We start from the raw sequence: 57531 nt of genomic DNA, 5'->3' as shown, positions 1-57531 counted from the left end.
CCCGCCGCCCCTGGATCGTCGGAGTCTCCGGCGCCTCCGGGACGCCCTATGCCGCCGCGGTGCTGCGGGGGCTGATCGACGCAGGTGAGAGCGTCGATCTGGTGGTATCGAGGGCATCGCGGCTGACCCTGCTGGACGAGACCGGGATCTCGTTCAGGGACGCCCACTGGCGCGACGATCTGCGCGAGTGGCTCGCCCGGGGGGCCGACGGGAAGCCGGACACCTTCCGGGTGGACGTGGACGGCGTACGCCACTGGTCCGCCGGGGATCTCGCGGCGGGGCCGTCCTCGGGCTCGTACCCCGCCAAGGGGATGCTGATCGTGCCGGCCTCCACGGCGGCCGTCGCCGGGGTGGCCCTCGGGCTCTCCAAGGATCTGCTCCAGCGGACCGCGAGCGTGACGCTCAAGGAGCGCCGGCCGCTGGTCGTCGCCGTGCGGGAGACCCCGCTGGCCGGTCAGACCCTCAAGCATCTGGTCGCGCTCGACGAGGCCGGGGCCGTGGTGCTGCCCGCCTCACCGGCGTTCTACGCGGGCGCGACCCATATCCAGGACCTGGTGGACTTCGTCGCCGGGCGGGTGCTGGACGCGGTGGGGGTGCCGCACCGGCTCTACCGCCGCTGGGCGGGAGAGCTGGGGGGCTCTCGCGCGGACAGACCCTTGTGAAGAGTCCTGGGATCTGCAAGATCATCGCCGGTTTCTCATAAAGAATCGCAGGGTTTCTCTCCTGCAAGCCTCAGGCTCGGGAACTGCCTCGGCCTCGGCATCCGCCCTGGCTCCGGCAACCGCCTCACGGTTCAGCAACTGGTTCAGCAACTATGGAAGGCTCCAGGCACATGGACGCGGTGGACAGACAGCTCATCCAGGCCCTCCGGGAGAACGGCAGGGCCTCGTACGCCGAGCTGGGACGGCTCGTCGGCCTCTCCGGCCCCAGCGTCACGGACCGGATCAACCGCCTGGAGGCGGCGGGCGTCATCACCGGGTACCGCGCCACCGTGGACGCCGCGTCGCTCGGCCTCGGGGTCACCGCGCTCATCGGCATCTCGCTCTCCGACGCCGCCGACCACGAGGATGTGGCGCGTCGGCTCCGCGATCTCGCGGAGATCGAGGACTGCTGGTTCATCGCGGGCGACGACTCGTACATGCTCAAGGTGCGGGTGAGCGACGTCGACGGGCTGGAGAAGACGATCCGCAGGCTGAGCGGGACCCGGGGGGTCTCCCGTACGCGTACCACCATCGTGCTCTCCACCAAGTGGGAGAACCGGGTCGGCGAACTGCCCGAGCAGAGCTGACCCGGGGACGCGACCAGGGCCATGGGGGTGCCCACGACCGCCTGATACGGGGGAGTACGGTGGGGGAAGCCCGATTGACGGACACATGGGAGGCGGGCGAATGGACGCAGGGCTCAAGCGCGAGCTGGAGGCGAAGGTCGAAGCCGGAGAGCGGCTGACCCGTGAGGACGGGATCGCCCTCTACGCATCGGACGACCTGGCCTGGCTCGGCGGCCTCGCGCACCAGGTGCGTACCCGCAAGAACGGCGACGTCGTCCACTTCAACGTCAACCGTCATCTCAATATGACCAATGTGTGCACCGCGTCGTGCGCGTACTGCTCGTTCCAGCGGAAGCCGGGCGAGAAGGACGCGTACACCATGCGCATCGAGGAGGCCGTCCGCCTCGCCAAGGCGATGGAGAACGAGAACCTCACCGAGCTGCACATCGTCAACGGGCTTCACCCCAGTCTGCCCTGGCGTTACTACCCCCGTTCGCTGAGCGCGCTCAAGGAGGCGCTGCCGAACGTCTCCCTGAAGGCTTTCACCGCCACCGAGATCCACCACTTCGAGACCATCTCGGGCAGGTCCGCCTCGGAGATCCTGGACGAGCTGATCGACGCCGGTCTCGAATCGCTCACCGGCGGCGGCGCGGAGATCTTCGACTGGGAGGTGCGTCAGCACATCGTCGACCACCGCACCCACTGGGAGGACTGGTCGCGTATCCACCGGCTGGCGCACAGCAAGGGTCTGAAGACCCCCTCGACCATGCTGTACGGGCATATCGAGGAGCCCCGCCACCGCGTCGACCATGTGCTGAGGCTGCGTGAGCTCCAGGACGAGACCGGCGGCTTCCAGGTCTTCATCCCCCTGCGCTACCAGCACGACTTCGTGGACATGAAGGACGGCAAGATCCGCAACCGGCTCCAGGCGCGCACCACGATGGCGACCGGGGCGGAGGCGCTGAAGACGTTCGCGGTCTCCCGGCTGCTCTTCGACAACGTCCCCCATGTGAAGGTCTTCTGGGTGATGCACGGAGTGCAGACCGCGCAGCTCGCCCTCCAGCACGGTGCGGATGACATGGACGGCTCGGTGGTCGAGTACAAGATCACCCATGACGCGGACAACTACGGCACGCCGAACAAGCTGACCCGTGACGATCTGCTGGAGCTGATCCGTGACGCCGGGTTCCGCCCGGTCGAGCGGAACACCCGCTACGAGATCATCCGCGAGTACCCGGGGCCGGACGCCGACCGCCGTGAGTCGCCGCAGCCCATGCGCGTCTGATCCGTCTGATCCGTCTGATCCGTCTGAGACGGATGCCGGTGCAGGGCCGGGCGGTCCGGTCCGCCGCAGTGATCGACTTTCGCCCGTGCTTCACTGGTTCGGCACGGTTTGTTGTGCGCATCGTACGAAGAGGGAGAGTGGGCCCGCAGTGTCAGCCAAGTCGAGCGCCGCGATCAAATACACCGCCATGCGCTTCGCCGTCTTCGTCGGCTGCCTCGTCGTGGCGGGGGCGCTGGTCCAGTTCGGTGTTCTGCCGAAGGGTCTCGGCGACTCCAACGCCATCTGGGTCGTGCTGATCGCGCTGGTGCTCTCCGCGCCGCTCAGCTTCGTACTGCTGCGCAAGCAGCGGGACGCGATGTCGGAGCAGATCGTCGGCAAGGTCGACCGGGCGAAGGCGCGGCTGGACTCGCACCGTACGCAGGAGGACTAGCCCCCCGTACGCACGTACGCCTGTACGTGCCCCCGCCTGTACGCAGGCTCTCTCGGGACGCTCTCGGTAGATGTATGTCACATACGCCCCCGGCCATGGCCGGGGGCGTAGCTGTATGTGGCAACAGTGCAGGTCAGGGCGGTCTTCCCGGTTCGGGTGTGAGTTTCGCGAGAAAAAGATCCCCAAGCTGACCTTTGAGTATCTCAAAGTTCAAGTGTTAACGTATCCGGCATGACGTCAGCAGCGCGCACCCTCGATACCGCGAGCCCCCCGCTCGTGGTGCGCCTGCATGTCGATCTCTGCCGCTGTATGTCCGCGGTCTGTCGCAGCTCTGTCTGCCGCCCTGTGGTCCGCCGCCTTCCGGTCTGACCCAGGCACCGACCGCGGATCCGCCCACTCGCGCACGGGCGCCGCACCCCCCGCTCCCCTCTCCCCCTCTCTCACGCCGCTCTGGAGTGTGTCCGTGTCCGCGAACGCCGCGTCCGCCGCGACCGGAAAGCCCTCGGGCTCCGGTTTCCGCATACCCAAGGTCCCCTTCTGGGCTCAGATCATCACCGGTCTGGTGCTCGGCGTTCTGCTCGGCTGGCTCGCCCGTGAGCAGGACATCAGCTGGCTCAAGGACACCCTGGGTCACATCGGTGACATCTTCGTCCGGCTGCTGAAGCTCGCCGTCGCCCCGCTCGTCTTCTTCGCGATCCTGGTGTCGATCACCAACCTCCGCAAGGTCAACAACGCCGCCCGGCTGGCCGGCCGCACCCTGCTCTGGTTCCTGATCACCTCGCTGATCGCGGTCGCCATCGGCATCACGATCGGCCTGCTCACCAACCCCGGCGCGGGCACCGGCCTCACCCCGAAGGACGGCAAGCTGCCGGAGGCCAACGGGTCCTGGATCGACTTCCTCACCGGAATCGTCCCCCAGGATGTGATCACGCCGTTCACCGAGCTGAACGTGCTCCAGATCGTCTTCCTGGCGGCCGTCGCCGGTATCGCCGCGCTCGCGCTCGGCGAGAAGGCCAAGCCGGTCCTCACCTTCAGCGAGGCCGTGCTCGAACTGCTCCAGAAGGCCCTGTGGTGGGTCATCCGCCTCGCCCCGCTGGGCACCGTGGGTCTCATCGGTTACGCCATCGCCGGCTACGGCTGGGATCTGGTCAGCAAGTACGCGACCTTCACCGCCGACGTCTACATCGGCTGCGCCCTGGTCCTCTTCGGCGTCTACCCGCTGCTGCTGGTCACGGCCGCCAAGGTCAACCCGGTGCACTTCTTCCGGGGCGCCTGGCCCGCCATCCAGCTGGCCTTCGTCTCCCGCTCCTCGGTCGGCACGATGCCGGTCACCCAGAAGGTCACCGAGCGGCTCGGGGTGCCGAAGGAGTACACCTCCTTCGCGGTCCCGTTCGGCGCCACGACCAAGATGGACGGCTGCGCCGCGATCTACCCGGCGCTCGCCGCGATCTTCATCGCGGAGATCTTCGATGTGCAGCTCGGCATCCAGGACTATCTGCTGATCGCCTTCGTCTCGGTCGTCGGCTCGGCCGCCACGGCTGGTCTGACCGGCGCGACGGTCATGCTGACCCTGACCCTCTCCACGCTGGGTCTGCCGCTGGAGGGCGTGGGTCTGCTGATGGCCATCGACCCGATCCTGGACATGATGCGCACGGCCACCAATGTGGCGGGCCAGGCGCTGGTCCCGGTCATCGTCGCCGCCCGGGAGAAGATCCTCGACCACGACGCGTACACCTCCGCCACCTCCTCGCCGATCGACGAGTTCGAGGGGAAGCCCGAGCAGGGCCCCGAGGACCGCAGGGTTCCGCTGACGGCCTGAGGCCGCCGAAGCCGCTGAGCGGCTCAGCGGCTTCCGGTTCCGGTTTTACGGTGAGACCCCCTGCCCCCGCGTACAGCACGCGGAGGGGCGGGGGGTCTCGGCGTGTTCCGGCCCTCGTACTGGGCGACTGCCGGCCCGCGCGCTGACGCGGGCGTTGATCCACCGGCCGTGCGCTTGCCGTATATCTCGCCCAAAATGGTGAGACGTACAGAATTCTTATGTGCCGTGCGCCTGACGGGGATCGTGATCGTGACATGAGAGCGCACTCCACACGACGGACGGAGCGTGGGAGATGCGGACGCACCAGTCCCGTACCGCAGGCCCGGCACCGACACCGGCGCCGGCGGCCGGCGGCGGGAGCGCCGGATGACCTTCGTCCCGGACGCGCCCGGCCTGCCCGCCCCGGCCGCCCCGGGCGCTGGTACCGGGCGCGGGACGCCCGCCCTCTTCACCACGGCCGGAGCGGCCCCGGAGCGGACCCTCCTCGACATCCTGGACGCGACCGTCCACCGGTACCCGGACGCGCTCGCCGTGGACGACGGCGCCGCCCCCCTCACCTACCGCGCCCTCCACGGCCGGGTCGAGGAGCTGCGGCGGCGGCTGGCGCGAGCGGGCATCGGCCCCGGCGACCGGGTCGGGGTACGCGTCCCCTCCGGCACGGCGGAGCTGTACATCGCGATCCTGGCGGCGCTCGCCGCAGGGGCCGCCTATGTGCCCGTGGACGCGGACGACCCCGAGGAACGGGCTGGGCTGGTCTTCGCCGAGGCCGCCGTCAGCGCCGTACTGCGGGAGGGCGGGACCATCGCACCCGGGGTGCGTGAACCCTCCGGCGCCCCGGGCGCCCGTCCCGCGCCCGGCGACGACGCCTGGATCATCTTCACCTCGGGCTCCACCGGCGCCCCCAAGGGAGTGGCCGTCACCCATCGCGGCGCGGCGGCCTTCGTCGACGCCGAGGCACGGCTCTTTCTGGCCCGGGGGGCCGCGGGCCAGGGGAGTCCGCGGCCCCTGGGGCCGGGCGACCGGGTGCTCGCGGGGCTCTCCGTCGCCTTCGACGCGTCCTGCGAGGAGATGTGGCTGGCCTGGCGGCACGGAGCCGCTCTGGTGCCCGCGCCGCGCGCCCTTGTGCGCACCGGTCCGGATCTCGGCCCCTGGCTGGCCGCACGGCGTATCACCGTCGTGTCGACCGTCCCCACGCTGGCGGCGCTCTGGCCCACTGGCGCGCTGGACGGCGTCCGTCTGCTGATCTTCGGCGGCGAGAGCTGCCCGCCGGAGCTGGCGGAGCGGCTGGCCGTCCCCGGGCGCGAGGTCTGGAACACCTACGGCCCCACCGAGGCGACCGTCGTCGCCTGCGCCGCCCGGCTGGACGGGCGGGGTCCGGTACGGATCGGTCTGCCGCTCGACGGCTGGGAACTGGCCGTCGTGGACCGCGACGGCCGGGCCGTGCCGATGGGCGGGACCGGGGAGCTGGTCATCGGGGGAGTGGGTCTTGCGCGCTATCTGGACCCGGAGAAGGACGCCGAACGGTACGCCCCGCTGCCCGCGCTCGGCTGGAGCCGCGCCTATCGCAGCGGTGATCTGGTCCGGGCCGACCCGGCCGGGCTGCTCTTCCTGGGCCGCTCGGACGAGCAGATCAAGCTCGCCGGACGGCGTATCGAACTGGGCGAGATCGACGCGGCGCTCCAAGCGCTCCCGGGGGTGTCCGGCGCGGCGGCGGCGGTCCGCACGACCGCCGCGGGCCATCGGGTGCTGGTGGGATATGTGATCCCCGAGGGGCCCGGCGGCGGGAGCCGGGGAGCGCCCGCCTTCGACCAGGGAGCGCCTGCTTTCGACCAGGGCACGCCCGCCTTCGATCGGAGCGCGCCCGTCTTCGACCGGGAAGTGCCCGCTTTCGACCGGGGCGCGGCCGTCGCCCGGCTCCGGGCCCGGCTCCCCGCCGCCCTGGTGCCCCTGCTCGCCGTCGTCGGCGACCTCCCCACCCGCACCTCGGGCAAGGTCGACCGGGACGCGCTGCCCTGGCCCCTGCCGGAAGCCGCCCGCGCCGCCCCCGTCCCGGCGGGGCTCACCGCGACCGAGACCTGGCTCGCCGGGCGATGGGCCGAACTGCTCGGCGCTCCCGTCACCGGCCCCGGAGCGGACTTCTTCGCCCACGGCGGCGGCAGCCTCGCCGCCGCCCGGCTGGTCTCGCTGATCAGAGAGCGGTACGGCACCGGATCCGTCGCCGACGTGTACCGGAACCCCACCCTCGGCGCGCTCGCCCGCACCCTGGAACGGTCCTCGGCGAAGCGAGCCGGAGCCGGCGCCGTACGCCCCGTGCCCCGGCGGGCGCAGCTCGCGCAGACCCTGCTCCTCCTTCCGCTGCTCACCGTCGCCGGGCTGCGGTGGAGCGTGGTCGCCGCCGCCGTGGGCCTGGTTCTCGGACTCGACGGATTCGTCTCCTGGTGGTGGCCGGTGCTGGGGTGGCTGCTGGTGTTCAGCCCGCCCGGCCGGATCGCCGTCGCCGCGGGCGGGGCCCGGCTGCTGCTGCGCGGGGTGCGGCCCGGCAGCCATCCCCGGGGCGGCAGCGCCCATCTGCGGCTGTGGACCGCCGAACGGCTCGCCGAGACCAGCGGGGCGACCCAGCTCGCCGGGGTCTGGCTGACGCGGTACGCCCGCGCCCTCGGCGTACGCGTCGGCGACGAGGTCGATCTGCACTCGCTGCCGCCGGTCACGGGTCTGCTGCGGCTCGGCCGCGGCTCCGCCGTCGAACCGGAGGTCGATCTCTGCGGTCACTGGCTGGACGGCGACCGGCTGCACATCGGCGCCCTGCGCATCGGCGCGGGTGCTGTCGTCGGCGCGCGCAGCGTCCTCTTCCCCGGCGCGCGGATCGGCAAGCGGTCCGAGATCGCCCCGGGGTCCGGCGTCACCGGGACCGTGCCGGCCGGCGAGCGCTGGTCCGGGGTCCCGGCCGTCCGCCGCGGCAGGGCCAGGGGCGCCTTCGGCACCCGTCCGCCGCGCAGCCGCCGCTGGACCGCGCTCTACTCGCTGACCTCGCTGTTCCTCATGACGCTGCCCGCCGTCGCGGCCGTCCCCGCCCTGCTGGTGATGGGCCTGCACCCCACTCCGCTCGCCGGGGCGCCGCTCGCCGCCCTCACCGGACTCGCCGGGTACGCGCTGCTGATCCTCTGCTGTGTACGGGCCCTGGGCAGCGGGCTGCGCGCGGGCAGCCATCCCGTCCACGGCGGCGGCGCGTGGCGGGCCTGGACCACCGAGCGGTTGATGGACATGGCGCGCGGCCATCTCTTCCCGCTGTACGCGAGCCTCGCCACGCCCGTGTGGCTGCGGGCGCTCGGGATGCGGGTGGGCCGTGGGGTGGAGGCGTCCACCGTGCTGGCGGTGCCCGCGATGACCAGGGTCGGCGACGGCGCGTTCCTCGCCGACGACACCAGAGTGGCCTCGTACGAGCTGGGCGGCGGACGGCTGCGGATCGCCGAGGCCCGCGTCGGCAAGCGCGCCTTCCTCGGCAACTCCGGGATGACGGCCGCGGGCCGCCGGGTGCCCAAGCGGGGGCTGGTCGGGGTGCTCTCGGCGGCCCCCGAGCGCGCCGAGAAGGGCAGCTCCTGGCTCGGGATGCCGCCGATGCGGCTGCCCCGGGCCGCCGAGCCGGGCGATCGGAGCCGTACCTTCGCCCCCGCGGCCCGGCTGAAGTGGGCGCGGGCGGCCGTCGAGCTGTGCAGGATCGTCCCGGTGATCTGCTCGGTGGCGCTCGCCGTCCTCGCGATCACCGCCTTCGGCGCGCTGGCCGGGCGTTTCGGCCTGCCCGTCGCGGTGCTGTCGGGCGGGGTGCTGCTGGCGCTGGGCGGGGTGGCGGCCTGCGCGCTCGCCATCACGGCGAAATGGCTGCTGGTGGGCCAGTACCGGGTGGTGGAACGGCCGCTGTGGTCGGCGTTCGTCTGGCGTGATGAGCTGGCGGACGCCTTCGTCGAGGTGCTGGCCGTGCCCTGGCTGGTGGGCACGGTCTCCGGCACCCCGCTGATGAGTCTGTGGCTGCGCGGGCTCGGGGCCCGGATCGGCGCCGGGGTGTGGTGCGAGACGTACTGGCTTCCGGAGGCCGATCTCGTCACCGTCGGTTCCGGCGCGAGCGTCGGCCGGGGCTGTGTGGTCCAGACGCATCTCTTCCATGACCGGATCATGCGCATGGACGATGTCGTCCTCGGGGCCGGTGCGACACTCGGCCCGCACGGCATCGCGCTGCCCGGCGCGGTGATCGGGGACCGGGCCGTCGTCGGCCCCGCCTCGCTGGTGATGCGCGGGGAGCGGGTGCCCCCGGGCACCCGCTGGCTGGGCAATCCGATCGCCGCCTGGAAGTGATCGCCCACCGGAACACCGGAACACCGGAACCCACCGGAACCCACCGGACGCCTGGAACCGACCGAAGGACGCAGGGTGACCGACTCGTATCTCCCCCAGCACGGCGACGACGGCTACCGGACCACCGGATACGACCTGGAGCTGGACTATCTTCCGCACACCGGCCGGCTCGCCGGGCGGGCCAGGATCGGGGCCGTCGCCGGGGGGACGGAGCCGCTCGCGGAGGTGGTGCTCGACCTCGGGCGCTTCCGGCTCACCAAGGTGCTGATCGACGGCCGCAGCCCCGCCCGGTACACCCACCGGGGGGAGAAACTGCGTATCCGGCCCGCCCGGCCGCTCTCCCCTGGAGCCGCCTTCACGGTGGACGTCCGCTACACCGGCACTCCGCACCCTGTGCGCACCCCGGACTGGGGCGAGCTGGGCTGGGAGCAGCTGGAGGAGGGCGCGCTGGTGGCGTCCCAGCCGCAGGGCGCGCGCTCCTGGTTCCCGTGCAACGACCGGCCCGACGACAAGGCCCCGTACCGGATCGCGGTGACCGTGCCGTCTCCGTACACCGTCGTCGCGAACGGCACGCTGATCTCCCGGACGGCCCGTGCCTCGACGACGGTGTGGGTGTACGAGCAGACCGCGCCGATGGCGGCGTATCTGGCGACCGTGCAGATCGGTCCGTATGAACTGACCGAGGTGCCGCGGCCGGGTGGACTGACCGAGGTGCCGCGGCCGGGTGAACTGCCCGCGGCGGCGCGGCCGGGTGAACCGCCTGAGGCGGCGCAACTGGACGCCGGTGCCGCGCACTCGGTGCCGCAGCCCGCCGCGGTGCCGCGCGCGCTGCTCGACGGCGGTGGCTTCGCGCACGATTTCGCACGTCAGCCCCGGATGATGGCCCTCTTCGAGGAGCTGTTCGGGCCGTATCCCTTCGCGGAGTACGGGGTCGTGGTGGTGGACGAGGAGCTGGAGGTGCCTGTGGAGGCGCAGGGTCTCTCGGTCTTCGGGGCGAACCATGTGGACGGGTGGCGCGGCAGTGAGCGGCTGATCGCCCATGAGCTGGCCCACCAGTGGTTCGGCAACAGCCTCACCGTCGCCGACTGGCGGCATATCTGGCTCAACGAGGGGTTCGCGAAGTATGCCGAATGGCTCTGGTCGGAGCACTCCGGCGGCCCGTCCGCCGCGCTGCTGGCGGCCAGGGCCCACAGCCGGCTCGCCCTGCTGGCGCAGGACATCCGGATCGCCGATCCCGGGCTGCGGCGGCTCTTCGACGACCGGGTGTACGAGCGGGGCGCGCTGACCCTGCATGTGCTCCGCACCGAGCTCGGGGATCCGGCTTTCGCGGCGCTGCTGAGGGAGTGGACCGGCCGCCACCGGCATGGAGCGGTGACCACGGAGGATTTTGTCGCGCTGGCGGGGAGCTGTGCTCCGCGGCCGGTGGATGTGCTCTTCGCCACATGGCTGTATGAGAGGGAACTCCCGCCCCTTCCGCGCCTGGGGCACCACTGACGGGGTTCGTCTTCCTCAGGCGCCAGGGCGGTCGTCGGCACCTCATCGGCCGCTCAATAGCGCTTCATGGCGCTCATTCGCGAATGCCCGGGATGAACAACTCGGACTGTTCGGATGTACGGAAGGGAACGCCGGTAAAGAAAAGGAAAGGCAGGAGCCCCGGTCCATAAAGGACCGGGGCTCCTTGGGTACTGCTACGTCGTGCGCGATCGCCGACCCACTGGCTGATTAGGCCGGGGTGACATTCTCCGCCTGGGGACCCTTGGGACCCTGGGTGACGTCGAAGTTCACGACCTGGTTCTCCTCAAGGGAGCGGAACCCGGACGCGTTGATCGCGGAGTAGTGGACGAAGACATCCGGGCCGCCGCCGTCCTGGGCGATGAAGCCGAAGCCCTTTTCAGCGTTGAACCACTTGACGGTTCCGGTAGCCATAAGCCCTCCTTGGGCCAAAGGGTTGCCCTGCTCCAGAACCTGCAAACAAGTCTGAAAACTACAAAAGCCTGCGGGTTACATGCTCCGCAGGCTCTGTACTGCAAGGGAAACCAAACTGCAACTTGCGTCGAGCCTAGCACGCACTGTGTTCGCAGCGGTAGAGGCAAAGATCACTTCACTCGGACGCTTGAAGTGCTCAACCCCGGGGTGACGGGGCGTGCTCGGGGCGCCGGGAGAGCGCCGGGAGAGCGGCGGAGCGGAGCCCGGCGGGACGGCGGCGGCGTCCGGTGTACGGGCCGGTCGGAGGGGTGCGACTCGCGCATGCCCCCAGCGCTCCCGGGAGCACCGACCGGGTCTAGCCTCGCGTTGTGGACAGTCTTGGAGAAAGCACAGCAATCGACCACCGACGCAGCCGGCCCCGTGTCGGCCATATCCAGTTCCTCAACTGTCTCCCCCTGTACTGGGGGCTGGCCCGCACCGGAACCCTTCTCGACCTGGAGCTGTCGAAGGACACCCCGGAGAAGCTGAGCGAGCGGCTGGTGCGCGGCGATCTCGATATCGCGCCGGTCACTCTGGTGGAATTTCTGCGCAATGCCGATCAGCTCGTGGCCTTTCCCGATCTCGCGGTCGGTTGCGACGGAGCGGTGATGTCTTGTGTGATCGTGTCCCAGACGCCCCTGGAGAAACTCGACGGCGCCCGGGTCGCTCTCGGTTCCACTTCCCGTACTTCGGTACGCCTCGCACAGCTGCTGCTGGCCGAGCGGTACAAGGTCGAACCGGATTACTACACCTGTCCGCCCGATCTCGGTCTGATGATGCAGGACGCGGAAGCCGCGGTTCTGATCGGTGACGCGGCACTGCGCGCATCGCTGCACGACGCGCCCCGCCTCGGACTTCAGGTGCACGATCTGGGGCTGATGTGGAAGGAGTGGACCGGCCTTCCGTTTGTCTTCGCGGTGTGGGCGGCGCGCAAGGATTATCTGGCGCGTGAGGAGGCCGTCGTACGGGAGGTGCACCAGGCGTTCCTCGCCTCGCGGGATCTCTCCCTGGAGGAGGTGGCCAAGGTCGCCGAGCAGGCCGCGCGGTGGGAGAGCTTCGACGCGGAGCTGCTGGAGCGGTACTTCCGGACACTCGACTTCCGCTTCGGCCCCGACCAGCTGGCGGGCGTCAGGGAGTTCGCCCGCCGCATCGGGCCCACGACCGGGTTCCCGGCGGATGTGGCCGTGGAACTGCTCTGACCCCGGTGCCGGGCGGCTGCTCGGGCTGACGGTCTTTCGTTCAAATCCGGACGACAGGCCCTACGCTGATGCCTGAGCAGTTGTCAGCTTCGCTCGGGCATCAGCGGGCGGACAGCGAACCGGGGGGTCGCACATGCAGCCGCTGGAGTCCGGCGAACCACGGACCATCGGCCCGTACCGACTGTTGGCCAGGCTCGGTTCGGGAGGCATGGGACGGGTCTATCTCGGACGGAGCACCGGGGGGCGTACGGTCGCGGTCAAGGCGGTCCATCCGCATCTCGCGCTCGACCGGGAGTTCAGGGAGCGGTTCCGGCGCGAGGTCGCGGCGGCGCGGCGGGTCGGCGGACCCTGGACCGCGCCCGTGCTCGACGCCGACCCGGAGGCCCCCGTTCCCTGGGTCGCCACCGGATATGTGGCCGGGCCCCCGCTGTCCCGGGCGGTGAGCGGGTACGGCGCACTGCCCGAGCACTCCGTACGGGCCCTGGGCGCGGGACTCGCCGGGGCGCTCACCGCCGTGCACGCCCGGGATCTGATCCACCGTGATGTGAAGCCGTCCAATGTGCTGCTCACCCTCGACGGCCCGCGTCTGATCGACTTCGGGATCGCCCGCACCACGGACGGCACTGCGCCGCTGACCAGCACCGGGGTCTCGGTCGGCTCGCCCGGCTATATCTCGCCGGAGCAGCTGCTCGGCAAGGAGGCCACGACCGCGTCCGATGTGTTCTCGCTGGGCGCGGTCCTGGCGTACGCGGCCACCGGCGAGGCCCCCTTTCCGGCCGCGTCGTCGGGCGCGCTGGTCTACAGCGTGGTGCACGACGAGCCGCGGCTCGGCTCCGTCGGGGGTGAGCTGAGGGAGCTGATCGCGGGCTGTCTCGCCAAGGACCCGGCCGACCGGCCGGCCCTCGGCGAACTGGCGGACGGGCTGGTCCCGGACGGAGCGTCCGGACTCTTCGGGGCGGGCTGGCTGCCGCCGCCGCTGGTGGAGCAGGCCGGGCGGGCGGCGGTGAGCCTGCTGGAGCTGGACACGGAAGACGACACAGAAGACGCAGAGGCCCCAGAGGACGCAGAGGTCCCGGAGAGCACGGAGAGCACGGAGAACGGCGGGTCCGCGGAACCCCGGGCCCCGGAGCAGCTCGCACCGGGGCGCCGACGGATCAGCTGTTCGTTCACCCTCACGCTGACCCTGGCGGCGTTAGGGGTGATCATCGGCAGTGTGTTGATGAGCAGACACTCGGGGGACTCGACGGCAAGGGGCCCCGCAGAGCGGTCCACGCCGACGAAACCGTCATCCCGGACCGATTACCCCGGTGACATAAAGGTGCGGAGCGATGTCCCGCCGCGCTTCGTCGGCGAATGGGCGGGCACCTTCACCACCTCCGCCGGAGGCGGCCGGCCGGCCGCCGGGACCCTTGACGTCGTGATCGGGGCCGCCGAGAAGGGCTTCCGGGTCGGCGTCCTGAAGCGGTTCGACGCCGACGGCGACTTCGTCTGCGGGGCGGATCTGGATCTGCGCCTCGCGGAGAAGTCGGAGCTGGTCGCCAGGAGCACCCCCTTCGGAGCGGCGGGCGGCCTCTGCGCCACCGGCACGGTGATACTGCGGCTGGAAGGGGCCGGACTCCGCTATGTCTCCACGGAATCGAAGGCGGTCAACGGGGCGGTCACGCTGAAGCGCGTGGGGGACTTCGACCCCCCACCCCGGCGGGTCCCACCGCGTCCCGGGTCCTGAGGCCCCCTGGCGTAGGGTGGAACGGCCCGTATACGCCCTGAGAGCGCCTCGGCGATCCCGCTGGCCCCGCTCAGGCAGACCCCCGCCGAAAGGTGACATCCGGTGACCGAGAAGGCCGACCTTCAGTCCGTGCTGGACCGTGCCGCCGAAGGGGGCCGGATCACCCCGGAAGAGGCCCTCGACCTCTACCGCTCGGCCCCGCTCCACGCGCTGGGCAGCGCCGCCGACGCCGTGCGCCGCCGCCGTTACGCGGGTACGGAGCACATCGCGACGTACATCATCGAGCGCAACATCAACTACACCAATGTGTGCGTCACGGCCTGCAAGTTCTGCGCTTTCTACGCCGCGCCGAAGGACACGAGGAAGAGCTGGACCCGCGACCTCGACGACATCCTCCGGCGCTGCGCCGAGACCGTCGAGCTCGGCGGCACCCAGATCATGTTCCAGGGCGGCCACCACCCGGACTTCGGCGTCGAGTACTACGAGGAGCACTTCGCGGCCATCAAGGCCGCCTTCCCCCAGCTGGTGAACCACTCGCTGGGCGCTTCCGAGGTCGAGCACATGGCCCGTATCTCCGGGGTCTCCGCCGAGGAGGCCATCCGGCGGATCCACGCGGCGGGTCTGGACTCCTTCGCGGGCGCGGGCGCTGAGCTGCTGCCCGAGCGGCCCCGTACGGCGATCGCCCCGCTCAAGGAGTCCGGCGAGCGCTGGCTGGAGATCATGGAGATCGCCCATGGGCTGGGCGTGGAGTCGACGTCCACGATGCTGATGGGCACCGGCGAGACCAACGCCGAGCGGATCGAGCACATGCGGATGATCCGCGATGTGCAGGACCGCACCGGCGGGTTCCGGGCCTTCATCCCGTACACGTACCAGCCGGAGAACAACCGTCTCAAGGGCCGCACCCAGGCGACGATCTTCGAGTATCTGCGGGTGATCGCGATCGCCCGGCTCTTCTTCGACAATGTCGCCCATATCCAGGGCTCCTGGCTGACCACCGGCAAGGAGGTCGGGCAGCTGTCGCTGCACTACGGCGCGGACGACCTCGGCTCGATCATGCTGGAGGAGAACGTCGTCTCCTCGGCGGGCGCGAAGCACCGCTCCAACCGGCAGGAGATCATCGATCTGATCCGTAAGTCGGGCCGGGTCCCGGCCCAGCGGACCACGACGTACGAGCACATCGTCGTCCACGAGGACCCGGCGGACGACCCGGTCGACGACCGGGTGGTCTCGCATATCTCGTCCACGGCGATCGCGGGGGGCACGGCCCATCCGGAGCTGAAGCTCCTCAGCGCCAACTGAGTCCGGGGTGCGGACCGTTCACACGGCGGACGCCGTGCTCACCGCCGACGGCGCCCCGGCCGACTCGGTGGCCGTCGACTCCGGGGTGATCGTCGCCATCGGGCCGTACGCGACGGTGACCGCGGCTCATCCCGGGGCCCGGGTGCGCCGCTGGTCCGGACTGCTCGCGCCCGGTCTGTGGCGGACCCGCGCCGCCGGGCTGCTGGAGGCCGCCTACCACCCCGATCCCCGCGAGGCGGCGGAGCTGGGCGCCGAGCCGCTGACCGGCGCGGCGCTGGCGGTGCTGGAGATGGACGAGACCCGGTGGGGCGCGAGCGCCCGGCGGGGGCTCCAGCGGATGCTGGCGCAGGGGACGACGGCGGTGACGGGGCCCTTCAGCAGACCGTCCGTCCGTACGGCGGTGGCCCGCTCGGGGCTGCGGGTGCGGGTGCGGGAGACGGAGCGGCCGGGCGATGGACCGGAGATCCTGCTCGACGGGGAGCTGGTGCTCGGCGGGCCCGCGGATTTCGCGGTCTTCGCTGCGAAGGCCGGCGGGGGACTTCCGACGCGGGCCTCGCTGCCCTCGGGCACGGCGCGCTGTGTGGCGACCGTGCTGGGCGGCCGGCTGGTGTACCGGAGCGCGTAGCGGCACCTCGGCTCTCGCTCCCGTACGGCCTGGGTGGGCTTCCCGTACGGCCTGGTGTGGCTCCCGTACGGCCCGGGTGATCGCCGGTGCGCCTCCCGTACGGCCTGGTGCCGCGGCGCCCGTCCCTCGTACGGTCCGCCGCCGGCGCCCTGCTTGAATGGCACGGTGAACCGAGCATCCCTGGACAAGCAGCCGCACGAAGTCGCCTCGATGTTCGACAAGGTGGCCAAGAACTACGACCTCACCAACGACGTCCTCTCGTTCGGCCAGGATCGCAGCTGGCGTAAGCAGGTCACCAGGGCCGTGGACGCCCGCCCCGGGGAGAGGGTTCTCGACCTCGCCGCCGGTACGGCCACCTCCTCGCTGCCGTTCACCCGCGCCGGGGCCTATGTCGTCCCCTGCGACTTCTCGCTCGGCATGCTCCGCGAGGGCCGCCGACGCCACCCCTGGCTGCCGCTGGCGGCGGGCGACGCGACCAGGCTGCCGTTCCGCGACGGGGTCTTCGACGCGGTCACGATCTCCTTCGGGCTGCGCAACGTACAGCGGACGGAGGAGGCGCTGCGCGAGATGTACCGGGTGACCAAGCCCGGCGGCCGGGTGGTGATCTGCGAGTTCTCGCATCCGACGTGGGCGCCGTTCCGGACGGTGTACGAGGAGTATCTGATGCGGGCCCTGCCGCCGGTGGCGCGCGCGGTCTCCTCCAACCCCGACGCGTACGTCTATCTCGCCGAGTCCATCCAGTCCTGGCCCGACCAGCCGGAGCTGGCGGCGATGCTGCGGGAGTCGGGCTGGTCCCGGGTGGCCTGGCGGAATCTGACCGGCGGGGTGGTGGCGCTGCACCGGGGGACGAAGCCCGAGTAGCGCCACCGGCGGGCAGGCCCGCGCGGACGGCTACAGCGTCAGCCGGAAGCAGTACCCCTCCCGCTGGGTGACGGTGGAGGTGAAGGGCTCCGCCCGCGCCATCCCGAGCCGCTCCGTCACCGCGATCGAACGCTCGTTGCGGGCGTCCACCACGGCCACCACCCGGCCGACGCCCGCCGCCCGCACCCGCTCCAGCGTGGTGCGGGCCGCGACCGTGGCGTACCCCTTCCCCCACGCGGACCGCGCCAGCCGCCAGCCGATCTCTATCTCACCGGCCGGCCCGAAGTCCTGGTGCGGCCAGGGCTGGGCCCCGGTGAAGCCGATGACCTCGCCGTCCTCGGAGAGCAGCGTCCACAGGCAGAAGCCGAGTTCGGCGTCGTGCCGGCGCTGCCTGGCCGTCAACTCCTCGTATACGGAGAGTTCCGCCGGGCGCCCGCCGTGGAACTCCATGACCTCGGGATCGGCGAAAGCCCGGTGCCAGGCGTGCGCGTCCTCGTCGGTGGGCACGCGGAGCCGAACGGCGGGGAGGAGCCTGCTCATAGGGGGGAGCCCTTCAGTCGGTAGATCGGTACGCCCCCATAGACTGCCCATGTCGTGTGCCGTTCGGCACGTAAAAATCGAGTCTTCGGGAGAACCCGCCGTGACCGAGCCCTTCTCCGAACACAGCGCGGATGTGATCGTCGTCGGGGCAGGCCCGGCCGGATCCACGGCCGCGTACTACCTCGCCAAGGCCGGTCTCGATGTGCTGCTGCTGGAGAAGACCGCCTTCCCCCGGGAGAAGGTCTGCGGCGACGGACTGACGCCGCGCGCCACCAAACAGCTGGTGGCCATGGGCATCGACATCTCCGAAGAGGCCGGCTGGCTCCGGAACAAGGGGCTGCGGATCATCGGCGGCGGGGTGCGGCTCCAGCTCGACTGGCCGGAGCTGGCCTCCTTCCCGGACTACGGACTGGTCCGCAAGCGCGACGACTTCGACGAGCAGCTCGCCCGGCAGGCGCAGAAGGCGGGCGCGCGGCTGTACGAGCGGTGCAATGTCGCCGCGCCGGTCATCGACGACCGTACGGGCCGGATCACCGGGGTGGAGGCGAAGCTCGGCGAGGAGAAGACCCCGGTCACCTTCCACGCCCCGCTCGTCGTCGCCGCGGACGGCAACTCCTCGCGGATCTCGCTGGCGATGGGGCTGCACCGGCGCGAGGACCGTCCGATGGGCGTCGCCGTGCGGACGTACTTCACCTCCCCGCGGCACGACGACGACTATCTGGAGTCCGGGCTCGAACTGTGGGACCGCCGGGGCCCCGGCCCGGACCGGCTGCTGCCCGGCTACGGCTGGATCTTCGGCATGGGCGACGGCACCTCCAATGTCGGCCTGGGCGTCCTCAACACCTCCTCCTCCTTCAAGGAGCTGGACTGGCGCGAGGTCCTGAAGGCGTGGTGCGCCTCGATGCCGGAGGAGTGGGGCTACCGCGACGAGAACATGACGGGCCCGATCCGGGGCGCGGCCCTGCCGATGGCGTTCAACCGCCAGCCGCACTACACGCGCGGGCTGCTGCTCGTCGGGGACGCGGGCGGGCTGGTGAACCCGTTCAACGGCGAGGGCATCGCGTACGCCATGGAGTCGGCGCAGATCGCCGCCGATGTGATCGTCCAGGCCCACGCCCGTACCACCCCGGCCCAGCGGGAGATGGCTCTGCACCGCTATCCCAAGGTCCTGAAGGACACCTACGGCGGCTACTACACGCTCGGCCGCGCGTTTGTGAAGCTGATCGGCAACCCCAAGGTCATGAAGCTGGCGGCCCAGCGGGGGCTGACGCATCCGATGCTGATGCGCTTCACGCTGAAGATGCTGGCGAACCTGACGGATCCCACGGGCGGGGACGCGATGGACCGGATCATCAACGGGCTCTCGAAGGTCGCCCCGAAGGCGTAGCGGTCGCGACGGGCGCACGGTGGCCTCGCGGCGGCGAAAATCCTCCGCTTGACGCGCGGCGGTTCCGTGAAACCTCCGCGTACGCCGGGGCCGAGGTGGAGACTGGTTGTCTGTGCGGGCTTGAGCACGGGGGTGACGGAGCCGTTCCCGCACAGTCGACAGATGGGGAGAACCGTGGACGAAGCCGAGGACCGACGACTGCGGGCCATCGCTCCGGACATCTCGCAGATTTCGATCAGCCTGCTGCGGAGGGTCGTCGGGCTCTATCCCGAGGAGCGCATCCCGGAAGAGGCGCTGCGGACGGCCGACGAGGTGCTGGAGCGCTACGGGGCGGACGGTCTGCGCGTTCTGGTCATGAGCCTGACCGGCTGGGCGGCGGTGGAGATCGAGAAGGATGCCCATATGAGCGGGCGGACCCTTGAAGCGCTGCTGGACGACATGGATCTGACCCGGATGGAGGCGAACCCCGACGGCTGAGCTCTGCCATGGCCGGGGGGCCCGGTCGCTGTACGGGCGTCACTCGGCCCTCCGCCCGTGTGCGGGGGAGGGCCGAGTGATGTCCGTGGCGCTGCTCAGGTCAGGTCGTCGAACTCGCCTTCCTTGACGCCGCCGAGGAAGGCGCGCAGCTTGGCCGGGGTCGTATGGATGACCACACCGGGGTTGTCGCTCTCCCGCATCAGGATCTCGCCTCCGTGCTCCGCGACTTCCAGGCAGTTGTTGCCCGCGCCATCCGTCGACTTCGAGGATTTGCGCCACTGAATGTCCACTGTTCCCACGCCTTCATGCTTGTCGTGCTATCTCATGGATGAAATCTCGTGACCGCTTGGGATCGAGCGACCGATCCTGGGTCTGATCCAGCACGGCGCGGTAGTTCGTGAGCCGCGCCTCCGCGTCCAGGAACGCGGGCCCGGTAGCGGTGTCCATCTGTACGGTGTCGAGCTGCGGCACCGACCCGTACGCATAGAGTGTCGAACTTCCGGCGTTCGGGAAACCGCCCATGGCGAACGGGATCACCTGGACGGTGACGTTGTCGCGCTCCGACTCCCGCAAGAGGTGGTCGAGCTGGTTCTGAGCGACCTCGGGGCCGCCGTACTCCATGCGCAGAGCGGCCTCGTGGATCAGAAAGGTGCACTCCGGAGGCTGTGCCCGGTCGAGCACATCACGGCGCTGGAGCCGGTGTGACAACTGACGCCGCCGAAAGGCGGGATCGGGCGGTGGCACGGCCAGCGCGACCACCGCGCGGGCGTAGTCCTCGGTCTGGAGCAGGCCGGGCATGTGCATTATCTGGACGGCCCGAAGGGCGACGGCGTGGTGCTCCATCTCGGCGAGGTCGAGCGCTCCGCTGGGAAGGTCGCCTCGATAATGCTCCCACCACCCGCTGATCCGTTCCTCGGCCATGCCGACGAGCGCTTCCGTATACGCCGGGTCCGGGCACGCGTAGTGGCCCGCCCAGGTGCGTACGCGCTCGCCGCTCACGCCGAACCGGCCCGATTCGGTGTTGCTGATCGTGGTGCGGTCCGTCCCCAGCAAAGCCGCCGCTTCGGCGAGATTGAGACCGGCGTGCTCGCGCAGCTTCCGTAGCTCGACGCCCAACCGGCGTTGTCGGGCTGTGGGCGCCTTCCTTGGTGGCATCTGCTCCCCTCCTGTCGGGCCCCAGTCTGGTCCGAGTCCTCCCCGACGGTCCACTTGGCTCAACATTTCTATCACTGAGTACAAAAGTTGAGACTGCACTGCTACCGTTTCCCCAACACCGCGTCATACGCAGGTACTTGGCCGAAGCGCAGTCGCTGGCGCACGCCCCAGCCAGGGTGTGCGACCCCCGGCGGCCGAGCCACGGCAGCGGCGAGCGCGGGTCCCTCCGAGTCGGGAGACGTGAATGCAACCCTCGGCAGCCTTGACTCCTTCAACGAACCCCGCCCCGTTCCGTGGCGCGCGACTCGTCATAGAGATTCCCAGCGATCCCGCCGTCGCCAGGAAGGCCCGGGACTGGCTGGCCGCGCCCCTGCGCTCCGAGCACCCTGGCCTCACCGATGACGTACTGCTCTGCCTCTCGGAAGTCGTCACCAACGCGCACCGGCACACCAGCACCCCCGTCATCACCATCGACGCCCTGCTCGACGAGACGTATGTCGATGTCAGGGTCCATGACGACCGGGCCGACGCGCTGCCCGAGCCGGCCGGGCTCCAGCTCGCGGACGAAGGGGGGCGCGGGCTGTTGCTCCTGGACGCGTGTGCCGACGCCTGGGGGGTGGCCTTTCCCCGCGGGCGGCGACCCTATGGGAAGACCGTCTGGTTCCGGCTCGCCGTCCGGCCGGAGCGCGCGCCCGCGCTCAACCCGGGCCGCTCGCCCAGGGAGCCCGGGGAGCCCGAAGAGCCCAGGGAACCCGGAGAGCCTGCAACGAGGTGAGGGAACGCCGAAGGGACCGGCGGGAGTTGTCCTCCCGGCGGTCCCTTCGGTCCGTTCAGCGCATCAGCGGCGGGTTCAGAGAACGCGCACCGCACCCGTCGCCGGGTAGCCCGACAGATCCTGGATGACCACGCCCTTGGCGGGGTTGGCCGCGTCCAGGTACTTGCCGTCGCCGATGTAGACGCCCGTGTGCCAGGCACTGCCCGCGGCGCCCCAGTACAGGATGTCGCCGACCTGGAGGTTGGAGAGGCCGACCTGGGTGCCCGCGGTCGACTGGTCCTGGGAGACGCGGGGGAGGTCGATGTTGACCTGACGGAACGCGGCCTGGACCAGGCTGGAGCAGTCCCAGGAGTTGGGGCCGGTGGCGCCCAGCACATACGCGTCGCCGACCTGCGCCTTGAGGAAGGCGATGACCGTGTCGACCGAGCCCGACGACGAGTTGGAGGACGTGCTCGGGGCGGTGGTCGAGGTCTGGGTCGCCGTGCCGGCCTGGGGGGCGCTGGTCGTCGTGAGGCTGGTGCGCTCGGCGGTGCGGGACGCGCGCTCCTCGGCGGCGGCCTCGCGCTCCTCGCGCTGCTTCTTCGCCTCGGCGGCCCGCTCCGCCTCGGCCTCGCGCAGCGCTTCGGCCTTGGCCGTCTTGGCGGCCTTCGCGGCCTTGGCGGCTGCGGCGTCCTCCTGGGCCTGGAGCTCCTGGTCGAAGGCGACCTGCTGCTGCGCCTGGGCGGACTGGGCGACGGCGTGGGAGAGGTCCGCCGGGTTGAGCGCGGGCATCTCGATGGTCTCGGTCACCGGCTCGGCGCTCGCCGATCCGGCGGATCCGACCACCGCGATGGTGCTGAGGACGCCACCGGCGACTCCGGCCCGGAGTGCCATGGCGGAGGAGCTCCGGCGGCGGGGCTTCCGGTGGCTGGGTATCTGAGCGGTGTGGGACATGGGAACAACCGCTATCAGCCATACCCGGTTCCCGACAACAAACGTGGTCTGCGCCACAGTTGCAGCCGGAATCGGTCAATCCGCTCGCCCCGAGCCTTTATTGACGCCCTAACGGGCAATAAGGACACTCGCGATCATGGTCGTGATCACGGACTTTCGGGAAAAGGTCCGAATTGCCCCGCGCTTACCACCGCTTAACACCGTTGGCCAAGCCCGGCTTTATGGCGACCGGATGGACGTGGTGCAGGTCACAGAATGGTCACCGTGAAGAGAGGGGTGCGTGGGAGGTCGCGTGGGAGGTCGCGCGGGAGGTTGTGCGCGACACCGTCCCGCTACGTTCCGTACCGGATCACATCGTATCGGTGAGCGCGCGCACGGTGGACCGCGGGTGGTGTGCACGGCGGCCCGCGGGCGGAGTTCGTGAACGCGCGCACGCACTCCCGCCCACCCTCGGAAGGCCCTCCAGTCGGGTAAGGCAAGGCTTACTATCATCCGATTCCGTGCCCCGCAAATTTGCTTCATCAGGCATACGCTTGATAGTGCACAACGCCTTCGACCAGCGAGAACATCAAAGAATGTCACTTCTAGCGACCAAGTGTGCGCTTCACGTGTGAAGATCACCTCTCATCCGACTTCATGATCCTTCGCCGGGTGGTGGAGATCACAAGAGCGGTTACCGACCCCGTGTCGCAGATCACAGACCGACAGGCATAGGATGCGGGGCAGTCGGGCTTGTGAACTGCCTCACATGAACACGATCTTCGAGGCGGCGCGGTAGACGCCCGGTGCGGTCCATACGGTCAGCGACGACTGGAAGGAGCGAGGAGGGTGAATGCCTACGCGCCCATCCTTGTACTCGGCGCCCTCGGGGCAGGGTTTGCGATCTTCTCCGTGGTCATGGCCACGCTAATCGGCCCCAGGCGCTACAACAGGGCGAAGCTGGAGGCGTACGAGTGCGGCATCGAGCCGACTCCGACGCCGGCCGGCGGCGGCCGCTTTCCCATCAAGTACTACCTGACGGCGATGCTCTTCATCGTCTTCGACATCGAGATCGTCTTCCTCTACCCCTGGGCGGTCACCTTCGACGCCCTGGGGCTTTTCGGGCTCGTGGAGATGCTGCTCTTCGTGCTCACCGTCTTCGTCGCCTATGCGTATGTCTGGCGGCGCGGCGGGCTGGAATGGGACTGAGGGGCTGAGAGGCACCAATGGGACTCGAAGAGAAGCTGCCGAGCGGATTTCTGCTGACGACGGTCGAGCAGGCCTCGGGCTGGGTGCGGAAGGCATCCGTCTTTCCGGCCACGTTCGGTCTGGCGTGCTGCGCCATCGAGATGATGACGACCGGCGCCGGACGCTACGACCTCGCCCGCTTCGGCATGGAGGTGTTCCGGGGCTCGCCGCGCCAGGCCGATCTGATGATCGTGGCCGGGCGGGTGAGCCAGAAGATGGCGCCCGTGCTGCGGCAGGTCTATGACCAGATGCCCAATCCCAAGTGGGTCATCTCCATGGGCGTGTGCGCGTCGTCGGGCGGCATGTTCAATAACTACGCGATTGTGCAGGGCGTTGACCACATTGTTCCCGTCGACATCTATCTGCCCGGCTGCCCGCCGCGCCCGGAGATGCTGATGGACGCGATCCTCAAGCTCCACCAGAAGATCCAGTCCTCCAAGCTCGGCGTCAACGCGGAGGAAGCGGCCCGCGAGGCGGAAGAGGCCGCGCTCAAGGCGCTCCCCACCATTGAGATGAAGGGGCTGCTGCGATGACCGACCAGCCCAAGGGCGGCGCCCAGGACCGGCCGAACCCGGAGAAGGAGCTCAGCGAGCAGAACCTCCCGGGGCAGCGCTGCTACCACGGCGAGGAGATCCGCGTCCAGCGCGGCATGTTCGGCGCCGAGAACGGCGGCGACACCTCCGGTTACGGCGGGCTGGTCCGCTCGGTCCGGCTGCCGGGCCCGGCGAGCCGCCCCTACGGCGGCTACTTCGACGAGGTCGCCGATGAACTCGAAGGCGCGCTCGAAGAGCAGGGGCTCATCCCCGAGAACGCCATCGAGAAGACGGTCGTCGACCGGGGCGAGCTGACCTTCCACATCGAGCGGGAGCATCTGCTCCAGGTCGCCCGCACCCTGCGCGACGACCCCGCCCTGCGGTTCGAGCTGTGCACCGGGGTCAGCGGGGTCCACTACCCCGAGGACAAGGGCCGCGAACTGCACGCGGTCTACCATCTGCGCTCGCTCACCCACGGCCGGCTGATCCGCGTCGAGGTCTCCGCCCCGGACCGCGACCCGCACATCCCCTCGCTGGTCGCGGTCTATCCGACCAACGACTGGCACGAGCGCGAGACCTATGACTTCTTCGGGCTCGTCTTCGACGGCCACCCCGCCCTCACCCGGATCATGATGCCCGACGACTGGCAGGGCTTCCCGCAGCGCAAGGACTATCCGCTCGGCGGGATCGCCGTCGAGTACAAGGGCGCCCAGATCCCGGCTCCGGACCAGCGGAGGTCGTACAGCTGATGTCCACTTCACCCGCACAGGCACGCGAGACCACCGAAGGCCCCGTCTACACGGTCACCGGCGGCGACTGGGACGAGGTCGTACAGAGCGCGGCCAAAGCCGACGACGAGCGCATCGTCGTCAACATGGGTCCCCAGCACCCCTCCACCCACGGGGTGCTCCGGCTGATCCTGGAGATCGACGGCGAGACCGTCACCGAGGCCCGCTGCGGCATCGGCTATCTCCACACCGGCATCGAGAAGAACCTCGAATTCCGCACCTGGACGCAGGGCACCACCTTCGTCACGCGCATGGATTACCTCACGCCCTTCTTCAACGAGACGGCGTACTGCCTGGGCGTCGAGAGGCTCCTCGGCATCGAGGACCAGATCCCCGACCGGGCCACGGTCATCCGGGTGCTGCTGATGGAGCTCAACCGGCTCTCCTCCCATCTGGTGTGCATCGCCACCGGCGGGATGGAGCTCGGCGCCACCACGATCATGATCTACGGCTTCCGCGACCGCGAGCTCATCCTCGACCTCTACGAGCTGATCACCGGCCTGCGGATGAACCACGCGTTCATCCGGCCCGGCGGGCTCGCCCAGGATCTGCCCGCGGGCACCGTGGACCGGCTCCGCGACTTCGTGAAGACCATGAGGAAGAACCTGCCGGAGTACGACAAACTCGCCACCGGCAACCCCATCTTCAAGGCCCGGATGCAGGACATCGGCTATCTCGACCTCACCGGCTGTATGGCCCTCGGGGCCACCGGGCCGATTCTGCGCTCCGCCGGGCTCGCCCACGATCTGCGCAAGACCGACCCGTACTGCGGTTACGAGGAGTACGACTTCGAGATCCCGACCGCCGACACCTGCGACGCCTACGGCCGGTTCCTGATCCGGCTGGAGGAGATGCGCCAGTCGCTGCGGATCGTCGAGCAGTGCATCGACCGGCTGGAGCCCGGCCCGGTCATGGTCGGCGACAAGAAGATCGCCTGGCCCGCGCAGCTCGCGCTCGGACCGGACGGACTCGGCAACTCCCTCGACCACATCAAGAAGATCATGGGCACCTCGATGGAGGCCCTGATCCACCACTTCAAGCTGGTCACCGAGGGCTTCAGGGTCCCCGCCGGGCAGGTGTACGCGGCCGTCGAGTCGCCCAAGGGCGAACTGGGCGCGCATATCGGCTCCGACGGCGGAACCCGCCCCTTCCGGGTCCACTTCCGCGACCCGTCCTTCACCAACCTCCAGGCCATGGCGGCCATGTGCGAAGGCGGCCAAGTCGCCGACGTCATCGTCGCCGTCGCGTCCATCGACCCCGTGATGGGAGGCGTCGACCGATGACGGCGCACTCGTCCAACCAGGACGTACAGCTGGGGATGCCCCAGCTCCCCGCCCCCGACTACCCGGCCGATGTGCGCGCCAGGCTGGAGGCGGACGCCAAGGACGTCGTCTCCCGCTACCCCGACTCCCGCTCCGCGCTGCTGCCGCTGCTGCATCTGGTGCAGTCGGAGGAGGGCTTCGTCTCCCGCACCGGGATGCGGTTCTGCGCCGAGGTCCTGGAACTGACCACCGCCGAGGTCACGGCGGTCGCCACCTTCTACACCATGTACCGCCGCAAGCCCTCCGGCGACTACCAGGTCGGCGTCTGCACCAACACGCTCTGCGCGGTCATGGGCGGCGACGCCATCTTCGAGGACCTCAAGGAACATCTCGGCGTCGGCAACGGCGAGACCACCGAGGACGGCAAGGTCACACTGGAGCACATCGAGTGCAACGCGGCCTGCGACTTCGCCCCCGTGGTGATGGTGAACTGGGAGTTCTTCGACAACCAGACGCCCGCGTCCGCCCGGCGGATCGTCGACGACCTGCGCGCGGACCGGCCCGTGGAACCCACCCGGGGCGCTCCCCTGTGCACCTACCGGGAGACCGCCCGCATCCTCGCCGGCTTCCCCGACGAACGCCCCGGCGCGGTCGCGGCCACCGGCGGCGCGGGCCCCGCCTCGCTCATCGGACTGCGCCTGGCCAAGGGCGAGTCGGTGCCCGCCCGGGTGGTCTCGCCCCGGGGAGAGGCGGTCGACGAGCCGCCCCAGCCGGGCTCCCGGCACCGCAGCTCGCATGACGCACCGCAGAGCACATCGGACTCCGATCCGCACCACCCGTCCGGACCGGTCACCGAGGAGGGGGAGTGATGACCTTGTCCACCGAGCAGGGAGGCACGGCCCGGCCCGGCGCCCCGGGGCCCACCAGCCCTGAGAAGCTGCTCGCGCCGGTCCTCTCGGCGTTCTGGGACGAGGAGGAGTCCTGGACGCTGAAGACCTATCAGCGCCACGAGGGCTACCAGGGTCTGCGCAAGGCCCTCGCGATGTCCCCGGACGATCTGATCGCCTATGTCAAGGAGTCCGGACTGCGCGGACGCGGCGGCGCGGGCTTCCCCACCGGGATGAAGTGGCAGTTCATCCCGCAGGGAGACGGCAAGCCTCACTATCTTGTTGTCAACGCCGACGAATCGGAGCCCGGGACCTGCAAGGACATCCCGCTTCTCTTCGCCAACCCGCATTCCCTCATCGAGGGGATGATCATCGCCTGTTACGCGATCCGCTCGAACCACGCGTTCATCTATCTGCGCGGTGAAGTCGTCCCCGTACTGCGACGGCTGCACGAAGCCGTACGCGAGGCGTACGAGGCCGGCTATCTCGGCCGGAACGTCCTGGGCAGCGGACTCGACCTCGACATCACGGTGCACGCGGGCGCGGGCGCGTACATCTGCGGTGAGGAGACCGCGCTGCTCGACTCGCTCGAAGGACGCCGCGGCCAGCCCCGGCTGCGACCCCCCTTCCCCGCGGTCGCCGGTCTGTACGCGTGCCCCACTGTGGTGAACAACGTCGAGTCCATCGCATCCGTTCCCGCGATCCTCAACCGCGGCAAGGAATGGTTCACGTCCATGGGAAGCGAGAAGTCCCCCGGCTTCACGCTCTACTCCCTCAGCGGCCATGTGACCTCCCCCGGACAGTACGAGGCCCCCCTCGGGATCACCCTGCGCCAGCTCCTCGACATGAGCGGCGGAATGCGCCCCGGCCACCGGCTCAAGTTCTGGACCCCCGGCGGCTCCTCCACCCCGCTCCTCACCGAGGAGCACCTCGATGTGCCCCTCGACTACGAAGGAGTCGGAGCCGCCGGTTCCATGCTCGGCACCAAGGCGCTCCAGTGCTTCGACGAGACCACCTGCGTGGTCCGGGCCGTCACCCGCTGGACCGAGTTCTACGCCCATGAGTCCTGCGGCAAGTGCACCCCCTGCCGCGAAGGCACCTACTGGCTGGTCCAGCTGCTCCGCGACATCGAAGCGGGCACCGGGGTCATGTCCGACCTCGACAAGCTCAACGACATCGCCGACAACATCAACGGCAAGTCGTTCTGCGCCCTCGGCGACGGCGCGGCCTCCCCGATCTTCTCCTCGCTGAAGTACTTCCGCGAGGAGTACGAGCAGCACATCACCGGCTCCGGCTGCCCCTTCGACCCGGCCAAGTCCACCGCTTGGGCCGATCACCGTACGGAGGTGAACGCATGACTGTGACCACGAGCGCTCCCTCCGGGGGCGGCGAGGCGGCGGTGCCGCCCGAGGACCTCGTGACGCTGACCATCGACGGAGCCGAGATCAGCGTGCCCAAGGGCACCCTCGTCATCCGCGCCGCCGAACTCCTCGGCATCGAGATCCCCCGGTTCTGCGACCACCCCCTCCTCGACCCGGTCGGCGCCTGCCGTCAGTGCATCGTCGAGGTCGAGGGCCAGCGCAAGCCGATGGCCTCCTGCACCATCACCTGCACCGACGGCATGGTGGTCAAGTCGCAGCTCAGCTCGCCCGTCGCCGAGAAGGCGCAGAAGGGCGTGATGGAGCTGCTGCTGATCAACCATCCGCTGGACTGCCCGGTCTGCGACAAGGGCGGCGAGTGCCCCCTCCAGAACCAGGCGATGTCCCACGGGGACACCGACTCCCGCTTCGAGGGGAAGAAGCGGACCTATGAGAAGCCGGTCCCCATCTCCACCCAGGTGCTGCTGGACCGCGAGCGCTGTGTGCTCTGCGCCCGCTGCACCCGCTTCTCCCAGCAGATCGCGGGCGACCCGATGATCGAACTGCTGGAACGGGGAGCGCTCCAGCAGGTCGGCACCGGCGAGGGCGACCCCTTCGAGTCGTACTTCTCCGGGAACACCATCCAGATCTGCCCGGTGGGCGCACTGACCTCGGCCGCGTACCGCTTCCGCTCCCGCCCCTTCGACCTGGTCTCCTCGCCGAGCGTCTGCGAGCACTGCGCCGGCGGCTGCGCCACCCGCACCGACCACCGCCGGGGCAAGGTCATGCGGCGGCTCGCCGCCGACGACCCCGAGGTCAACGAGGAGTGGATCTGCGACAAGGGCCGCTTCGGCTTCCGCTACGCCCAGCAGCGCGACCGGCTGACCACCCCGCTCGTACGCAATGAGCGCGGAGAGCTGGAGACCGCGAGCTGGCCCGAGGCGCTGGCCGCCGCGGCGGCGGGGCTGAGCGCGGCGCGCGGCCGGGCCGGAGTGCTCATCGGCGGCCGGCTGACCGTCGAGGACTCCTATGCGTACGCCAAGTTCGCCCGGGTCGCCCTCGGCACCCATGACATCGACTTCCGCGCCCGGGTCCACTCCGGCGAGGAAGCCGACTTCCTGGCCGCCGAGGTCGCGGGCCGGGGGCGCGATCTGGACGGCGACGGCCTCACCTACTCCGCGCTGGAGAAGGCCCCCGCCGTACTCCTGGCCGGCTTCGAGTCCGAGGAGGAGGCCCCCGGCGTCTTCCTCCGGCTGCGCAAGGCCCACCGCACCCGCGGCCAGCGGGTCTACGCCCTCGCCACCCATGCGACGCCCGGACTGACCAAGGCGGGCGGCACCCTGCTGGCCGCCGCCCCCGGCACCGAGACCGAGTGGCTCGACGCGCTCGGCGGCGGTGTCGGCCTCGACGCCGACGGCGCGAGCGCCGCCGAGGCGCTGCGCGCCGAGGGCGCGGTCATCATCGTCGGCGAACGGCTCGCGGCCGTCCCCGGCGGGCTCACCGCCGCCGTGCGGACCGCCACCGCGACCGGCGCGCGGCTGGTGTGGATTCCGCGCCGGGCGGGCGAACGGGGCGCGATCGAAGCCGGCGCGCTCCCCTCGCTGCTGCCCGGCGGACGCCCCGCCGCCGACCCCCGCGCCCGTGAGGAGATCGCGGAGCTGTGGCGGATCAGGGAACTCCCGCGGGGCTACGGGCGGGACACCGGCGGGATCATCGAGGCCGCCGCCGCCGGCGAGCTGGGCGCGCTGCTGGTCGCGGGCGTCGAGCTCGCCGATCTGCCCGACCCGGCCTGCGCCCGCCAGGCGCTCGACACGGCCGCCTTCGTCGTCTCCCTGGAGCTGCGGCCCAGCGAGGTCACCGAACGGGCGGACGTCGTCTTCCCGGTCGCGGCCGTCGCCGAGAAGCCCGGCACCTTCCTCAACTGGGAGGGCAGGGCGCGGATGTTCGAAGCCGCGCTCAAACCCGAGCAGATGACCCGCAGGCTCGCCCCGTCCGACGCCCGGGTGCTGCATATGCTCGCGGACGAGATGGACGTCCCCCTCGGACTGCCGGATCTTCTCTCCGTACGCCGGGAACTGGACCGGCTCGCCGGCTGGACCGGGTCCCGGGGCACCGGGCCGATGGAGTCCGCCCGGCCGCTGCCCCGCCCCGGCGAGGGCGAGGCCGTGCTCGCCGGGCATCGGCTCCTGCTCGACCAGGGCCTGCTCCAGCGGGGCGACGAAGCACTCGCGGGCACGCGCCATGCCGCCGTCGCCCGGCTCTCCGCCGCCACGGCCGCCGAGACCGGGGTCAAGGACGGCGACGAGCTCTCCGTCACCGGCCCCACCGGGACCGTACGGCTTCCGCTCCGGATCACCGCGATGCCCGACCGGGTGGTCTGGCTGCCGCTGAACTCCGCGGGCCCGGGCGTCACCCCCGGCACCGGAGCCCACCCCGGCGAGCTGGTCCGCATCGGCCCGGCCTCCCCGGAGGCCGTGACCCAGACGCCGGAGGTGCGCGCATGATCGCCGAGACGGGGGCGCAGCTCCAGGCGCACACCCAGCTGTTCGCGGCCGAGGACCTCTCGATGTTCGGGCGCGACCCGTGGTGGCTCGTCGCGGTCAAGGCGGTGTTCTGCTTCGCCTTCCTCATGGTGACCGTGCTCTTCTCCATCGTGTGGGAGCGCAAGGTCGTCGCCTGGATGCAGCTGCGCATCGGCCCCAACCGGCACGGCCCCTGGGGCCTCCTCCAGTCCCTCGCGGACGGCGTCAAGCTGATGCTGAAGGAGGATGTGATCGTCAAGCGCGCCGACAAGGTCGTCTATGTCCTCGCGCCGATCGTCGCCGCGATCCCCGCCTTCATGGCGATCGCCGTCATCCCCTTCGGGCCGGCGGGCAACGAGGTCTCGATCTTCGGGCAGCGCACCACGATGCAGCTCACCGATCTGCCGATCGCGATGCTGTACGTCCTCGCCATCGCCTCGGTCGGCATCTACGGCATCGTGCTGGCGGGCTGGTCGTCCGGTTCGACCTACCCCCTGCTCGGCGGGCTCCGCTCCTGCGCGCAGATGATCTCGTACGAGATCGCGATGGGCGCGGCCTTCGCCTCCGTCTTCCTCTACTCCGGGTCGATGTCGACCTCGGCGATCGTGGAGGCGCAGGCGGACCGCTGGTACGTCCTGCTGCTGCCGGTCTCGTTCATCATCTACATCGTCACCATGGTCGGCGAGACCAACCGGGCGCCGTTCGACATGCCGGAGTCCGAGGGCGACCTGGTCGGCGGCTTCAACACCGAGTACAGCTCGATCAAGTTCGCGATGTTCATGCTGGCCGAGTACGTCAACATGGTCACCGTCTCCGCGGTCTCGGTCACCCTCTTCCTGGGCGGCTGGCGGGCCCCCTACCCGATCTCCTCCTTCTGGGAGGGCGCGAACCACGGCTGGTGGCCGATGCTCTGGTTCGTCGTCAAGGTCCAGCTGCTGCTCTTCTTCTTCATCTGGCTGCGCGGCACCCTGCCGCGAGTCCGCTACGACCAGTTGATGAAGCTCGGCTGGAAGGTCCTCATCCCGGTCTCCCTGCTCTGGCTGATGCTGGTGGCGACGGTACGGGCGCTGCGGAACGAGAACTACGACTTCCAGCAGATCCTGCTCTATGTCGGCGGCGGGGTCATCGCCGTACTGCTGCTGTCCTTCGTCGTGGACGTCTTCCGCGGCAGAAAGGACGAGGAAGCGGAGGCGACGGCGGCGAAGGCCCCGCCCGCCGCCTTCGACCCGATGGCGGGCGGGTTCCCGGTGCCGCCGCTGCCCGGACAGACCCTGCCGCCGGTGCCGCGCAGGGGTCCGCGCCGGGAGCGCGAGCTGATTGTCAGTGGTGGGGTGGACACTGTGAGTGACAGTTCTCGCGGTGGCTCCCCGGAGGGATCTCGCGACGGATCTCGTGACGGAAAGGAGGCTGACGGTGTCTGAGGAATCGGACAAGTTCCAGAATCCGGTCGCCGGCTTCGGCGTGACCTTCAAGGCCATGTTCAAGAAGCGGCTGACCGAGCAGTACCCGGAGCAGCAGAAGGTCACAGCGCCGCGCTTCCACGGCCGGCACCAGCTCAACCGTCATCCGGACGGCCTGGAGAAGTGCATCGGATGCGAGCTGTGCGCCTGGGCCTGTCCCGCGGACGCCATCTATGTGGAGGGCGCGGACAACACCGACGAGGAGCGCTACTCCCCGGGCGAGCGGTACGGCCGCGTCTATCAGATCAACTACGCCCGCTGCATTCTCTGCGGGCTCTGCATCGAGGCGTGCCCCACCCGGGCGCTGACGATGACGAACGATTTCGACCTGGCCGACAGCTCCCGCGAGAACCTCATCTACACCAAGGAGCAGCTGCTCGCCGGTCTCGACGAGGGCATGGTCGACTCGCCCCATGCGATCTACCCCGGCATGGACGAGCAGGACTACTACCGGGGGCTGGTCACCGAGGCCGCGCCCGGCACCGTCCAGCAGGCCGCCGTCTCCAAGGACTCCGAGAACGACTCGGAGAAGGACTCCGAGGACGTCCCGGGGGCCGCGTCCGGGAAGAAGGAGAAGGACGCGGGGGTGGGCGCATGACCGGTCTGACCACCCTGACCACCCTGGCCGCGAACACCACGTCGACGGGCGAGGCCGTCCAGTTCTGGATCCTCGGCACCGTCGCGGTGATCGGCGCGCTCTGTACGGTCCTGATGAAGCGGGCCGTCCACAGCGCGCTCTGCCTCGCCGCGACCATGATCATCCTGGCGGTCTTCTATCTCGCCAACGGCGCGTACTTCCTCGGGGTCGTCCAGATCGTCGTCTACACCGGCGCGATCATGATGCTGTTCCTCTTCGTCGTGATGCTGGTCGGCGTCACCGCCGCCGACTCCCTCAAGGAGACCCTCAAGGGGCAGCGCTGGCTCGCGGCGCTCTGCGGGCTCGGCTTCGGCGTGCTGCTGATCACCGGAATCGCCAACGCCTCCCTGAAGAACTTCAACGGGCTCGGCGCGGCCAACACCGCCCACGGCGGCAATATCGAGGGCATCGCCGCCCTGCTCTTCACCAAGTACGTCTTCGCCTTCGAGATCACCGGCGCGCTGCTGATCACCGCGGCGGTCGGCGCGATGGTGCTCACCCACCGGGAGCGCACCGAGCGGGCCAGGACCCAGCGGGAGCTGGCCGAGCAGCGGGTGCGCGAAGGCAGGCAATTGCCGCCGCTCCCCGCCCCCGGCGTCTACGCCCGGCACAACGCGGTGGACATCGCCGGACTGCTGCCGGACGGCACCCCCTCCGAGCTCACCGTCAGCAGGACGCTGCGGGAGCGGGGCCAGATCCGCGATGTCTCCACCCAGGCGCTGGAGGACCTCAAGGCGCTGGAGCGGCGCTCGGAGGACCGGCTCGGACGGGAGGGCCACGGCGGCCCGGCCCTGCCGGGTGACCGGAACGACTCCGGACGGGACGGGAACGACTCCGGACGGGACCGGGGCGGCTCCGGACACGACCAGGACGACTGCGGACACGATCAGAACGACTCCGGACGGGACCGGGACGAAGAGGAGGCCCATCGGTGAGTCCGGTCAACTACCTCTATCTGGCTGCGCTGTTGTTCACCATCGGCGCGGTCGGAGTTCTGATCCGGCGGAACGCGATCGTGGTGTTCATGTGCATCGAGCTGATGCTCAACGCCTGCAATCTCGCGCTCGTCGCCTTCTCCCGGATGCACGGCAATCTCGACGGCCAGATCATCGCCTTCTTCACGATGGTCGTCGCCGCCGCCGAGGTCGTGGTGGGGCTCGCGATCATCGTGTCCCTGTTCCGTTCCCGCCACTCGGCCTCGGTCGACGACGCCAGCCTGATGAAGCTGTGAGGGGCTGAATCGTGGAGAACCTGATTGCGCTGCTCGTCGCCGCGCCGCTGCTCGGAGCCGCGGTGCTGCTCTGCGGGGGACGGCGGCTCGACCGCTCGGGGCACTGGCTCGGCACCGTGCTCGCCGCCGCGTCCTTCGTCATCGGCGTGGTGCTGTTCCTGGACATGCTGGGCCGGAGCGCGGACGACCGCGCCCTGCACCAGCACCTGTTCAGCTGGATCCCCGTGGAGGGCTTCCAGGCGGACATCGCCTTCCAGCTCGACCAGCTGTCGATGACCTTCGTCCTGCTGATCACCGGCGTGGGCACACTGATCCATGTCTACTCCATCGCCTATATGGAGCACGATGAGCGCCGCCGCCGCTTCTTCGGCTATCTGAATCTCTTTCTCGCGGCGATGCTGCTGCTGGTCATCGCCGACAACTATCTGCTGCTGTACTTCGGCTGGGAGGGCGTCGGCCTCGCCTCCTATCTGCTGATCGGCTTCTGGCAGCACAAGCCCAGCGCGGCGACGGCGGCGAAGAAAGCCTTCCTCGTCAACCGCGTCGGCGACATCGGTCTCTCCATCGCGATCATGCTGATGTTCACCACCTTCGGGACCTTCGCCTTCGGGCCGGTGCTGTCGTCCGTCGGCGAGACCGGTGAGGGCACGCTCACGGCGATCGGTCTGATGCTGCTGCTCGCCGCCTGCGGCAAGTCGGCCCAGGTGCCCCTCCAGTCCTGGCTCGGCGACGCGATGGAGGGCCCGACCCCGGTCTCGGCCCTGATCCACGCGGCGACCATGGTGACCGCGGGCGTCTATCTCATCGTCCGCTCCGGCGCGATCTTCAACGCGGCTCCGAACGCGCAGTTGGCGGTCGTGGTCGTCGGCGCGGTCACCCTGCTCTTCGGTGCGATCGTCGGTTGCGCCAAGGACGACATCAAGAAGGCGCTCGCCGGTTCGACGATGTCGCAGATCGGCTACATGATCCTGGCGGCCGGACTCGGCCCCATCGGCTATGTCTTCGCCATCATGCACCTGGTGACGCACGGCTTCTTCAAAGCCGGGCTCTTCCTGGGCGCGGGCTCGGTCATGCACGGCATGAACGACGAGGTCGACATGCGCAAATACGGCGGCCTGCGGACATACATGCCGGTCACCTTCGTCACCTTCGGCCTCGGCTATCTCGCCATCATCGGCTTCCCCGGGCTCTCCGGCTTCTTCTCCAAGGACAAGATCATCGAGTCCGCCTTCGCCAAGGGCGGCGCCGAGGGCTGGATCCTCGGCGGGGTGGCGCTGCTGGGCGCGGCCATCACCGCGTTCTATATGACCCGGGTGATGCTGATGACCTTCTTCGGCGAGAAGCGCTGGCAGCCCGACGCGGAGGGGCAGCCGCCCCATCCGCACGAGTCGCCGAAGTCCATGACGATCCCCATGGTCATCCTGGCGTTCGGATCGGTCTTCGCCGGAGGCTTCTTCTCCATCGGCGACCGCTTCCTGAACTGGCTGGAGCCCGTCACCGGCTATGACCACGGCCATGCGCCCATCAGCGCGGCCACCGTCACCGGCGCCACCGTCGTCGTCCTGCTGATCGGCGTCTTTCTCGCCTGGGCGATGTACGGACGCAGGCCGGTGCCGGTCACCGCGCCGCGCGGCTCGCTGCTCACCCGGGCCGCCCGCCGCGATCTGCTCCAGGACGACTTCAACCATGTGGTGCTGGTCCGCGGCGGCGAGCATCTCACCCGCTCCCTGGTCTATGTCGATCACACCCTGGTCGACGGGGTGGTCAACGGCACGGCGGCCTCGGTCGGCGGGCTCTCCGGCCGGCTGCGCAAACTCCAGAACGGCTACGCCCGCTCGTACGCCGTCTCCATGTTCGGAGGCACGGCGGTGCTGATCGCCGTGACCCTGCTGATGAGGGCGGTGTAACTGCTATGTCCTTCCCGCTCCTTACGGCGACGGCACTGGTTCCGGCGGTCGGCGCGATCGTCACCGCCGCCGTGCCCGCCGCGCGACGAGCGGTGGCGAAGACGCTGGCGCTGGTCTTCTCGCTGATCACCCTGGCGCTGGCCGCGATCGTGTTCGTACGGTTCGAGCCGGGCGGCGACCGCTATCAGCTCACCGAGTCCCACGCCTGGATCGCGGACTTCGGCGTCCGCTACGAACTGGGCGTGGACGGCATCGGGGTGGCGCTGATCGCGCTGACCGCGCTGCTGATTCCCTTCGTCATCCTGGCGGGGTGGAACGACGCCGAACCCCAGGAGACCGGCAGCAGCCGCTGGCGGCCGACCCAGGGATTCTTCGCGCTGATCCTGATGGTCGAGGCGATGGTGATCCTCTCCTTCGAGGCCACCGACGTCTTTCTCTTCTACATCCTCTTCGAAGCCATGCTGATCCCGATGTACTTCCTCATCGGCGGCTTCGGCGACCGCGCCCACTCCGGCAGCGATCAGAACGCGGCGGCCCAGCGGTCGTACGCGGCGGTCAAGTTCCTGCTCTACAACCTGGTCGGCGGACTGATCATGCTGGCCGCCGTCATCGGTCTCTATGTGGTCGCGGGCAGCTTCTCGCTCACCGAGATCGCCGAGGCCCGCGCCTCGGGCGAACTGGAGATGGCGACCAATACCGAACGGCTGCTCTTCCTGGGCTTCTTCTTCGCCTTCGCGATCAAGGCGCCGCTCTGGCCGCTGCACACCTGGCTGCCCAATGCGATGGGCGAGGCGACCGCGCCGGTCGCCGTGCTGATCACGGCGGTCGTCGACAAGGTCGGCACCTTCGCGATGCTGCGGTTCTGTCTCCAGCTCTTCCCGGAGGCATCCCAGTGGGCCACCCCGGTGATCCTGGTGCTGGCGCTGATCAGCATCGTCTACGGAGCGCTGCTCGCGGTCGGCCAGCGCGACATCAAGCGGCTGATCGCCTATGCCTCGATCTCGCACTTCGGCTTCATCGTCCTCGGCATCTTCGCGATGACCTCCCAGGGCCAGTCGGGCGCGACGCTCTACATGGTCAACCACGGGATCTCGACCGCCGCGCTGATGCTGGTGGCGGGTTTCCTGATCTCCCGGCGCGGTTCGCGGCTCATCGCGGACTACGGCGGGGTGCAGAAGGTCGCTCCGGTGCTCGCGGGCACCTTCCTCATCGGCGGTCTGGCGACGCTCTCGCTGCCCGGACTCGCCCCGTTCGTCAGTGAGTTCCTGGTTCTGGTCGGCACGTTCGCGCGCTATCCCGTCGCCGGGATCATCGCCACCTCGGGCATAGTGCTGGCCGCGCTCTACACCCTCGTCCTCTATCAGCGGACCATGACCGGTCCGGTGAAGCCCGAGGTGAAGTCGATGCCCGACCTCAAGGCCCGTGAGCTGGCGGTGGTCGCCCCGCTGATCGCGTTGCTGATCTTCCTGGGCGTCTTCCCGAAGCCGCTCACGGAGATCATCAACCCGGCCGTGGAGCACACGATGTCCGATGTACAGAAGAAGGACCCCCGGCCCGAGGTGGAGGCGGCCCAGTGAGCGCTACAGCTGTCCACAGCCTGTGGACGACGGCGGCCGAGCCGATCGACCGGATCAAGGCCCCGGATATCGAGTACGCCCAGCTCGCCCCTGTTCTGATCATTGTGGGCGCGGCGATCGTGGGTCTGCTCCTGGAGGCGTTTCTACCGCGCAAGGCGCGCTATCACGCCCAGGTGTTTCTGACCCTGCTCGCCCTCGCCGCCTCCTTCGCCGCCGTCATCGGTCTCGCGCAGGCCGGTTACGGCACCTCGAAGGTGAACATCGCGGCCATGGGCGCGATCGCGATCGACGGGCCGACGCTCTTTCTCCAGGGCACGATCCTGCTGGCGTCGGTGGTGGCCGTGTTCACCTTCGCCGAGCGCAGGCTCGATCCGGAGGCGCACGGCAACCGTATCGACTCCTTCGCGGCGCAGGCCGCCTCGGTGCCCGGCAGCGAGGGCGAGAAGGCGGCGGTCCGGGCCGGGTTCACCACCACGGAGGTCTATCCGCTGGTGCTGTTCGCCGTCGCCGGGCTGCTGGTCTTCCCCGCGGCCAATGATCTGCTGACGCTCTTCATCGCGCTGGAGGTCTTCTCCCTCCCGCTCTATCTGCTCTGCGCGCTGGCCCGCCGCAAGCGGCTGCTGTCGCAGGAAGCGGCGGTGAAGTACTTCCTGCTGGGCGCGTTCTCGTCGGCGTTCCTGCTCTTCGGGATCGCGCTGCTCTACGGCTACGCGGGCTCGGTGTCGTACGCCCGGATCGCGGATGTGGTGGACGGCAGCGTCCGCACCATCGATCCGGTGCTCGCCGACACCATGGGCAATGACGCGCTGCTGCTGATCGGCGGGGCGCTGATTCTGATGGGGCTGCTCTTCAAGGTCGGCGCGGTGCCGTTCCATATGTGGACCCCGGACGTCTATCAGGGCGCACCGACCCCGGTCACCGGGTTCATGGCGGCGGCGACGAAGGTGGCCGCGTTCGGCGCGCTGCTGCGGCTGCTGTATGTGGTGCTGCCGGGGCTGAGCTGGGACTGGCGGCCGGTGATGTGGGCGGTCGCGATCGTCACCATGCTGGGCGGCGCGATCGTGGCGATCACCCAGACGGACATCAAGCGGCTGCTGGCGTACTCGTCCATCGCCCACGCCGGGTTCATCCTGGCGGGCGTCGTCGCGGTGACCCCGAAGGGGGTCTCCTCCGTCCTCTTCTATCTCGGCGCGTACTCGTTTGTGACGATCGGGGCGTTCGCGGTGGTCACCCTGGTGCGGGACGCGGGCGGCGAGGCGACCCATCTCTCCAAGTGGGCGGGGCTGGGGCGGCGTTCGCCGCTGGTGGCCGCGGTGTTCGCGGTGTTTCTGCTCGCCTTCGCCGGCATCCCGCTGACCTCGGGCTTCTCCGGGAAGTTCGCGGTCTTCAGCGCGGCGGCCGAGGGCGGCGCCGGAGCGCTGGTCGTGGTCGGCGTGATCTCGTCGGCGATCGCCGCGTTCTTCTACATCCGGGTCATCGTGCTGATGTTCTTCAGCGAGCCGAAGGCGGACGGCCCGACGGTCGCGGTCCCGTCCGGGATGACGGTGGCGGCGATCGGCCTCGGGGTGGTGGTGACGCTGGTGCTCGGCGTCGCACCGCAGTACTTCCTGGATCTGGCGAACCAGGCGGGGACGTTTGTGCGGTAGTCCCCGGGCGGGATGCGCGAAGGGCCCGGCTCCTCGGGGGAGCCGGGCCCTTCGGGCGTTATGGGAGCCGGGCCCGGGGGCGCGGGCTCTGAGGTACGGCTCGCGGATAAGCGTATGGGTGCATTTGGGTCCATAATCATCATATGGGAGCCGTGCTGTTCGAGGTGGACAGGCTGGCTCGGGCCCTTCATGAGGCGGTGAGCCAGGGGGTCGCGCCTGATGAGGTCGGCGCCGGCGTCTCCGCCGTGATCTCCCGGGTGGTGCCGCACGACGCGTTGAACCTGGTGGGCACGAACCCCCTCATCGGCCTGGGAGCCGGCAGCTTCAGCTTCTGGCACGCCTGCGCCCCCGAACTGGTCGGGGCGATGGTGCGCAACCGTTTCCGGGGCACCGGCAGCAACCCCCGCTGGGCCACGGCCGTGGCCCCGCTCTCCGTACCGGCCTGCGTCGTCGGCGAGTCCGCCGACGAGGAGGCGGATACGGCGGCCCCTGAGCGGGTGCCCAAGGCCGAGGTCCAGCTGCTCTCCACCTTCGGCGTCAACTCCGAACTGCGGTTGCTGCTGCGGAACAGACGGGGCGTCTGGGGGGCGCTGGGTCTGTTCCGCTCCGAGGGCGCCGCGCCGTTCGGACGGCGGGACGCCGAGCGGATCGCCGAACTCGCCCCGGCGCTCATGGGGGCGGTCGTGCGCTATGCGACGGAGGGGCGGCTGCTCCCCTCCGCACCGGCGCTGCCCGCCGGGATGATCATCATGGGCCCCGATCACCGGATCAAGGAGTTCACCCCGCAGGCGCAGGCGTGGATGGACTGCTTCTCGGCGCACGGCGGCCGGGCGATCCCCGTCTGGGGGGTCGACGCCTTCTACATCAGCCTCTCCCTGTCCGCCCGTCGGCAGGCCCGCCTCGGGCTCGGACCGGTCCCGCCGGTCTGTCTGCCCCCGGTGGTCTGCGGACGCTGGGTCGCCGTCCAGGCCCAGCCGCTCAGCGCCGACGGCGCCGGCGATGTGGCGCTGATCGTCCAGGCCGCCCCGGGCGATCTGTCGCTCGCCCCGTTCTGCGAGTGGTACGGGATCACCCCGAGGGAGCGGCAGGTCATCGACGAACTGCGCACCGGGGCCGCCTCGAAGCAGATCGCCCGCCGCCTCGGGCTCTCCCCGCACACGGTGAACGACCATCTCAAGGCGGTGTTCGGCAAGACGGGGGCGGCGGGCCGGGACGAGCTCATCGCCGCGCTGACGAACTGATCCCGGCCCGCCCGGCCCGGGGCAGAGCGCGGGTGCGATCCGGCCCGGGTCAGAGCGCGGGTGCGATCCGGCCTGTGACCTCGCCCAGACCGATCCGTACGCCGTCCGGGCCCGGGGCCCACGCCGTCATCGTCACCACATCGCCGTCCTCCAGGAACGTCCGCTGCCCTTCGGGCAGTTCCAGCGGGTCCCGGCCGTTCCAGGTCAGTTCGAGGAGCGAGCCGCGCTGATGGACCTCGGAGCCGCTGACCGTGCCGGAGGCGTACAGATCGCCGGTGCGCAGCGATGCGCCGTTGACCGTCATATGGGCGAGCTGCTGGGCGGCCGTCCAGTACATCGTCGCGAACGGCGGCTCGGCGATCACATGGCCGTTGACCGCGACCGTGATCCGGAGGTCGAAGCCGCCCTTCTCGTCCTCGGCGGAGTCGTCGAGATAGGGCAGCGGCTCCGCGTCCCGCGCGGGCGGATCGGCCCTGGCCGCCTCCAGCGCCTCCAGCGGGGTCACCCACGCCGACACCGAGGTGGCGAAGGACTTGCCGAGGAACGGTCCGAGCGGGACGTACTCCCACGCCTGGATGTCCCGGGCCGACCAGTCGTTGAGAAGGGAGAGTCCGAAGACATGGTCGCGGAAGTCGCCGAGGGCGGCCGGGCGGCCCGGTTCGGACGGGGCGCCGACCAGGAAGGCGACCTCGGCCTCGATGTCGAGCTTGGTGGTCGGGCCGAAGACGGGGGCCGGGTCGGCGGGCCCCTTCCGCTGCCCCCGGGGGCGTACGACATCGGTGCCGGAGACCACGATCGTGCCGGAGCGGCCGTGGTAGCCGATGGGCAGATGCTTCCAGTTCGGGGTCAGCGGGTCCCCGTCCGGGCGGAACATCCGGCCGACGTTGAGGGCGTGGTGCTCGCTGGCGTAGAAGTCGACGTAGTCGGCGACCTCGTACGGCAGCCGCATGGCGACCGCGTCCAGCGGATGGAGCAGCGGCTCTATCACGGCGCGGTGGGCGGGGGCCGTCAGCCAGGCGGTCAGCGCGCTCCGCACCTCGTGCCAGACGGTACGGCCGGCGGCCAGCAGCGGGTTGAGACCCGGCTGTTCCAGCAGTCCGGCGTGGGGTGAGCCGAGCGCGCGGGCGGCGGCTCCGGCGTCGAGTACATGGTTTCCGTAACGGACGCCGAGCCGTGGCCGCTCGGGCTCGTCGGCCGTGGTGAAGACGCCGTACGGGAGGTTGTGCGGACCGAAGGGGTCGTCTTCGGCCAGATCGAGCGGGCTCTGCTCGGTCATCGGTGCTTGCCTCGCTTTCCACGTGGTGAGGACACGTTACGTGGCCGGGCCGCCCGCCCGGCAGAGCGCGATCATCCGGTCAGTCTCGGGAGGCGTCTCTCCCAGGTGCGGTGGAAGACGACTTCCCCGCCGTGGCGGCAGACCGCCTCGTCGCGCAGCAGGAAGTCGGCCGCGTCGCAGGAGATCTCCGAGGTGGTCTCGACGGTGACGTCCCAGCCCGGATCGGGCCGGTGCAGCCGGACCGTCCACCGGGCGGCGGCGCGGGCCGTATGGGGATCGCGCTCCTGGACGGTGTAGGTCTCCAGCGCCTCCTCGGTCCGTTCGAGCCCGTCCGGGTGGATGAGTCCGCCGGCCGGGCGGGGGAGGGTCTCCAGCCGCCATTCGCCCGCTGTGACGTCCCGGATCAGCAGCCGTTCGGGCCGCCGGCCGTCCAGCGTCGCGGGGGAGCTGACGCCGAGCGGCTCGGACTGCTCCGGTTCGGGGAAGACGATCCGTTCGGCCGTCCGGACGCGGGCCTCGCGTACGGGGAGCTCCAGCCGGGAGTTCTCCGGGACCAGGACGAATCCCGCCGAGCCCGGCTGGGGCCAGACCCATGGCCAGTACGCGGAGGAGATCGCGAGCCGGATGCGGTGGCCGCGCGGGAAGGTGTGGCCGATGGCCGTCAGGGGGAAGGAGACGTCCTCGGTGCCGCCGGGCGGCCAGGCGTGGGCGCGTTCCCGGCCGTGGCGGGCGGCGAGATTGAGCACGCCCGTGGTGACCGGCGCGGACGAGCCGTCGGGCGCGATGTCGCAGAGCCGGGCGATCACCTGGCCGTGGGGCACGTCCAGGCGCAGCCGCAGGGTGACCCGGGGGCTGCCCAGGATCGTCACGGGGTCGCCGTTCACCGGGAATTCGAAGCACGCCGAGTACGCGTCGTCCAGGCGCTGGTCCAAGGGCTGGTCCGGGCGTCGGTCCGGGGGCTGATCCAGGCGCTGGGCCGGGGCATGCCCGCCGTGGGGGACGTAGGGGCCCGCGTCCAGGCCGGTGGAGTGGGGCGAGTCGACCGGCCGGGGCACGCCCCGGAGCTCGTACGGGACGGCGGTGACATCGGCCGGCGGCCAGGCGGGTTCGCCCGTCCAGTGGCTCTCGTCGCTCCAGACCCGCAGCAGGGGTTCGGCCATCGCGCCGTTGTCGATGTCCCTGAGATGGCGGTCCCACCAGCGGCGGGTCTCCTGGAGAAAGCCGATCGCGGGCCCCGGCCCGCCGTGGTCGGGGTACTGGTGGGACCACGGTCCGATCACCCCGCGTACCCGGTCGGCCGGAAGGCGCTCCAGCAGCCGGAGCACGGTGTCGCGGTGCGGGTCGTACCAGCCGCCGACCGCGAGCACCGCCGCGTGGAGCGCCGGGCCGGGGGTCCGGCGCTCCCAGAAGTCGTCGCGGATCTGGTGGGCGAGCCAGGTGTGCGCGGCGGGCTCGACGGCTTCCAGGCGGTCGAGCCAGAGCGCGCGCCAGGACTCGCCCGCGTCATGCGGGTCGGGCGGGCGGCAGTCGGAGGAGAGCCGGGCGGCGGAGCGCGAGAGCAGGCCCTCCGCCAGCACCGAGCCGCCGAGATAGCAGCCGCCGTTGTCGTACGGGTCGTCCGAGGCGCAGACCGTCACGACGGCGCGCAGCGGCTCGGGGCCGAGGGCGGCGACCCGCAGCGCGCAGTCGCCGCCCCAGCCGATGCCGAACATGCCGACCCGGCCGGTGCACCACGGCTGGGCGGCGAGCCAGTCGATCACCTCGACGGCGTCGGTCAGTGCGGTCGGGCCGGGCGTCCCCGCGCCGGGCGGGGCGCCCGCCGCGGCCGGGTGGTCCGGGAGGCCCCCGCTGTTTCCGTGGCCGCGTACGTCGACGCGTACGGAGGCATAGCCGTGGCCCGCGTACCAGGGGTGGCGCTGCCAGTCGCGAGAGGCCGTCGTGTCCGTCAGCCTTTCCGGCGAATACTCCAGCAGCGCGGGGACGGGCCGATCGGTCTCGGGACGCCAGACGCGGGCGTACAGAAGGGTGCCGTCGCGCACCGGAATCCGGGTGTCGTGGCGGTGGGTCTCGTAGGGGAACTGGACGCGATGGCGCATGGCTGAGCCTCGATGCACGTGGGTGCGCCCCTGTCGCCGAGCCGTCGCCGGGTCTGTCGCATCACCCGGTTACCGATATCGGCAAAAAGGCTCACTTCTGGTCGTATGTGCTGATCACGAACATACCGGCGGCGGCGGGAAGGCGCTCATGGTGATCGAAAGGCGACCGGATACGCTGACTTGAGTGAATCCGGAGACACATCGACAATCCGTGTGATTATCAGCAGACAGGAGACCACCTCGTGACCGTCGTCGGGCCGTTCGGGCTGAGCGTGCGGGACCAGGCTCTTGAGGCCGATGTCCAGAACGGACTGTCAGCCGTGGAGGCGGGTCTGCTCGATGCCACCAAGAGCGAGGTCCCCTTCATCACGGGGGCCGCGCAGCATCTGGTGCGGGCCGGAGGCAAGCGGTTCAGGCCGCTGCTGGTGATGCTGGCCGCCCAGTTCGGCGACCCTTACGCCCCCGGTGTGGTGCCCTCGGCCGTGGTGGTGGAGCTGACCCATCTCGCGACGCTGTACCACGACGATGTGATGGACGAGGCGGAGGTGCGGCGCGGCGTGGCCAGCGCCAACGCCCGCTGGGGCAACTCCGTGGCCGTGCTGACCGGCGACTTCCTCTTCGCCCGCGCCTCCCACATCCTGGCCGACCTCGGCCCGGAGGCGGTGCGGATCCAGGCCGAGGCGTTCGAGCGGCTGGTCACCGGGCAGATCCTGGAGACGGCGGGGCCGCGCGACGGACGCGATCCGGTGGACCACTACCTCGATGTCATCGGGGGGAAGACGGGCTCGCTGATCGCCGTCTCGGGCCGGTTCGGCGCGATGATGTCGGGCGCCGACGAGGGCGTCGTGGACATCCTCACCCAGTACGGGGAGCGGCTCGGCGTGGCCTTCCAGCTCGCCGACGACGTGCTCGACATCGCCAGCGACTCCCATGAGTCGGGCAAGACGCCCGGCACGGATCTGCGCGAGGGCATTCCGACCCTGCCGGTGCTCCGGCTGCGGGCGCGGGCGGAGGCGCTGGGGCTGCCCGAGGACCAGGAGCTGGTCGCGCTGCTCGACGGGGATCTGACGGACGACGCCCGGCACGCCGAGGTGCTGCGCCGGCTGCGTGCGCATCCGGCGCTGGAGCAGGCCCGCCGCGACACCGTGCGGTACGCGGAGGAGGCGCGGTCGACCCTCGCGCCGCTGCCCGAGTGTTACGCGAAGGCGGCTCTGGAGGAGCTGTGCGACGCGGTGGTGCACCGCGCGGGCTGAGCGCGCCGTTCCGCCGGGGTGACGGCGACCGCCGTCCCTCTTCTGGGTGGTCTGGACCGGGGTACTGCGCTGACCTGGCCGTATTCACCTCTCGTCGCTGTGACGCAGGTCACTTTCCTGGATTGAGTCCAGACTCGGATCCGCTCCGTACTCATGCCCGGAAGCCGACGCACAGGGCGTTGGCGAAGGTACGGGGAGTTTTCCTGATGAAGCGCACCAAGACCATCCTTATCGGTGCCACCGCCGTCGTCGCCGCGGCCGGTGTGGGCCTCGCCGTACTGCCCGCCTTCGCCGCCGACGGCAAGGGCGCGGACGCCCACGCGGGGCACGCGGCGGGCGCCCCCGTCGTCTCCCTCCAGGGCGCCGGCTCGGGCGGTACGGCCAAGGCCGCCGCCTCGTACTTCGTGGCGAGCCTCAACGGCGCCAACGAGGTTCAGGCGCCGGGCGGGCCCGCGGTCGGCGACGCCGACGGTCTGGCGCTCCAGTTCGTGAAGGTGCAGGGGGACAAGGTCTCGGTCGCCGTGAAGTTCCGCGGCACCGCCAAGCCGACCGCGCTCCATATCCACCCGGGCGCGCGGGGCGCCAACGGCGGAGTCAAGATCGACTTCACCGGGCTGCTGGCCACGGGCTCAGGGCAGCTCGACGGCTGGACCGGCAAGGTCACCGGCGCGGTCAAGGTCAAGGACAAGGCGCTGCTCGCCGCGTTCAAGAAGGACCCGAACGGTTTCTACGCCAATCTGCACACCGCGCAGTTCCCGGGCGGGGCCGTGCGCGGCCAGTTCCACAAGGTGACCACCGCCATCGCCTTCGACAAGGCGCTCAGCAGTTTCCAGGCGTCCGTGGTCAAGGGCAAGCAGATCTACGAGTGCAAGCGGGTGGGCGGCAAGCTCTCCTTCCAGCAGCGCGATGTCAGCGCGGTGCTGGGCGGCAGGATCGCGCACTCCTTCACCGCCCCCGGCTCGGGTACGCCGCAGTGGATCGCCCCCGACCACAGCGCGGTCACCGCCTCCCTGATCAGCAAGACGCCCAACGGGGACGAGAACATCGCCGAACTGGACCTCAAGGCCAAGCAGTCCGGCAACCGGAAGGGGCAGCTCGCCAAGGTCCGGGAGATCCTGCGGCTGAACACGGTCGGCGGCGTCGCCCCTGCCGGCAGCTGCTACAAGGGCGCGGTCGTCGGCGTCCCGTACGGCGCCGACTACGTCTTCATCCAGAAGTAGTACCGCCTGCCCGCCCGGCCCGAGGGCCGCGCACACTCCGCCGGTGCGGCGTCTCCCCCTACTGGACGGGGGAGACGCCGCACCGTTCCGTCATCCTCCAGCAGTACGACAAGTTGCTCCCGGGGGCGGACGCCTGGACGCCGCGATTTTGGTCAGATGGATACCACGGCACAACGGCGCCGCTGAACGACCGCATCACCGCACCACCGAACGAGCGCATCACCGCATCACCGCTTTCGAGCGTCACTGCTTCTCAGCGCCACCGCAGTTCTTCGCTCTGGGCACCACCGCTTCTGACCGACCACGGAGGTAGGGCACACCATGGCTTCACACGAGAGCGCGCAGAACACCGACGAGAGCCAGGACCTCTCACCGGCCCGCCGCAGAGCAGCGCGCTACTTCGTCCCGGTCGCGGTGGCCGGCATCGCCGCGGCGACCATCGGGCTGGTCCCGGCGCTCGCCGCCTCCGGCGACCCGGATCTGCCCGAGATCAGCGCACAGGAGCTCATCGCGAAGATCGCCGCCTCGGAGACCGAGCAGCTCTCCGGCACGGTCAAGATCAGCACGGATCTCGGGCTTCCGTCCATCGCCGCGCTCGCGGACAACTATCTGCCCGGCCCCGGAGAGGGCGGCCGGGGGGGCTCGTCCGCCGCTCCTGAGGACAAGCTGACGCAGCTGGCGACCGGGACGCACACCCTGCGGGTGGCTTTCGACGGCCCCGAGCGCCAGAAGATCTCGGTCCTGGAGGAGAGTGCGGAGTACAGCATGATCCACAACGAGGGCGAGATCTGGGCGTACGACAGCGCCTCCAACGAGGCGATGCACACCGAGAAGCCGGGCGGGAAGAGCGGCGACGGCGCGGCGGCGAAGCGGGCGAAGCCGCTGTCGATCACGCCCCAGGAGTTCGCCGAGCAGGCGCTGAAGGCGGCCGGCCCCTCCACCTCGGTGACCGTCGACGGCACCGCGCAGGTGGCCGGGCGGGACGCGTACCAGCTCGCCGTCAAGCCACGGCAGAGCGGTTCGACGATCGGCTCGATCAAGATCGCGGTGGACTCCGAGACGGGCACGCCGCTGAAATTCTCGGTCAACCCGAGCAGCGGCGGCAAGGCCGCGATCGACGTGGGCTTCACCAAGGTCGACTTCTCCAAGCCGTCCTCGGCGCTCTTCGAGTTCACCCCGCCGAAGGGCACGAAGGTCACCGAGGCCGATGAGTCGGCGAAGGGCGAGGGCGAGCCGAGCAAGCAGGACCTCAAGGAGCTGGAGAAGGAGCTGGAGAACGAGTTCGGCGGCTTCCCGGGCGGTGGGCTGAACGTCATCGGCAAGGACTGGACCTCCATCGCGAAGTTCGGCACAGGCGCTGGTGAGGGCGGCTCGGAGAAGGGCGCTGCGGGCGCTGAGGGCGACGGCGCGGCGGCCGGGGCCATGGGCATCCTCGGCGGGCTGGGCGACCCGGTCAGCGGCGACTTCGGCTCGGGCACGGTCTTCGAGACCCGTCTGATCAACGCCCTGATGACGGACGACGGCCAGGTCTACGTCGGTGCCGTGACCAAGGACGCGCTGGTGAAGGCCGCGAACGCGGACAAGTGACCGACCCGGCGGGCTCGTTCGGGTGACCGCACACGAGCCCGGACGAGCCCGCCGGACAGCACATGCGCCGACCGCCCCGCCGTACGCTGCGTACGGCGGGGCGGACTGTTTGCCGCGGGGGAGCAGCCGGGGGCAGGGCCGGGGGCCGGGAGACGGGAGCGCCGGGGACGATGAAGGAGACGGGAACGGGATATGACCACCGTGATCGAGACCCACGGTCTCACCAAGCGCTACCGCGGCGGTCAGCTCGCCGTCGACCGGCTCGACCTCACCGTCCCCGTGGGCAGTGTCTTCGGTTTCCTCGGCCCCAACGGTTCGGGTAAGACCACCACCATCCGGATGCTGATGGGCCTCATCGAGCCGACCGCCGGAAGCGCCAGGGTCCTCGGCGAGCCCGTGCCGCGCGCCCTGCGCACCGTACTGCCGAGGGTGGGGGCGCTGATCGAGGGACCGGCGCTCTACGGATTCCTCAGCGGCCGGGACAATCTGACGCGGTACGACTGCGCCGACCCGACCGCCGACCCCCGCACCCGCGCGGCCCGGGTCACCGCCGCCCTCGACCGGGTGGGCCTCACCCCGGCGGCGGGCAAGAAGGCCAAGGCGTACTCGCTGGGCATGAAGCAGCGCCTCGGGCTCGCCGCCGCCCTGCTCCAGCCGCGCGGACTCCTCGTACTGGACGAGCCCACCAACGGCCTCGATCCCCAGGGCATGCGGGAGATCCGCTCCTTGATACGCGAGCTGGCGGCGGACGGCACCACGGTCTTCCTCTCCTCCCATCTGCTCGACGAGATCGAGCAGGTCTGCACCCATGCGGCGGTGATGGCCCAGGGGCGGCTGCTGACCCAGGGCCCGGTGGCCGAGCTCGCGGCCCGCGCCCGGGGCCGGCTCGCCGTCGTCACCCCCGACACCGGGGACGCGGCCCGGCTGCTCAAGGAGCTGGGCGTCACCGGGGTGAGCGTCGACGCGGCGGGCGGCCGGGTGACCGGCGATCCGCCGGGCGAGGAGGCGGAGCTGTCCGGGTTCAACGCCGCGCTGGTGAACGGCGGCGTACGGGTACGGGGGTTCGGGATCGAGCGGGCGTCGCTGGAGGACGCCTTCGTCGAGCTGACGGGGGAGGGTTTCGATGTCGCGGGCTGAGACTGAGCGGCGGACGGGGGACGACGATCGCGCGCCGGAGGGTCCGGGACTCCTCCGCCGCGCGCCCGGAGGGCCAGGGCGCTTCCACCGGGTGCTCGGGGGGCCGGGGCTCTTCCGCTCCGAGCTGATCATCACCGTCCGGCGCTGGCGGACCCTCGCCCTGCTCGGGGTGCTGGCGGCCGTACCGGTGCTGATCGGCATCGCCGTGAAGATACAGACCGGCGACGACGGCACGGCGGACGACGGCCACGGCGGCGAGGGACCCGCCTTCATCACCCAGGTCACCAACAACGGGCTCTTCCTGGTCTTCGCCGCGCTCGCGGCGACCCTGCCCGTCTTTCTCCCCATGGTCGTCGGGGTGGTCGCGGGCGACGCCATCGCGGGCGAGGCGAGCGCCGGAACCCTGCGCTATCTGCTGGTCGCACCGGCCGGGCGGACCCGGCTGCTGCTCGTCAAATACGCCACGACGCTGGTCTTCTGTCTGCTCGCGACCCTGACGGTCGCGGTGTCGGCGCTCGCCACCGGGGCGCTGCTCTTCCCGCTCGGGGACGTCACCACCATCTCGGGCACCAGGATCTCCTTCGGGGAGGGGCTGCTGAGGGCGGGGCTGATCTCGATGGTGGTCGCCGCGTCACTGGCGGGCCTCGCGGCGCTCGGGCTGTTCGTCTCCACCCTGACCGGCAGCGGGGTCGCGGCGATGGCGACGACGGTCGGGCTGCTGATCACGGTGCAGATCCTGGGCGCGATCCCGCAGCTGGAAGCGGTCCATCCGTATCTCTTCCCGCACTACTGGATGTCGTTCTCGGATCTGCTGAGGGAGCCGCTGTACTGGGACGAGGTGGGACGGAACCTCGGGCTCCAGGCTGTGTACGCGGCGGTGTTCGGGTCGGCGGCCTGGGCGTGCTTCACCTCGAAGGACATCACCGCCTAGAGGCGCCCGCCCCGGGGATGACTGCATGCGTGTGCGGTGGGCGCACACGCACGCAGTCTGTGTGGGGCTCGACTAGATGTCGCTGGACCGGGCGAGGGCGACCAAGCCCGTCCACGCCGAGGGAGACACCGTGAGGACCGGGCCGTTCGGGCGCTTGCTGTCCCGGACGGGGACGACGCCGGTAGCGGTGGGATTGGCGGCGGCCTCCACGCAGTCGCCGCCGTTGGAGGAGGCGTGTGCGTGATGGCCGGAAACGGTCACTGCTGGTATCCAGAGGAACCACGCATGAGGAGAATGCAGCGACCGTTCTTCTCTCGGAGGAGCAGCATGGATCAGATGGTGCCCTGGGGGCTGACCCGCATGGAACCGTATCCGACGCTCGGGAAGCCCACGGGGAGGGTGGTCGGGCTGGACCCTGAGACGCAGACGACGATCTACGAGGACGCGGCCGGTCGGCGGCTGGAGATGGGAAAGCACTCGACTCACCGTGGAGTCGAGACGGACACCACGACCAACCCCGGTGACGGGGCCGGCCCAGATGCCATGGACGAGGACGCGGACCAGCGGTCCGAACAGGACGAAGCCCAGGACGGCGCCTGAGAGTGAGCACGCATCGTCCGGTAGTGGTGCTCACGGGGCTGAACGACCCCACGTCGGACTATGTCATCCGCGAACTGAACGACAGGGGTGTTCCCGTAGCCCGGTTCGATTCGGGCACGGACCCGGTGACGTTCTCCGCGTTCGCGGCACCCGGTCAGCCGTGGACTGGCCCCCTGACCACGGAGCACCGCGCACTCGACCTCCGCGATGTCCGCGCGGTCTACCACCGGCGGCCGTCCCTGTTCACCGCGCCGGACCACCTGGACGCCCAGCAGCGAACCTTCGTCACTGCGCACGCCCGCCACGGCCTGGGAGGCGTGCTCGGCGCACTGGACTGCCTGTACGTGAACCATCCCCACCGCAACCTGGCCGCCGAGTTCAAGCCGCGACAGATCGCCGAAGCCGCCCGCGCCGGACTGGCCGTCCCGCCCACTCTGATCACGAACGATCCCAGTGCGGCTAGAGCTTTCGCCAAGGAGCACGGCCCCGTTGTCTTTAAGCCGCTGCGTTCCACCACCTATGTGGAGGACGGCGAGCGTCGCACCATCTGGGTGCGGGCGGTCGATCCTGAGGAGATCGACGACCGGGTGTCGGCCTGCCCGCACCTGTTCCAGCAGGCCGTGGACAAGGTGGCGGATGTTCGGGTCGCGGTCGTCGGCGACCAGGCGTTCGCCAGTCGCGTCGCCGTGGACGGTGATCATCTGGATTGGCGCTGGGACTACGAGCGGATCTCCTTCAGCCCCGTCGAAGTCCCTGCCGATGTCCGGACCCGCATCCTGAGGTTCATGAACGCGCTGGGTCTGGTCTTCGGGGCGTTCGACTTCGGGCTCGGCCAGGATGGCCGCTGGTGGATGTACGAATGCAACCCGAACGGCCAGTGGGCCTTCGTGGATCCCCCGACCCGTATCGCCATCGCCTCCGCCATCGCCGATGCGCTGGAGAAGGGATCCCCGACATGACCGCTCCCACTGACGGCGGCCCCGCTGCCCACCTGCGCGAGCAGCTGGCCGACCGATTGCAGGGCGTCGGTCTGCGCTCGGTTGCCTGGCGGGCGGCCGTCACAGCGGTGCCCCGGGAGAGCTTCGTCCCCGACGGGTTCTTCCGCCGGGGCAACAGCCCTCGGGGCACTGTGTGGACCCCGGTTACGCCCGTCACCGAAGGCCGCGAAGCCTGGCTGGAGGAGGTCTACGCCGACGAGACTCTGGTCACCCAGCTCGACGGCGGTGTGCACCCCGGCGACGTGGACGGCCCGGTTCCCGGGTCCCCGACCTCTTCGTCCACCCTCCCGAGCCTCGTCGTTCGAATGCTGGAGGACCTGGACCCGAAGGACGGCGACCACGTTCTGGAGATCGGCACGGGAACCGGCTACTCCACAGCCCTGATGTGCCACCGCCTCGGCAGCGACCACGTCACCTCGATCGAGTACGACCCGGCCGCTGCCGCCCGCGCTCGTACAGCGATCACCACGGCCGGATACACCCCCCGGCTGATTCAGGGCGACGGCCTGCTCGGCGACCCGAACGGTGCCCCATACGACCATCTGATCGCCACCTGCTCGGTCCGCACCATCCCCGACGCCTGGCTGCGCCAGGTCAGGCTCGGGGGCACCATCCTGACCACGCTGTCCGGCTGGCTCTACGGCTCCGGCCTCGTCCACCTCACCGTCGGAGAGAACGGCACGGCCGAGGGCACCTTCCTGCCCGGCACGGTGTCCTTCATGATCGCCCGGCCCCAGGCCGCGCCCGATCTCGGCGATGTTTCCGACCTGCTGAAGCAACCCGCCGACGAGCGTCCGGCCCGCCACGGCCCGGAGGTGCTGAGGGACTGGGTGCCGCTGTTCCTTGCCCAGCTCGCCGCCCCCGGGGCCCAGTATCTGGGGACGAGGGTGGCCGGGGGCCCCCGACTGATCCACGCCATCGACATCCGCGACGGCTCCTTCGCCACCCTCGTACCCGATGACCTCGGCGGCACATTCCGCGTAGACCAGGGCGGCCCCACACGGCTCTGGGACGACATCGAGGCCGCCATCGACGTGTGGCAGGCGGCTGGATCCCCGCCGCAGACCGCTTTCACCCTCGGTCTCTCCGCCGCCGGGCAGCGGGTGTGGCTAGACACCCCGGACCGTCCGAGCTGGGTCCTGCCCACCTGACAGTGAGGATGTAGATGGCACCGCTCGGGGCTCTGACCAGTCAGCGAAATGGCTGGCAGAGCCCCTTTTACCGACCGTCTGGGCCGGGGGTGGCGGAGAAGGGTCCGGGTCGGCTCAGAAGGTGAGCTTCCAGCTGTCGATGTAGCCGGTGTCCTGGGACGCCACATCCTGGACGCGGAGCTTCCAGTCGCCGTTCGCGGGCTCGCTGGAGGCGTCCACGGTGAAGGTGTCGATGACGTTGTCGGCCGAGTCGTTGCTGCTGGAGTTCTTCAGGCGGTACGCGGTTCCGTCCGGTGCCACCAGATCGGCCACCACATCGCCGCGCCAGGTGTGTTTGACGTCCACCGCGACCGGGAGCGCGGCGGGCGCGTTGCCGGTGCGGCCCGAGACGGTCACCGTGGAGGTCACGGCCGGGCCGTTGTCGGGGATGGCGACGTCGGCGGCGTTCTCGTACACATCACCGGGCGGGTTGGTCGCGCCGGTGCCCAGCGTCCAGATGGCGTGGGCGATGGCGTCGCTGTTGCGGTCCAGCGCGGTGTCGTTGATGTTCGCCGTGGTGTCGCACGACGAGTGGTAGCAGCGGTCGAAGGCCTGACCGGAGGTGCCGCCCCACTTCTGGGCCTGCGCGGCGGTCTTCGTCCGGCCCGCTCCGGTGAACAGCCCGCCCACGGCTATGCCCACGTTCTTGAACGAGGCGTGGTCGGAGCGGCCGTCGCCCTCGGTCTCGATCTCGGTGGGGACGCCGAGTCCGGAGAAGTAGCTCTTGAAGACGGCTTCGAGCGCCGCGTTGTCGTCGTAGACGAAGTAACCGGGGTTCGGTGAGCCGATCATGTCGAAGTTGAGATAGCCGGAGATCTTCGCGCGCTCGGCGGCGGGGAGGTTGTTGACGTAGTACCGCGACCCGATCAGACCCAGCTCTTCCGCTCCCCACCAGGCGAACCGCAGATGCTTTGTGGTCTGGAGCTGGGCGCGGGAGACGGCGAGCGCGGTCTCCAGTACGCCGGCGGAGCCCGAGCCGTTGTCGTTGATCCCCGCGCCGGTGGTGACGGAGTCGAGGTGCGCGCCCGCCATCAGGACCTGGTTCGGATCGCCGCCCGGCCAGTCGGCGGTCAGGTTGTAGCCGATGGCGCCGCCGGAGGTGAACTGCTGCACCGTCGTGGTGAACCCGGCCGCGTCCAGCTTGGCCTTCACATAGTCGATGGACGCCTTGTAGCCGGGACGGCCATGGGCGCGGTTGCCGCCGTTGGCCGTGGCGATCGACTGGAGCTGGGTGAGATGCGCCTTGACGTTGGCGAGCGGTATGTCGGGCGCGGCGAGGGCCTGCGCGGTACTCGTCCACGCGCTGTTCGACGGAGCGGCAGGGGCGGCGGAGGACGCCGCGCCCGCTGATGGGGCGGCGGCGCCGAGCAGCCCGGCGAGGGCTATGACGGCCGCCGCGGCCGTGCGTCTGGGGGCGGAGAGCTTCATCGGGGCTCCGAATTCCGTACGGGGGCAGGACGGAACGTGCGAGACGCCCCGGAACGGCGGGTTCCAGGGCGTTGGAGCTGTGGCGCTGAGCGTTCGGGCGCTTGAGGGGCGCTCGCTGGACGGCCGCCTCCACCGCGTCCGGAGAGACGGAGTGCGGCCGGAGCGAAGGGAGCTGGTGCGGTGGTGCGCTGAGTGGCGCGGTGTGCGCCCTGAGAGTTCAGCGAGAGTTCGACATACCGTCAAGGGCGGAAACCGGTCAGTTGTGTTCGCATAAAGGACGGTGCCGGGCTGCGGGTGCCCAAGGGGTAGCTGTGGAGTACTTGTGGACGGCCGGTGATTTCCGGTACCGGAGCCTTCCGCGGAGCCCTTTCAACGGTGGACGGCGGGGCTCATGCCCTTACCGTCGAGGGCGGGCGGTGTCCGGATGTCGGACGGCGCTGTGATCCGGCCATGCTGCGTTCAGTAGCCGCCACCCGCCCCTCTCCGCGCACGGGCGGCCGGGCGCGTGCGACCAACGTCACGCCGGTGGGGCGGTCTCCGGGCGCTTACCGTTGTCCGATGGACATTTCGCCCACAGATGGATCAGGCGGACCAGACGGATCAGATGGATCGGACGGACCTGGGGCCGACTGTCCGCTGGTGGGCGTGGTCGCGGCCTATCTGCCCCGGCTCTCGGAGTTCTCCTTCGACCCGGGGCTCATCGCCGCCGTCGACCAGCACGCCGCGGCCGTACGCGACGCACTGCTCCCGGAACCCCGCCGGGGCGGCGTATCGGGGCTCGGGGACGGCGGGCTCGGCGGGCCGGGGTTCCGGGGCGACGGGTCCGGGCTTCGTGGCGGCGGGCCGCGGGGCCTCCGCTTCGCTCCCGTGCGCAGGGCGGATCTGGCGGACTATGTGCTCGGCTTCACCGACTGGCTGGCGGAGACGGAGTGGATCGAGCCGGTGGGCCATGACTTCGCCACATTGCGGCTGACCGCCGTCTGCTGGCTGATCCGCGAACACGATCTGCTCGCGGGCTGAGGTCCGGGAGGCCCCGGGAGATCCGGAACGCACTGCGGCCCGGGACCGCTCGGGTCCCGGGCCGCCGCGTGAGCTCACATCGGGTCGATGTTCTCGCGGCCCTCGGGCCCCTGATCCGTGCGGCCGGGCCGGCGGCGCTCACGCCTCGCGCCGGTGGTGCGGCTGCCCGCGCCGGGCTGCCCGGCCTGGGCGTCCGCCCGGCCGCGCTGGTAGGCGCTGATGCTGTCCCGCGCGCCCGCGGACTCCTCCTCCGCCCGCGACAGCCAGCGCTCCCACCGCTGGCGCATCGGGCCGATCAGACCGCCGCCGACGCCCACGATCACCACACCCGCGATCGTGGCCAGCACGGCGGCGAGCAGCGGGCCGGTGATCGCGGTGGCGATCCCGGCCTGGCCGAGCGCCGCGATCACCCCCAGCGCGACGATGAACGCCCAGACCGCGGTGGCCAGGAACCTGCCGTACGAGACCCCGCCCAGCGCCGCCAGCACGATGTCGCGCGCCGCGCGGGCGATGGCCATCGCGACCACCACGATCACCAGGGCGACGATCGCCCTGGGCAGCCAGGCCACCACCGCGGTGATCATGGCGCTGATCGGGTTGGGGCCGAAGGCCCCGAAGGCCAGTTGGAGGACGATCAGCAGCAGACCGTAGTAGATGACCTTGGTGAGGATGCCGGTCGCGTCGTATTTCGACCCCCGGAGCGCGTTCGCGGTTCCGCTGCGCTCGGCGAGCCGCTCGAAGCCGACCTTGCGCAGCACCCGGTCCACGACCCGGGCTATCAGCTTCGCGATGAACCAGCCGATGACCAGGATGACCAGGAAGGCGACGAACTTGGGGATGAACCGGACCACCGCGGACCACGCGTCGGTGAAGCCCTGACCGAAGTCCACAGAGAGGGCGAGAGGCTGTGGCATGACGCACTCACTCCGTCCGCTGGCGGGCGCCCGCTGACCGGGGCCTGGACTTCGGTCCTAACACCGGGCGCGGGGGTGCGGCCTGCGCCCGGCCCCGGGCGTAGGCCGGTGGAGTGGAAAATCGGGGTACGCCGCCGGGCGGCGGTCTCTCAGCCCGTGGGTTCGGCGGGGCTCCGCACGGCCCGGGGCGACGGTGCCGGGGCGAGGGCGTCCGCGTCTGTGCCCGTGCCCGCGCCGGTCGGCGGAACCGCCGTGGCCCCTGGAACCGCTGCCGCCCCTGGAGCCGCCGCTGTCCCGCCGGAGCGCCGCAGCGCCTCCGCGCGGGACCGGGACCGGCGGGCCGCCCGGATCGCGTCCCAGGTCAGACAGATCAGCGCCAGCCAGACCAGCGCGAAGCCGGCCCATCGCTCGGCGGGCATGGCCTCCCGGTAGTACAGAACGCCCAGCAGGAACTGGAACACCGGGGCCAGATACTGGAGCAGCCCCAGGGTGGACAGCGGCACCCTGATCGCCGCCGCGCCGAAGCAGACCAGCGGCACCGCCGTCACCAGGCCCGTCGCGGCCAGCAGCAGCGCGTGCCCGAGCCCCTCGGAGCCGAAGCTCGACTCGCCCCGTACGCCCAGCCACACCAGAAAGCCGAGCGCGGGCAGAAACAGGATCGCGGTCTCCGCGGCCAGGGATTCGAGACCCCCGATGTTGATCTTCTTCTTGGCCAGCCCATAGGTCGCGAACGAGAAGGCCAGCACCAGCGAGATCCATGGCGGCTCCCCGTTCCCGATCGCCAGTACCAGCACCGCGACGAGAGCCGTCCCCACGGCCGCCCACTGCGCGGGCCGCAGCCGTTCCTTCAGCAGCAGCACCCCCATCGCGATGGTGACCAGCGGATTGATGAAGTAGCCGAGCGACGCCTCGACCACCCGGCCGTCGTTGACGGCCCAGATGTAGACGCCCCAGTTGACGGTGATCACCACTGCGGCGACCGCGATCAGCGCGAGTCTGCGGGGGGTGCGTATCAGCTCCCGTATCCACGCCCACCGCTTCAGCGCGAGCAGCGCGAGGCCGACGACCACCAGCGACCAGGCCATCCGGTGGGCGAGGATCTCCAGCGCGCCCGCCGGTTCGAGCAGCGGCCAGAAGAGCGGGACCAGGCCCCACATGCCGTAGGCGCCGACCCCGTAGAGCAGTCCCGCCCGCTGTTCACCGTCGTTCGACTTCACTGGACCTCCCGCTGGCCGTCATCCCGTCGAAGGTACGCGTCGCCGGACCGGGATGTCATGCATGAACCGGCATACGGTCATGACGGTACGGGGGTGTGGTGAGCGGGGCCCGGACCGGGCCGGGCGGACTTCCTCGATCCGTCCACGTAACCCCCGTAGCCGGTCGGCCATGGAGGGTGGAGGCCGTCTCGACGCGCGGCCGGTCGGCGGAGGCCGTTCGGTACGCGCGGCCGGTCGGCGGAGGCGCCTTTCGCGGGAAGAGCGCCTCCGCCGACCGGCCCTCGCGGGTCAGCCC

The 57531-nt window shown here is 70.4% G+C and carries 50 protein-coding genes (1 of these 50 running past the window's edge); 39 read left to right on the top strand and 11 right to left on the bottom strand.

The window, feature by feature from the left end; all coding sequences use genetic code 11:
• The 7 genes from FF041_RS19015 to FF041_RS18985 all read left to right on the top strand — a co-directional run.
• A protein-coding gene (locus FF041_RS19015) for a UbiX family flavin prenyltransferase (protein ID WP_323372109.1) crosses the window boundary here: on the top strand, window positions 1–662 show its 3' portion. Its footprint begins 7 nt before the window's first position; the window shows 662 of its 669 coding nt (coding positions 8–669); the start codon falls outside the window, past its left edge; the stop codon is at window positions 660–662.
• A 170-nt stretch (window positions 663–832) separates the two neighbouring features.
• Window positions 833–1288, top strand: coding sequence for an Lrp/AsnC family transcriptional regulator (locus FF041_RS19010; RefSeq protein ID WP_153485470.1), 456 nt, complete (start codon window positions 833–835; stop codon window positions 1286–1288).
• Between the two features lie 100 nt (window positions 1289–1388).
• Entirely contained in the window at window positions 1389–2552 is a 1164-nt protein-coding gene (mqnE, locus tag FF041_RS19005; protein WP_153485469.1) for an aminofutalosine synthase MqnE, read from the top strand.
• A 187-nt stretch (window positions 2553–2739) separates the two neighbouring features.
• Window positions 2740–2982: a DUF4229 domain-containing protein gene (locus FF041_RS19000; protein WP_153485561.1), complete on the top strand. Its 243-nt coding sequence runs from the start codon at window positions 2740–2742 to the stop codon at window positions 2980–2982.
• Window positions 2983–3445: 463 nt separating this feature from the next.
• On the top strand, window positions 3446–4801 hold the full coding sequence (locus FF041_RS18995; protein WP_323392136.1) for a dicarboxylate/amino acid:cation symporter: 1356 nt from the start codon (window positions 3446–3448) through the stop codon (window positions 4799–4801).
• Window positions 4802–5167: 366 nt separating this feature from the next.
• Entirely contained in the window at window positions 5168–9148 is a 3981-nt protein-coding gene (locus FF041_RS18990) for a Pls/PosA family non-ribosomal peptide synthetase (RefSeq protein WP_153523917.1), read from the top strand.
• A 75-nt stretch (window positions 9149–9223) separates the two neighbouring features.
• A complete protein-coding gene (locus FF041_RS18985) occupies window positions 9224–10642 on the top strand; it encodes a M1 family metallopeptidase (protein ID WP_323392134.1) in 1419 nt (472 codons plus the stop codon).
• A gap of 228 nt (window positions 10643–10870) precedes the next feature.
• Here FF041_RS18985 and FF041_RS18980 read toward each other — a convergent pair whose 3' ends face one another.
• Window positions 10871–11074 carry a cold-shock protein gene (locus FF041_RS18980; RefSeq protein ID WP_003967102.1) on the bottom strand — a complete coding sequence of 68 codons (204 nt, stop codon included), beginning with the start codon at window positions 11072–11074 and terminating at the stop codon, window positions 10871–10873.
• A gap of 368 nt (window positions 11075–11442) precedes the next feature.
• On the opposite strand from FF041_RS18980, the gene FF041_RS18970 reads away from it, so the two are divergent.
• The 5 genes from FF041_RS18970 (at window position 11443) to FF041_RS18950 (ending at window position 16826) form a co-directional block, all read left to right on the top strand.
• Window positions 11443–12312 carry a menaquinone biosynthetic enzyme MqnA/MqnD family protein gene (locus tag FF041_RS18970; protein ID WP_323372088.1) on the top strand — a complete coding sequence of 290 codons (870 nt, stop codon included), beginning with the start codon at window positions 11443–11445 and terminating at the stop codon, window positions 12310–12312.
• Window positions 12313–12445: 133 nt separating this feature from the next.
• Window positions 12446–14038, top strand: coding sequence for a serine/threonine-protein kinase (locus FF041_RS18965; RefSeq protein ID WP_153523914.1), 1593 nt, complete (start codon window positions 12446–12448; stop codon window positions 14036–14038).
• A gap of 102 nt (window positions 14039–14140) precedes the next feature.
• Window positions 14141–15340 carry a cyclic dehypoxanthinyl futalosine synthase gene (gene mqnC / locus FF041_RS18960; RefSeq protein ID WP_323392132.1) on the top strand — a complete coding sequence of 400 codons (1200 nt, stop codon included), beginning with the start codon at window positions 14141–14143 and terminating at the stop codon, window positions 15338–15340.
• A gap of 7 nt (window positions 15341–15347) precedes the next feature.
• Window positions 15348–15965 (top strand): imidazolonepropionase-like domain-containing protein, encoded by a 618-nt coding sequence (locus FF041_RS18955; RefSeq protein WP_323392130.1) that lies wholly within the window; start codon window positions 15348–15350, stop codon window positions 15963–15965.
• A gap of 165 nt (window positions 15966–16130) precedes the next feature.
• Window positions 16131–16826, top strand: a complete 696-nt coding sequence (locus FF041_RS18950; RefSeq protein WP_323392128.1) for a demethylmenaquinone methyltransferase — start codon at window positions 16131–16133, stop codon at window positions 16824–16826.
• Window positions 16827–16856: 30 nt separating this feature from the next.
• Here FF041_RS18950 and FF041_RS18945 read toward each other — a convergent pair whose 3' ends face one another.
• Window positions 16857–17366: a GNAT family N-acetyltransferase gene (locus FF041_RS18945; protein WP_153523913.1), complete on the bottom strand. Its 510-nt coding sequence runs from the start codon at window positions 17364–17366 to the stop codon at window positions 16857–16859.
• 100 nt (window positions 17367–17466) lie between these two features.
• Here FF041_RS18945 and FF041_RS18940 point away from each other — a divergent pair, with 100 nt between their 5' ends.
• Complete coding sequence (locus FF041_RS18940) at window positions 17467–18753, top strand: geranylgeranyl reductase family protein (RefSeq protein ID WP_323392126.1); 1287 nt, start codon at window positions 17467–17469, stop codon at window positions 18751–18753.
• Window positions 18754–18915: 162 nt separating this feature from the next.
• On the top strand, window positions 18916–19230 hold the full coding sequence (locus FF041_RS18935; protein WP_153485463.1) for a hypothetical protein: 315 nt from the start codon (window positions 18916–18918) through the stop codon (window positions 19228–19230).
• Window positions 19231–19325: 95 nt separating this feature from the next.
• On the opposite strand, the gene FF041_RS18930 is transcribed toward FF041_RS18935, so the two are convergent.
• Both FF041_RS18930 and FF041_RS18925 read right to left on the bottom strand, forming a co-directional pair.
• On the bottom strand, window positions 19326–19520 hold the full coding sequence (locus FF041_RS18930) for a DUF397 domain-containing protein (RefSeq protein WP_323372083.1): 195 nt from the start codon (window positions 19518–19520) through the stop codon (window positions 19326–19328).
• Window positions 19521–19533: 13 nt separating this feature from the next.
• Window positions 19534–20385 (bottom strand): DUF5753 domain-containing protein, encoded by an 852-nt coding sequence (locus FF041_RS18925; RefSeq protein ID WP_153523911.1) that lies wholly within the window; start codon window positions 20383–20385, stop codon window positions 19534–19536.
• Between the two features lie 262 nt (window positions 20386–20647).
• Between FF041_RS18925 and FF041_RS18920 the strand changes: the two genes are divergently transcribed.
• The gene (locus FF041_RS18920) at window positions 20648–21160 is read left to right on the top strand and encodes an ATP-binding protein (RefSeq protein ID WP_194292086.1); all 513 of its coding nucleotides are present in this window, start codon (window positions 20648–20650) and stop codon (window positions 21158–21160) included.
• Window positions 21161–21235: 75 nt separating this feature from the next.
• Here the strand turns inward: FF041_RS18920 and FF041_RS18915 are convergent, their stop codons facing one another.
• Window positions 21236–22093: a C40 family peptidase gene (locus tag FF041_RS18915; RefSeq protein WP_153523909.1), complete on the bottom strand. Its 858-nt coding sequence runs from the start codon at window positions 22091–22093 to the stop codon at window positions 21236–21238.
• 828 nt (window positions 22094–22921) lie between these two features.
• On the opposite strand from FF041_RS18915, the gene FF041_RS18910 reads away from it, so the two are divergent.
• The 15 genes from FF041_RS18910 to FF041_RS18840 all read left to right on the top strand — a co-directional run bounded on the left by FF041_RS18910 (window position 22922) and on the right by FF041_RS18840 (window position 40369).
• Window positions 22922–23281 (top strand): NADH-quinone oxidoreductase subunit A, encoded by a 360-nt coding sequence (locus FF041_RS18910; protein ID WP_323372081.1) that lies wholly within the window; start codon window positions 22922–22924, stop codon window positions 23279–23281.
• Window positions 23282–23298: 17 nt separating this feature from the next.
• Window positions 23299–23853, top strand: a complete 555-nt coding sequence (locus FF041_RS18905; RefSeq protein ID WP_153485460.1) for a NuoB/complex I 20 kDa subunit family protein — start codon at window positions 23299–23301, stop codon at window positions 23851–23853.
• On the top strand, window positions 23850–24602 hold the full coding sequence (locus FF041_RS18900; RefSeq protein ID WP_153523908.1) for an NADH-quinone oxidoreductase subunit C: 753 nt from the start codon (window positions 23850–23852) through the stop codon (window positions 24600–24602). The genes FF041_RS18905 and FF041_RS18900 overlap by 4 nt, the downstream gene beginning before the upstream one ends.
• Window positions 24602–25924: an NADH-quinone oxidoreductase subunit D gene (locus tag FF041_RS18895; protein WP_153523907.1), complete on the top strand. Its 1323-nt coding sequence runs from the start codon at window positions 24602–24604 to the stop codon at window positions 25922–25924. Before FF041_RS18900 ends, FF041_RS18895 begins: the two co-directional genes overlap by 1 nt.
• Window positions 25921–26772, top strand: coding sequence for an NADH-quinone oxidoreductase subunit NuoE (nuoE, locus tag FF041_RS18890; RefSeq protein WP_153523906.1), 852 nt, complete (start codon window positions 25921–25923; stop codon window positions 26770–26772). The genes FF041_RS18895 and nuoE overlap by 4 nt, the downstream gene beginning before the upstream one ends.
• A complete protein-coding gene (gene nuoF, locus FF041_RS18885; protein ID WP_153523905.1) occupies window positions 26772–28148 on the top strand; it encodes an NADH-quinone oxidoreductase subunit NuoF in 1377 nt (458 codons plus the stop codon). The genes nuoE and nuoF overlap by 1 nt, the downstream gene beginning before the upstream one ends.
• Window positions 28145–30652: an NADH-quinone oxidoreductase subunit G gene (locus FF041_RS18880; RefSeq protein ID WP_153523904.1), complete on the top strand. Its 2508-nt coding sequence runs from the start codon at window positions 28145–28147 to the stop codon at window positions 30650–30652. The genes nuoF and FF041_RS18880 overlap by 4 nt, the downstream gene beginning before the upstream one ends.
• Window positions 30649–32091, top strand: coding sequence for an NADH-quinone oxidoreductase subunit NuoH (gene nuoH / locus FF041_RS18875; RefSeq protein WP_153523903.1), 1443 nt, complete (start codon window positions 30649–30651; stop codon window positions 32089–32091). Before FF041_RS18880 ends, nuoH begins: the two co-directional genes overlap by 4 nt.
• A 55-nt stretch (window positions 32092–32146) precedes the next feature.
• Window positions 32147–32728, top strand: a complete 582-nt coding sequence (gene nuoI, locus FF041_RS18870; RefSeq protein WP_398764416.1) for an NADH-quinone oxidoreductase subunit NuoI — start codon at window positions 32147–32149, stop codon at window positions 32726–32728.
• Window positions 32725–33702 carry an NADH-quinone oxidoreductase subunit J gene (locus tag FF041_RS18865; RefSeq protein ID WP_228388375.1) on the top strand — a complete coding sequence of 326 codons (978 nt, stop codon included), beginning with the start codon at window positions 32725–32727 and terminating at the stop codon, window positions 33700–33702. The genes nuoI and FF041_RS18865 overlap by 4 nt, the downstream gene beginning before the upstream one ends.
• Window positions 33699–33998 (top strand): NADH-quinone oxidoreductase subunit NuoK, encoded by a 300-nt coding sequence (gene nuoK / locus FF041_RS18860; RefSeq protein ID WP_323372078.1) that lies wholly within the window; start codon window positions 33699–33701, stop codon window positions 33996–33998. The genes FF041_RS18865 and nuoK overlap by 4 nt, the downstream gene beginning before the upstream one ends.
• Window positions 33999–34009: 11 nt before the next feature.
• Window positions 34010–35905, top strand: coding sequence for an NADH-quinone oxidoreductase subunit L (gene nuoL, locus FF041_RS18855; protein ID WP_323392121.1), 1896 nt, complete (start codon window positions 34010–34012; stop codon window positions 35903–35905).
• 5 nt (window positions 35906–35910) lie between these two features.
• Complete coding sequence (locus tag FF041_RS18850; protein ID WP_153523901.1) at window positions 35911–37482, top strand: NADH-quinone oxidoreductase subunit M; 1572 nt, start codon at window positions 35911–35913, stop codon at window positions 37480–37482.
• A complete protein-coding gene (nuoN, locus tag FF041_RS18845; protein ID WP_323372074.1) occupies window positions 37479–39128 on the top strand; it encodes an NADH-quinone oxidoreductase subunit NuoN in 1650 nt (549 codons plus the stop codon). The genes FF041_RS18850 and nuoN overlap by 4 nt, the downstream gene beginning before the upstream one ends.
• 143 nt (window positions 39129–39271) lie before the next feature.
• Window positions 39272–40369, top strand: coding sequence for a helix-turn-helix transcriptional regulator (locus tag FF041_RS18840; protein ID WP_153523900.1), 1098 nt, complete (start codon window positions 39272–39274; stop codon window positions 40367–40369).
• Between the two features lie 49 nt (window positions 40370–40418).
• On the opposite strand, the gene fahA is transcribed toward FF041_RS18840, so the two are convergent.
• Both fahA and FF041_RS18830 read right to left on the bottom strand, forming a co-directional pair.
• The gene (gene fahA, locus FF041_RS18835; RefSeq protein ID WP_153523899.1) at window positions 40419–41645 is read right to left on the bottom strand and encodes a fumarylacetoacetase; all 1227 of its coding nucleotides are present in this window, start codon (window positions 41643–41645) and stop codon (window positions 40419–40421) included.
• 71 nt (window positions 41646–41716) lie between these two features.
• Entirely contained in the window at window positions 41717–43741 is a 2025-nt protein-coding gene (locus tag FF041_RS18830; RefSeq protein ID WP_153523898.1) for a CocE/NonD family hydrolase, read from the bottom strand.
• A 242-nt stretch (window positions 43742–43983) separates the two neighbouring features.
• On the opposite strand from FF041_RS18830, the gene FF041_RS18825 reads away from it, so the two are divergent.
• The 5 genes from FF041_RS18825 (at window position 43984) to FF041_RS18805 (ending at window position 49869) form a co-directional block, all read left to right on the top strand.
• Window positions 43984–44994: a polyprenyl synthetase family protein gene (locus tag FF041_RS18825; protein ID WP_323392118.1), complete on the top strand. Its 1011-nt coding sequence runs from the start codon at window positions 43984–43986 to the stop codon at window positions 44992–44994.
• Window positions 44995–45200: 206 nt separating this feature from the next.
• On the top strand, window positions 45201–46214 hold the full coding sequence (locus FF041_RS18820) for a CHRD domain-containing protein (protein ID WP_153523897.1): 1014 nt from the start codon (window positions 45201–45203) through the stop codon (window positions 46212–46214).
• Between the two features lie 321 nt (window positions 46215–46535).
• The gene (locus FF041_RS18815) at window positions 46536–47801 is read left to right on the top strand and encodes a LolA family protein (protein WP_153523896.1); all 1266 of its coding nucleotides are present in this window, start codon (window positions 46536–46538) and stop codon (window positions 47799–47801) included.
• Between the two features lie 192 nt (window positions 47802–47993).
• Window positions 47994–48938: an ABC transporter ATP-binding protein gene (locus FF041_RS18810; RefSeq protein WP_153523895.1), complete on the top strand. Its 945-nt coding sequence runs from the start codon at window positions 47994–47996 to the stop codon at window positions 48936–48938.
• Entirely contained in the window at window positions 48925–49869 is a 945-nt protein-coding gene (locus FF041_RS18805; RefSeq protein WP_153523894.1) for an ABC transporter permease, read from the top strand. The genes FF041_RS18810 and FF041_RS18805 overlap by 14 nt, the downstream gene beginning before the upstream one ends.
• Window positions 49870–49941: 72 nt before the next feature.
• Here FF041_RS18805 and FF041_RS18800 read toward each other — a convergent pair whose 3' ends face one another.
• On the bottom strand, window positions 49942–50130 hold the full coding sequence (locus FF041_RS18800; protein ID WP_323392116.1) for a DUF397 domain-containing protein: 189 nt from the start codon (window positions 50128–50130) through the stop codon (window positions 49942–49944).
• Window positions 50131–50196: 66 nt separating this feature from the next.
• Here FF041_RS18800 and tgmA point away from each other — a divergent pair, with 66 nt between their 5' ends.
• Genes tgmA through tgmC form a run of 3 tightly spaced genes read left to right on the top strand, consistent with a single transcriptional unit; the run spans window position 50197 to window position 52618 of the window.
• Window positions 50197–50469, top strand: coding sequence for a putative ATP-grasp-modified RiPP (gene tgmA, locus FF041_RS18795; protein ID WP_228388374.1), 273 nt, complete (start codon window positions 50197–50199; stop codon window positions 50467–50469).
• A 2-nt stretch (window positions 50470–50471) separates the two neighbouring features.
• The gene (gene tgmB, locus FF041_RS18790; protein ID WP_323392115.1) at window positions 50472–51428 is read left to right on the top strand and encodes an ATP-grasp ribosomal peptide maturase; all 957 of its coding nucleotides are present in this window, start codon (window positions 50472–50474) and stop codon (window positions 51426–51428) included.
• A complete protein-coding gene (tgmC, locus tag FF041_RS18785; protein ID WP_153523891.1) occupies window positions 51425–52618 on the top strand; it encodes an ATP-grasp peptide maturase system methyltransferase in 1194 nt (397 codons plus the stop codon). The genes tgmB and tgmC overlap by 4 nt, the downstream gene beginning before the upstream one ends.
• A gap of 114 nt (window positions 52619–52732) precedes the next feature.
• Here tgmC and FF041_RS18780 read toward each other — a convergent pair whose 3' ends face one another.
• Window positions 52733–54085, bottom strand: a complete 1353-nt coding sequence (locus FF041_RS18780) for a M28 family metallopeptidase (RefSeq protein ID WP_153523890.1) — start codon at window positions 54083–54085, stop codon at window positions 52733–52735.
• Between the two features lie 558 nt (window positions 54086–54643).
• Here FF041_RS18780 and FF041_RS18775 point away from each other — a divergent pair.
• Window positions 54644–55105 carry a DUF6401 family natural product biosynthesis protein gene (locus FF041_RS18775; RefSeq protein ID WP_153523889.1) on the top strand — a complete coding sequence of 154 codons (462 nt, stop codon included), beginning with the start codon at window positions 54644–54646 and terminating at the stop codon, window positions 55103–55105.
• A gap of 74 nt (window positions 55106–55179) precedes the next feature.
• Here FF041_RS18775 and FF041_RS18770 read toward each other — a convergent pair whose 3' ends face one another.
• Both FF041_RS18770 and rarD read right to left on the bottom strand, forming a co-directional pair.
• Complete coding sequence (locus FF041_RS18770) at window positions 55180–56019, bottom strand: mechanosensitive ion channel family protein (protein ID WP_153523888.1); 840 nt, start codon at window positions 56017–56019, stop codon at window positions 55180–55182.
• 149 nt (window positions 56020–56168) lie between these two features.
• Window positions 56169–57176 (bottom strand): EamA family transporter RarD, encoded by a 1008-nt coding sequence (rarD, locus tag FF041_RS18765; RefSeq protein ID WP_407698172.1) that lies wholly within the window; start codon window positions 57174–57176, stop codon window positions 56169–56171.
• Window positions 57177–57531: the final 355 nt, after the last annotated feature.

It is taken from the genome of Streptomyces jumonjinensis (assembly GCF_009600885.1).
Lineage (GTDB): Bacteria > Actinomycetota > Actinomycetes > Streptomycetales > Streptomycetaceae > Streptomyces > Streptomyces jumonjinensis.
This window is presented reverse-complemented; position numbering and strand designations above follow the sequence as displayed.

What these genes read in the sequence shown, in the direction of transcription:
- FF041_RS18925 (WP_153523911.1), bottom strand. Translation starts at nt 20,385, where the DNA reads ATGCCACCAAGGAAGGCGCCCACAGCCCGACAACGCCGGTTGGGCGTC.
- FF041_RS18945 (WP_153523913.1), bottom strand. Translation starts at nt 17,366, where the DNA reads ATGAGCAGGCTCCTCCCCGCCGTTCGGCTCCGCGTGCCCACCGACGAG.
- FF041_RS18965 (WP_153523914.1), top strand. Translation starts at nt 12,446, where the DNA reads ATGCAGCCGCTGGAGTCCGGCGAACCACGGACCATCGGCCCGTACCGA.
- rarD (WP_407698172.1), bottom strand. Translation starts at nt 57,176, where the DNA reads ATGTGGGGCCTGGTCCCGCTCTTCTGGCCGCTGCTCGAACCGGCGGGC.
- nuoE (WP_153523906.1), top strand. Translation starts at nt 25,921, where the DNA reads ATGACGGCGCACTCGTCCAACCAGGACGTACAGCTGGGGATGCCCCAG.
- FF041_RS18880 (WP_153523904.1), top strand. Translation starts at nt 28,145, where the DNA reads ATGACTGTGACCACGAGCGCTCCCTCCGGGGGCGGCGAGGCGGCGGTG.
- tgmA (WP_228388374.1), top strand. Translation starts at nt 50,197, where the DNA reads ATGGATCAGATGGTGCCCTGGGGGCTGACCCGCATGGAACCGTATCCG.
- FF041_RS18775 (WP_153523889.1), top strand. Translation starts at nt 54,644, where the DNA reads ATGGACATTTCGCCCACAGATGGATCAGGCGGACCAGACGGATCAGAT.
- FF041_RS18830 (WP_153523898.1), bottom strand. Translation starts at nt 43,741, where the DNA reads ATGCGCCATCGCGTCCAGTTCCCCTACGAGACCCACCGCCACGACACC.
- FF041_RS18770 (WP_153523888.1), bottom strand. Translation starts at nt 56,019, where the DNA reads ATGCCACAGCCTCTCGCCCTCTCTGTGGACTTCGGTCAGGGCTTCACC.
- FF041_RS18895 (WP_153523907.1), top strand. Translation starts at nt 24,602, where the DNA reads ATGTCCACTTCACCCGCACAGGCACGCGAGACCACCGAAGGCCCCGTC.
- FF041_RS18990 (WP_153523917.1), top strand. Translation starts at nt 5,168, where the DNA reads ATGACCTTCGTCCCGGACGCGCCCGGCCTGCCCGCCCCGGCCGCCCCG.
- nuoH (WP_153523903.1), top strand. Translation starts at nt 30,649, where the DNA reads ATGATCGCCGAGACGGGGGCGCAGCTCCAGGCGCACACCCAGCTGTTC.
- tgmC (WP_153523891.1), top strand. Translation starts at nt 51,425, where the DNA reads ATGACCGCTCCCACTGACGGCGGCCCCGCTGCCCACCTGCGCGAGCAG.
- fahA (WP_153523899.1), bottom strand. Translation starts at nt 41,645, where the DNA reads ATGACCGAGCAGAGCCCGCTCGATCTGGCCGAAGACGACCCCTTCGGT.
- FF041_RS18980 (WP_003967102.1), bottom strand. Translation starts at nt 11,074, where the DNA reads ATGGCTACCGGAACCGTCAAGTGGTTCAACGCTGAAAAGGGCTTCGGC.
- FF041_RS18810 (WP_153523895.1), top strand. Translation starts at nt 47,994, where the DNA reads ATGACCACCGTGATCGAGACCCACGGTCTCACCAAGCGCTACCGCGGC.
- FF041_RS18840 (WP_153523900.1), top strand. Translation starts at nt 39,272, where the DNA reads ATGGGAGCCGTGCTGTTCGAGGTGGACAGGCTGGCTCGGGCCCTTCAT.
- FF041_RS18780 (WP_153523890.1), bottom strand. Translation starts at nt 54,085, where the DNA reads ATGAAGCTCTCCGCCCCCAGACGCACGGCCGCGGCGGCCGTCATAGCC.
- FF041_RS19010 (WP_153485470.1), top strand. Translation starts at nt 833, where the DNA reads ATGGACGCGGTGGACAGACAGCTCATCCAGGCCCTCCGGGAGAACGGC.
- mqnE (WP_153485469.1), top strand. Translation starts at nt 1,389, where the DNA reads ATGGACGCAGGGCTCAAGCGCGAGCTGGAGGCGAAGGTCGAAGCCGGA.
- FF041_RS18805 (WP_153523894.1), top strand. Translation starts at nt 48,925, where the DNA reads ATGTCGCGGGCTGAGACTGAGCGGCGGACGGGGGACGACGATCGCGCG.
- FF041_RS18915 (WP_153523909.1), bottom strand. Translation starts at nt 22,093, where the DNA reads ATGTCCCACACCGCTCAGATACCCAGCCACCGGAAGCCCCGCCGCCGG.
- FF041_RS18905 (WP_153485460.1), top strand. Translation starts at nt 23,299, where the DNA reads ATGGGACTCGAAGAGAAGCTGCCGAGCGGATTTCTGCTGACGACGGTC.
- FF041_RS18815 (WP_153523896.1), top strand. Translation starts at nt 46,536, where the DNA reads ATGGCTTCACACGAGAGCGCGCAGAACACCGACGAGAGCCAGGACCTC.
- nuoI (WP_398764416.1), top strand. Translation starts at nt 32,147, where the DNA reads ATGTTCAAGAAGCGGCTGACCGAGCAGTACCCGGAGCAGCAGAAGGTC.
- FF041_RS18900 (WP_153523908.1), top strand. Translation starts at nt 23,850, where the DNA reads ATGACCGACCAGCCCAAGGGCGGCGCCCAGGACCGGCCGAACCCGGAG.
- FF041_RS18865 (WP_228388375.1), top strand. Translation starts at nt 32,725, where the DNA reads ATGACCGGTCTGACCACCCTGACCACCCTGGCCGCGAACACCACGTCG.
- FF041_RS19000 (WP_153485561.1), top strand. Translation starts at nt 2,740, where the DNA reads ATGCGCTTCGCCGTCTTCGTCGGCTGCCTCGTCGTGGCGGGGGCGCTG.
- nuoF (WP_153523905.1), top strand. Translation starts at nt 26,772, where the DNA reads ATGACCTTGTCCACCGAGCAGGGAGGCACGGCCCGGCCCGGCGCCCCG.
- FF041_RS18850 (WP_153523901.1), top strand. Translation starts at nt 35,911, where the DNA reads ATGTCCTTCCCGCTCCTTACGGCGACGGCACTGGTTCCGGCGGTCGGC.
- FF041_RS18820 (WP_153523897.1), top strand. Translation starts at nt 45,201, where the DNA reads ATGAAGCGCACCAAGACCATCCTTATCGGTGCCACCGCCGTCGTCGCC.
- FF041_RS18935 (WP_153485463.1), top strand. Translation starts at nt 18,916, where the DNA reads ATGGGGAGAACCGTGGACGAAGCCGAGGACCGACGACTGCGGGCCATC.